At 39.9% G+C, this 57,487-nt stretch carries 61 protein-coding genes and 1 pseudogene (2 of these 62 only partly in view); 30 read left to right on the forward strand and 32 right to left on the reverse strand.

What is annotated here, in order from left to right; translation table 11 throughout:
- Positions 1-38 carry the 3' end of a SpoVR family protein gene (locus ASG46_RS14990; protein WP_407707318.1) on the forward strand. The gene continues 1,387 nt to the left of window position 1, outside the view, so 38 of the gene's 1,425 nt are visible here — the last part of the coding sequence; the start codon falls outside the window, past its left edge; it ends in the stop codon at positions 36-38.
- Positions 39-88: 50 nt separating this feature from the next.
- Here ASG46_RS14990 and ASG46_RS14995 read toward each other — a convergent pair whose 3' ends face one another.
- A complete protein-coding gene (locus ASG46_RS14995) occupies positions 89-1,453 on the reverse strand; it encodes an alkaline phosphatase (RefSeq protein ID WP_056705093.1) in 1,365 nt (454 codons plus the stop codon).
- Between the two features lie 354 nt (positions 1,454-1,807).
- On the opposite strand from ASG46_RS14995, the gene ASG46_RS15000 reads away from it, so the two are divergent.
- Positions 1,808-2,638: a C40 family peptidase gene (locus tag ASG46_RS15000; RefSeq protein WP_008348987.1), complete on the forward strand. Its 831-nt coding sequence runs from the start codon at positions 1,808-1,810 to the stop codon at positions 2,636-2,638.
- A 456-nt stretch (positions 2,639-3,094) separates the two neighbouring features.
- A complete protein-coding gene (locus ASG46_RS15005) occupies positions 3,095-4,495 on the forward strand; it encodes an amino acid permease (RefSeq protein ID WP_008348986.1) in 1,401 nt (466 codons plus the stop codon).
- Between the two features lie 44 nt (positions 4,496-4,539).
- Here the strand turns inward: ASG46_RS15005 and ASG46_RS15010 are convergent, their stop codons facing one another.
- The 3 genes from ASG46_RS15010 to ASG46_RS15020 are packed head-to-tail and all read right to left on the reverse strand — an operon-like array spanning position 4,540 to position 6,360.
- A complete protein-coding gene (locus tag ASG46_RS15010) occupies positions 4,540-4,830 on the reverse strand; it encodes a hypothetical protein (protein WP_008348984.1) in 291 nt (96 codons plus the stop codon).
- The gene (locus ASG46_RS15015; protein ID WP_017366923.1) at positions 4,818-5,876 is read right to left on the reverse strand and encodes an anti-sigma factor; all 1,059 of its coding nucleotides are present in this window, start codon (positions 5,874-5,876) and stop codon (positions 4,818-4,820) included. Before ASG46_RS15015 ends, ASG46_RS15010 begins: the two co-directional genes overlap by 13 nt.
- Positions 5,869-6,360, reverse strand: a complete 492-nt coding sequence (locus ASG46_RS15020) for a sigma-70 family RNA polymerase sigma factor (RefSeq protein WP_008348979.1) — start codon at positions 6,358-6,360, stop codon at positions 5,869-5,871. Before ASG46_RS15020 ends, ASG46_RS15015 begins: the two co-directional genes overlap by 8 nt.
- A 386-nt stretch (positions 6,361-6,746) precedes the next feature.
- Here ASG46_RS15020 and ASG46_RS15025 point away from each other — a divergent pair, with 386 nt between their 5' ends.
- Positions 6,747-7,349 carry a lysophospholipid acyltransferase family protein gene (locus ASG46_RS15025; RefSeq protein ID WP_017360344.1) on the forward strand — a complete coding sequence of 201 codons (603 nt, stop codon included), beginning with the start codon at positions 6,747-6,749 and terminating at the stop codon, positions 7,347-7,349.
- Positions 7,350-7,388: 39 nt separating this feature from the next.
- Here the strand turns inward: ASG46_RS15025 and ASG46_RS15030 are convergent, their stop codons facing one another.
- Positions 7,389-8,720, reverse strand: a complete 1,332-nt coding sequence (locus ASG46_RS15030) for a hemolysin family protein (protein WP_007497105.1) — start codon at positions 8,718-8,720, stop codon at positions 7,389-7,391.
- A 58-nt stretch (positions 8,721-8,778) separates the two neighbouring features.
- Complete coding sequence (locus ASG46_RS20680; protein ID WP_076821966.1) at positions 8,779-9,219, reverse strand: MerR family transcriptional regulator; 441 nt, start codon at positions 9,217-9,219, stop codon at positions 8,779-8,781.
- 335 nt (positions 9,220-9,554) lie between these two features.
- Here ASG46_RS20680 and ASG46_RS15040 point away from each other — a divergent pair, with 335 nt between their 5' ends.
- The gene (locus tag ASG46_RS15040; protein WP_017360343.1) at positions 9,555-10,937 is read left to right on the forward strand and encodes a hemolysin family protein; all 1,383 of its coding nucleotides are present in this window, start codon (positions 9,555-9,557) and stop codon (positions 10,935-10,937) included.
- Between the two features lie 90 nt (positions 10,938-11,027).
- Complete coding sequence (locus tag ASG46_RS15045) at positions 11,028-11,420, forward strand: hypothetical protein (RefSeq protein WP_017360342.1); 393 nt, start codon at positions 11,028-11,030, stop codon at positions 11,418-11,420.
- Here the strand turns inward: ASG46_RS15045 and crcB (ASG46_RS15050) are convergent.
- From crcB (ASG46_RS15050) to ASG46_RS15060, 3 genes are read right to left on the reverse strand one after another with little or no spacing between them, the layout of a single operon-like run.
- Positions 11,417-11,782 carry a fluoride efflux transporter CrcB gene (gene crcB / locus ASG46_RS15050; RefSeq protein WP_025207019.1) on the reverse strand — a complete coding sequence of 122 codons (366 nt, stop codon included), beginning with the start codon at positions 11,780-11,782 and terminating at the stop codon, positions 11,417-11,419. The two genes, ASG46_RS15045 and crcB (ASG46_RS15050), sit on opposite strands and share 4 nt — an antisense overlap.
- Positions 11,783-12,184, reverse strand: coding sequence for a fluoride efflux transporter CrcB (crcB, locus tag ASG46_RS15055; protein WP_017366925.1), 402 nt, complete (start codon positions 12,182-12,184; stop codon positions 11,783-11,785).
- Positions 12,184-12,900 carry a glycerophosphodiester phosphodiesterase gene (locus ASG46_RS15060; protein WP_025207021.1) on the reverse strand — a complete coding sequence of 239 codons (717 nt, stop codon included), beginning with the start codon at positions 12,898-12,900 and terminating at the stop codon, positions 12,184-12,186. Before ASG46_RS15060 ends, crcB (ASG46_RS15055) begins: the two co-directional genes overlap by 1 nt.
- 305 nt (positions 12,901-13,205) lie before the next feature.
- On the opposite strand from ASG46_RS15060, the gene ASG46_RS20990 reads away from it, so the two are divergent.
- From ASG46_RS20990 to ASG46_RS15070, 3 genes are all read left to right on the forward strand, one after another.
- Complete coding sequence (locus ASG46_RS20990; protein WP_017360338.1) at positions 13,206-13,307, forward strand: YhdX family protein; 102 nt, start codon at positions 13,206-13,208, stop codon at positions 13,305-13,307.
- Positions 13,308-13,471: 164 nt separating this feature from the next.
- On the forward strand, positions 13,472-14,560 hold the full coding sequence (locus ASG46_RS15065) for a mechanosensitive ion channel family protein (protein ID WP_017360337.1): 1,089 nt from the start codon (positions 13,472-13,474) through the stop codon (positions 14,558-14,560).
- 29 nt (positions 14,561-14,589) lie between these two features.
- A complete protein-coding gene (locus ASG46_RS15070; protein WP_373422531.1) occupies positions 14,590-15,321 on the forward strand; it encodes an NAD-dependent protein deacylase in 732 nt (243 codons plus the stop codon).
- 38 nt (positions 15,322-15,359) lie between these two features.
- Here ASG46_RS15070 and ASG46_RS15075 read toward each other — a convergent pair whose 3' ends face one another.
- Positions 15,360-16,214 carry a polysaccharide deacetylase family protein gene (locus ASG46_RS15075; RefSeq protein WP_017360335.1) on the reverse strand — a complete coding sequence of 285 codons (855 nt, stop codon included), beginning with the start codon at positions 16,212-16,214 and terminating at the stop codon, positions 15,360-15,362.
- Positions 16,215-16,509: 295 nt separating this feature from the next.
- Here ASG46_RS15075 and dat point away from each other — a divergent pair, with 295 nt between their 5' ends.
- Complete coding sequence (gene dat, locus ASG46_RS15080) at positions 16,510-17,364, forward strand: D-amino-acid transaminase (RefSeq protein WP_056705095.1); 855 nt, start codon at positions 16,510-16,512, stop codon at positions 17,362-17,364.
- Between the two features lie 47 nt (positions 17,365-17,411).
- Here dat and ASG46_RS15085 read toward each other — a convergent pair whose 3' ends face one another.
- Positions 17,412-17,918 carry a universal stress protein gene (locus ASG46_RS15085; RefSeq protein WP_056705097.1) on the reverse strand — a complete coding sequence of 169 codons (507 nt, stop codon included), beginning with the start codon at positions 17,916-17,918 and terminating at the stop codon, positions 17,412-17,414.
- 559 nt (positions 17,919-18,477) lie between these two features.
- On the opposite strand from ASG46_RS15085, the gene ASG46_RS15090 reads away from it, so the two are divergent.
- Complete coding sequence (locus ASG46_RS15090) at positions 18,478-20,235, forward strand: ABC transporter ATP-binding protein (RefSeq protein WP_024719974.1); 1,758 nt, start codon at positions 18,478-18,480, stop codon at positions 20,233-20,235.
- Complete coding sequence (locus ASG46_RS15095) at positions 20,232-22,247, forward strand: ABC transporter ATP-binding protein (RefSeq protein ID WP_025207023.1); 2,016 nt, start codon at positions 20,232-20,234, stop codon at positions 22,245-22,247. The genes ASG46_RS15090 and ASG46_RS15095 overlap by 4 nt, the downstream gene beginning before the upstream one ends.
- A 125-nt stretch (positions 22,248-22,372) precedes the next feature.
- Here ASG46_RS15095 and ASG46_RS15100 read toward each other — a convergent pair whose 3' ends face one another.
- From ASG46_RS15100 to ASG46_RS15130, 7 genes are all read right to left on the reverse strand, one after another.
- Positions 22,373-22,990, reverse strand: coding sequence for an NAD(P)-dependent oxidoreductase (locus ASG46_RS15100; RefSeq protein WP_008348943.1), 618 nt, complete (start codon positions 22,988-22,990; stop codon positions 22,373-22,375).
- 284 nt (positions 22,991-23,274) lie between these two features.
- Positions 23,275-23,478 (reverse strand): alpha/beta-type small acid-soluble spore protein, encoded by a 204-nt coding sequence (locus ASG46_RS15105; RefSeq protein ID WP_008348940.1) that lies wholly within the window; start codon positions 23,476-23,478, stop codon positions 23,275-23,277.
- A gap of 226 nt (positions 23,479-23,704) precedes the next feature.
- Entirely contained in the window at positions 23,705-24,811 is a 1,107-nt protein-coding gene (locus ASG46_RS15110; RefSeq protein ID WP_024719977.1) for an ABC transporter ATP-binding protein, read from the reverse strand.
- A 142-nt stretch (positions 24,812-24,953) separates the two neighbouring features.
- Positions 24,954-25,829, reverse strand: a complete 876-nt coding sequence (locus tag ASG46_RS15115) for a helix-turn-helix domain-containing protein (RefSeq protein ID WP_056705098.1) — start codon at positions 25,827-25,829, stop codon at positions 24,954-24,956.
- Between the two features lie 20 nt (positions 25,830-25,849).
- Positions 25,850-26,059, reverse strand: a complete 210-nt coding sequence (locus ASG46_RS15120; RefSeq protein WP_008348933.1) for a YheE family protein — start codon at positions 26,057-26,059, stop codon at positions 25,850-25,852.
- Positions 26,060-26,204: 145 nt separating this feature from the next.
- Positions 26,205-27,563 (reverse strand): YheC/YheD family endospore coat-associated protein, encoded by a 1,359-nt coding sequence (locus ASG46_RS15125; RefSeq protein WP_025207025.1) that lies wholly within the window; start codon positions 27,561-27,563, stop codon positions 26,205-26,207.
- The gene (locus ASG46_RS15130; RefSeq protein ID WP_025207026.1) at positions 27,520-28,626 is read right to left on the reverse strand and encodes a YheC/YheD family protein; all 1,107 of its coding nucleotides are present in this window, start codon (positions 28,624-28,626) and stop codon (positions 27,520-27,522) included. The genes ASG46_RS15125 and ASG46_RS15130 overlap by 44 nt, the downstream gene beginning before the upstream one ends.
- Before the next feature lie 214 nt (positions 28,627-28,840).
- On the opposite strand from ASG46_RS15130, the gene ASG46_RS15135 reads away from it, so the two are divergent.
- The 5 genes and pseudogenes from ASG46_RS15135 (at position 28,841) to ASG46_RS15155 (ending at position 34,703) form a co-directional block, all read left to right on the forward strand.
- Complete coding sequence (locus ASG46_RS15135; protein WP_056705099.1) at positions 28,841-29,974, forward strand: DUF445 domain-containing protein; 1,134 nt, start codon at positions 28,841-28,843, stop codon at positions 29,972-29,974.
- Positions 29,975-30,096: 122 nt separating this feature from the next.
- Complete coding sequence (locus ASG46_RS15140) at positions 30,097-30,453, forward strand: YlbF family regulator (protein ID WP_008348927.1); 357 nt, start codon at positions 30,097-30,099, stop codon at positions 30,451-30,453.
- A gap of 446 nt (positions 30,454-30,899) precedes the next feature.
- A complete protein-coding gene (locus tag ASG46_RS15145) occupies positions 30,900-31,766 on the forward strand; it encodes a Cof-type HAD-IIB family hydrolase (RefSeq protein WP_008348923.1) in 867 nt (288 codons plus the stop codon).
- A gap of 113 nt (positions 31,767-31,879) precedes the next feature.
- Positions 31,880-33,379 (forward strand): coproporphyrinogen III oxidase, encoded by a 1,500-nt coding sequence (locus ASG46_RS15150; protein ID WP_056705102.1) that lies wholly within the window; start codon positions 31,880-31,882, stop codon positions 33,377-33,379.
- A gap of 78 nt (positions 33,380-33,457) precedes the next feature.
- Positions 33,458-34,703, forward strand: a pseudogene (locus tag ASG46_RS15155) (lysine N(6)-hydroxylase/L-ornithine N(5)-oxygenase family protein).
- A 42-nt stretch (positions 34,704-34,745) separates the two neighbouring features.
- Here ASG46_RS15155 and ASG46_RS15160 read toward each other — a convergent pair.
- The 3 genes from ASG46_RS15160 to ASG46_RS15170 all read right to left on the reverse strand — a co-directional run bounded on the left by ASG46_RS15160 (position 34,746) and on the right by ASG46_RS15170 (position 36,861).
- Entirely contained in the window at positions 34,746-35,969 is a 1,224-nt protein-coding gene (locus tag ASG46_RS15160; RefSeq protein ID WP_007497140.1) for a cation:proton antiporter, read from the reverse strand.
- A gap of 3 nt (positions 35,970-35,972) precedes the next feature.
- Positions 35,973-36,470 (reverse strand): cation:proton antiporter regulatory subunit, encoded by a 498-nt coding sequence (locus tag ASG46_RS15165; protein ID WP_008348915.1) that lies wholly within the window; start codon positions 36,468-36,470, stop codon positions 35,973-35,975.
- A 64-nt stretch (positions 36,471-36,534) separates the two neighbouring features.
- On the reverse strand, positions 36,535-36,861 hold the full coding sequence (locus ASG46_RS15170) for a potassium:proton antiporter (RefSeq protein WP_235562247.1): 327 nt from the start codon (positions 36,859-36,861) through the stop codon (positions 36,535-36,537).
- A gap of 135 nt (positions 36,862-36,996) precedes the next feature.
- Here ASG46_RS15170 and ASG46_RS15175 point away from each other — a divergent pair, with 135 nt between their 5' ends.
- On the forward strand, positions 36,997-37,812 hold the full coding sequence (locus ASG46_RS15175; protein ID WP_081038979.1) for an enoyl-CoA hydratase: 816 nt from the start codon (positions 36,997-36,999) through the stop codon (positions 37,810-37,812).
- 35 nt (positions 37,813-37,847) lie between these two features.
- Here ASG46_RS15175 and ASG46_RS15180 read toward each other — a convergent pair whose 3' ends face one another.
- Complete coding sequence (locus ASG46_RS15180) at positions 37,848-38,036, reverse strand: YhzD family protein (RefSeq protein WP_008348907.1); 189 nt, start codon at positions 38,034-38,036, stop codon at positions 37,848-37,850.
- Positions 38,037-38,209: 173 nt separating this feature from the next.
- Between ASG46_RS15180 and ASG46_RS15185 the strand changes: the two genes are divergently transcribed.
- The 4 genes from ASG46_RS15185 (at position 38,210) to ASG46_RS15200 (ending at position 43,582) form a co-directional block, all read left to right on the forward strand.
- Positions 38,210-39,424, forward strand: a complete 1,215-nt coding sequence (locus tag ASG46_RS15185; protein WP_046343091.1) for a metallophosphoesterase family protein — start codon at positions 38,210-38,212, stop codon at positions 39,422-39,424.
- 16 nt (positions 39,425-39,440) lie between these two features.
- Positions 39,441-42,227 (forward strand): ATP-binding protein, encoded by a 2,787-nt coding sequence (locus ASG46_RS15190; RefSeq protein ID WP_056705107.1) that lies wholly within the window; start codon positions 39,441-39,443, stop codon positions 42,225-42,227.
- 62 nt (positions 42,228-42,289) lie between these two features.
- Positions 42,290-43,243, forward strand: a complete 954-nt coding sequence (yhaM, locus tag ASG46_RS15195; protein WP_007497151.1) for a 3'-5' exoribonuclease YhaM — start codon at positions 42,290-42,292, stop codon at positions 43,241-43,243.
- Positions 43,244-43,351: 108 nt separating this feature from the next.
- On the forward strand, positions 43,352-43,582 hold the full coding sequence (locus ASG46_RS15200) for a sporulation YhaL family protein (protein ID WP_017360318.1): 231 nt from the start codon (positions 43,352-43,354) through the stop codon (positions 43,580-43,582).
- A 56-nt stretch (positions 43,583-43,638) separates the two neighbouring features.
- Here ASG46_RS15200 and ASG46_RS15205 read toward each other — a convergent pair whose 3' ends face one another.
- Complete coding sequence (locus ASG46_RS15205) at positions 43,639-44,514, reverse strand: peptidylprolyl isomerase (protein ID WP_024719991.1); 876 nt, start codon at positions 44,512-44,514, stop codon at positions 43,639-43,641.
- 161 nt (positions 44,515-44,675) lie between these two features.
- Here ASG46_RS15205 and ASG46_RS20685 point away from each other — a divergent pair, with 161 nt between their 5' ends.
- The gene (locus ASG46_RS20685; protein WP_008361129.1) at positions 44,676-44,762 is read left to right on the forward strand and encodes a YjcZ family sporulation protein; all 87 of its coding nucleotides are present in this window, start codon (positions 44,676-44,678) and stop codon (positions 44,760-44,762) included.
- A 145-nt stretch (positions 44,763-44,907) separates the two neighbouring features.
- Positions 44,908-44,997: a YjcZ family sporulation protein gene (locus ASG46_RS15210; RefSeq protein ID WP_017360317.1), complete on the forward strand. Its 90-nt coding sequence runs from the start codon at positions 44,908-44,910 to the stop codon at positions 44,995-44,997.
- A gap of 53 nt (positions 44,998-45,050) precedes the next feature.
- Here the strand turns inward: ASG46_RS15210 and ASG46_RS21380 are convergent, their stop codons facing one another.
- Positions 45,051-45,236 (reverse strand): hypothetical protein, encoded by a 186-nt coding sequence (locus ASG46_RS21380; RefSeq protein ID WP_072368131.1) that lies wholly within the window; start codon positions 45,234-45,236, stop codon positions 45,051-45,053.
- An 82-nt stretch (positions 45,237-45,318) separates the two neighbouring features.
- Positions 45,319-45,837 (reverse strand): DUF3267 domain-containing protein, encoded by a 519-nt coding sequence (locus ASG46_RS15215; RefSeq protein ID WP_007497155.1) that lies wholly within the window; start codon positions 45,835-45,837, stop codon positions 45,319-45,321.
- Between the two features lie 234 nt (positions 45,838-46,071).
- Here ASG46_RS15215 and ASG46_RS15220 point away from each other — a divergent pair, with 234 nt between their 5' ends.
- Positions 46,072-46,416 carry a YhaI family protein gene (locus tag ASG46_RS15220; RefSeq protein ID WP_007497157.1) on the forward strand — a complete coding sequence of 115 codons (345 nt, stop codon included), beginning with the start codon at positions 46,072-46,074 and terminating at the stop codon, positions 46,414-46,416.
- Here the strand turns inward: ASG46_RS15220 and ASG46_RS15225 are convergent.
- Both ASG46_RS15225 and ASG46_RS15230 read right to left on the reverse strand, forming a co-directional pair.
- Complete coding sequence (locus ASG46_RS15225; protein ID WP_008348891.1) at positions 46,394-47,008, reverse strand: HTH-type transcriptional regulator Hpr; 615 nt, start codon at positions 47,006-47,008, stop codon at positions 46,394-46,396. The two genes, ASG46_RS15220 and ASG46_RS15225, sit on opposite strands and share 23 nt — an antisense overlap.
- Positions 47,009-47,195: 187 nt before the next feature.
- Positions 47,196-47,552, reverse strand: coding sequence for a YtxH domain-containing protein (locus ASG46_RS15230; protein WP_007497160.1), 357 nt, complete (start codon positions 47,550-47,552; stop codon positions 47,196-47,198).
- Between the two features lie 128 nt (positions 47,553-47,680).
- Here ASG46_RS15230 and ASG46_RS15235 point away from each other — a divergent pair, with 128 nt between their 5' ends.
- Positions 47,681-47,872, forward strand: coding sequence for a hypothetical protein (locus ASG46_RS15235; RefSeq protein ID WP_008348888.1), 192 nt, complete (start codon positions 47,681-47,683; stop codon positions 47,870-47,872).
- Positions 47,873-48,125: 253 nt separating this feature from the next.
- On the opposite strand, the gene ASG46_RS15240 is transcribed toward ASG46_RS15235, so the two are convergent.
- From ASG46_RS15240 to ASG46_RS15250, 3 genes are all read right to left on the reverse strand, one after another.
- Entirely contained in the window at positions 48,126-48,644 is a 519-nt protein-coding gene (locus tag ASG46_RS15240; protein ID WP_008348886.1) for a tryptophan transporter, read from the reverse strand.
- Positions 48,645-48,769: 125 nt separating this feature from the next.
- Entirely contained in the window at positions 48,770-49,849 is a 1,080-nt protein-coding gene (gene serC, locus ASG46_RS15245) for a 3-phosphoserine/phosphohydroxythreonine transaminase (RefSeq protein WP_007497164.1), read from the reverse strand.
- 158 nt (positions 49,850-50,007) lie between these two features.
- Complete coding sequence (locus ASG46_RS15250; protein ID WP_008348883.1) at positions 50,008-50,436, reverse strand: HIT family protein; 429 nt, start codon at positions 50,434-50,436, stop codon at positions 50,008-50,010.
- Between the two features lie 487 nt (positions 50,437-50,923).
- Here ASG46_RS15250 and ASG46_RS15255 point away from each other — a divergent pair, with 487 nt between their 5' ends.
- The 3 genes from ASG46_RS15255 to ASG46_RS15265 are packed head-to-tail and all read left to right on the forward strand — an operon-like array spanning position 50,924 to position 53,631.
- Entirely contained in the window at positions 50,924-51,664 is a 741-nt protein-coding gene (locus tag ASG46_RS15255) for an ABC transporter ATP-binding protein (protein WP_008348877.1), read from the forward strand.
- Positions 51,657-52,877 (forward strand): ABC transporter permease, encoded by a 1,221-nt coding sequence (locus ASG46_RS15260; protein WP_017360312.1) that lies wholly within the window; start codon positions 51,657-51,659, stop codon positions 52,875-52,877. The genes ASG46_RS15255 and ASG46_RS15260 overlap by 8 nt, the downstream gene beginning before the upstream one ends.
- Before the next feature lie 46 nt (positions 52,878-52,923).
- Complete coding sequence (locus ASG46_RS15265) at positions 52,924-53,631, forward strand: EcsC family protein (protein ID WP_008348873.1); 708 nt, start codon at positions 52,924-52,926, stop codon at positions 53,629-53,631.
- A 29-nt stretch (positions 53,632-53,660) separates the two neighbouring features.
- On the opposite strand, the gene ASG46_RS15270 is transcribed toward ASG46_RS15265, so the two are convergent.
- The gene (locus ASG46_RS15270; RefSeq protein WP_056705108.1) at positions 53,661-54,848 is read right to left on the reverse strand and encodes a M20 family metallopeptidase; all 1,188 of its coding nucleotides are present in this window, start codon (positions 54,846-54,848) and stop codon (positions 53,661-53,663) included.
- Between the two features lie 654 nt (positions 54,849-55,502).
- The gene (locus tag ASG46_RS15280) at positions 55,503-55,988 is read right to left on the reverse strand and encodes an antibiotic biosynthesis monooxygenase family protein (protein WP_007497177.1); all 486 of its coding nucleotides are present in this window, start codon (positions 55,986-55,988) and stop codon (positions 55,503-55,505) included.
- Between the two features lie 127 nt (positions 55,989-56,115).
- Here ASG46_RS15280 and ASG46_RS15285 point away from each other — a divergent pair, with 127 nt between their 5' ends.
- On the forward strand, positions 56,116-57,487 hold the 5' portion of the coding sequence (locus tag ASG46_RS15285; RefSeq protein ID WP_056705110.1) for a transglycosylase domain-containing protein. The gene runs 764 nt beyond the window's last position; only the first 1,372 of its 2,136 coding nucleotides appear in the window; the start codon lies at positions 56,116-56,118; its stop codon lies off the right edge, out of view.

Genomic DNA, 57,487 nt, shown 5'->3' on the forward strand with positions numbered 1-57,487 from the left:
ACGATGGAAAAGGGGTTCATAGGAAGTATCTCACTTAATGATCAAAAAAGATGTCTACGACTAGACATCTTTTTTTGTGATTAGCACTTTATTGGTTTTTCAGCAGTTTGAAAATGTGTTTCGCTTGATCTGTATTTTCCATGAGCCCTTTTAGCTGTTCGCTTGTTGGTCCATAAGCATAAAATGGTACTTCATCCCCTGTATGACCTGATGTGGTCCAGCCTGTATGAGACCTTGTATTGATGACTTTTTCGATGGCATCATCAATTTGAACAGGATCTTTTGTTTCAGCTGCCTTTTGAATAGAGGCGATTTCCTCTTTTGTGAAATCAAGGTCGATGTATTGTTTGAGCGCAGTCTCGACCGTCATACCCTCTACAATTTTGTTTGCAATGAAATCAGGTGTCTTTTTTGCTGCTTTGACAGGCTGATAATCCCAGCTGCCCGAGCCGTCTGCCCCGAAGGAAAGACCGCCAGTTGAATGATCTGCGGTCGTGATGACTAATGTGTTTTTATCCTTTTTTGCGAAACGAATGGCTTCTTCAAATGCTTTTTCAAAATCCTTCATCTCACTCATCGCACTGACAATATCGTGGTCATGTCCAGCCCAGTCAATTTGACTGCCTTCAACCATGAGGAAAAACCCTTTTTTGTTTTTAGACAGCTGTTTGATGGCTGAGGATGTCATGTCTTGCAAGGAAGGAGTCGTTTTATCGCGATCAATTGCTTTATCGAGACCGCCGTCAGCAAAAATGCCTAACAATTTTTGCTGTTTGTTTTTTTGTAAGTCAGCTTTATTGGTTACGTAACGATAGCCTGCTTTTTGAAATTCTTTCGTCAAATCACGATCTTTGCGGACAAAATCGATCAGTCCTCCGCCAAGCATGACATCGACTGTATGCTGTTTGCCAATTTTCTCATCGAAGAAATCATCAGCAATGGCTGCTGTGTTTTTTCTAGACACATCGTGAGCGGCATACGCAGCAGGTGTCGCATTGGTTAATTCAGATGTGACGACGAGACCAGTAGACTTTCCTTTGCGTTTTGCTTCTTCTAATACTGTTTTTAGTTTTTTGCCATTTTTGTTTACACCAATGGCGTTGTTGTATGTTTTTTGACCGGTTGCCATGGCTGTACCAGCTGCTGCTGAATCAGTAATGTTACTTTTAGAATCATCAGGGTATGTTTTATGCATGCCAGTGAGGTAAGGGTCAAACGCTGTTTTCTTGGAAAGATCACCGTTGTGTTTAAATGAGCGGTAAGTTGAAAGGTAAGGTGTTCCCATGCCATCTCCAATGAGCACGATCACATTTTGTACGTCATTTTTTGGTTTCTTTTTAGCCTCAGCTTTGTCAGCCTGTCCAAATTCAATTCCTGAAAAAATACCAATCGATAACACTGATGCAGCTGCGATTGCAGCTATTTTCGTTTTCGAGCTTTTCAACACACTCATTCATTTTGCCTCCTCATTGTTTATGTATCGCTCTCACGTTTACAATGGTAGAGCAGAAGTGTGGATTCCAAATGACAGCACCGTAAAGTTCACTTTAAAATTGTAAAGGTCCACTTTACATAGAATGAACCAAAAAGAGAAATGAATGTATGATTTATCTATGACAAGATGCATTTGTTTTGTCATGATTGTGTAATAAAAATGAAATAAAAAGAACCCTAAAAAAAAATAATTTTTGCCGAATTAATAAGCATAATGTCGTAGGAAGTCAAGACTATTTCTTCTGGTATTCGATCCTTATAATAGAAAGTAGATAAAAATTCGGATCACGATAGATACATACAGGAGGAACAAATGAAAAAACAATTGATCACAGCTGCAAGTGCAGTTCTACTTGGGACGACATTATTTGCCGGAGCTGCCTCAGCACAATCAGTAAAGGTTCAAAAAGGTGACTCTCTTTCTGTTCTAGCGAAAAAATACAAAACAACCGTGAGTAAGATTAAATCAGACAATAAGTTGAAATCTAACACGATTTATGTTGGACAAACTTTAAAAGTGAATGGTACTTCTTCAAAAAAGGTAACGAAAACATCAAAAACAACAACAAAAGTAAAAGCGTCTTCAGCGACAGCCACTCATAAAGTTGTCAAAGGTGATACTTTATCTAAAATCGGCAAAAAATATGGAATGACAGTGAAAGAGCTGAAATCGTTAAATAAACTCAAAACAGACCTGATTAAAATTGGACAAAAGCTGAAAGTGAAAAAGACATCCAAAGTGAAACCAACACCTGTCAAAGAAAAAACAGTTGCTACTTCTTCTTTAAACACGTCTAAACTCGTAGCAGATGCGAAAGCACAAAACGGTACACCATATAAATGGGGTGGAACGACACCGAAAGGCTTTGATTGCAGCGGTTTTATGTGGTATATCATTAACAAACAAACAAAGATTTCAAGACAAACAACTGAAGGTTTTTGGGGATCAATGAAAAGCGTCTCAACACCTAAAGTTGGAGATTTTGTCTTCTTTACAACCTATAAATCTGGCCCATCTCACATGGGTGTCTACCTTGGGAACAACAAGTTTATCCACGCTGCTTCTGATGGTGTGACGATCAGCGATATGACTTCAAGCTATTGGAAGCCAATTTACCTTGGCGCAAAGACATTTGTAAACTAATAATGGATCTTAAGAGACTGCTTACTAGGCAGTCTCTTTTTTTGTATATCGTTTGCGCAGCTCAATCAGTCCTTTATCATAGCTCTCTATGAGTCTAAAGGCTTTTAAATAAGCAAAAGTGAAGACAAGTTATCAAAAGAATAATTTTATTTTCACTTTATAAAAATTATATCAAAAAAGTATAATTTTGTATGTTGTATAATAAATAGAAGAAGCCAAGCTATGATTTAAATAAAGATTGAAGAAAATCTACCCTGATGATTGACAAATATTTTGTTGATAAATAAGAATTTTCACTCTATTTTGAAAAAAAGTGTTTTCATTTTTTAATTTTCATATATAATAATTTTACGCCACTAATTTATTGCGCTAAATTAAATCTAAATATTCAGAAAATAAAGTGAATTACGAAGTGGTGGCGTCTTTAGACGGATACTAAGTTTTGGGAGTGATGGTATGAGCAATTCGTTGTTTAGAAAGAAAAGCATTTCAGAGCTAATTGCGGCAACACAAGGGGAAAAAGCGTTAAGAAAGGAATTAGGTTCATTTGACTTAACGATGCTTGGTATTGGAGCGATTATCGGTACAGGGATATTTGTACTGACAGGTACAGGCGCCGTCACAGCAGGACCAGGACTTGTTTTATCATTTGTGATTGCAGGTCTTGCATGTTTATTTGCGGCATTGTCATATGCTGAATTCGCTTCCACAGTGCCAGTATCAGGATCTGTTTATACATTTACGTACGCATCTATGGGAGAATTTTTAGCGTTTATCATTGGCTGGGATTTGATATTAGAATATATGCTAGCCGCTAGTGCCGTTTCAGCAGGCTGGTCAGGCTACTTTGTGTCGTTTTTAAATGGGATAGGGATTCATATACCGGTTGAATTAACAGCAGCACCAGGTGGTTTAAAGGGTCAAGTGACATATTTTAATCTTCCTGCATTTATTATTTTAATGATCATCACCTTCTTGCTGTACTTCGGTATTAAAGAATCAAAACGAGTCAACAACATTATGGTCATTATGAAAATTGCGGTGATTCTGCTCTTTATTTTAGTCGCTGTGAAATATGTAAAACCTGAAAACTGGACACCATTCGTTCCTTTTGGAACTTCAGGCGTGTTAAGTGCAGCAGCTCTCGTATTCTTTGCATTTATCGGATTTGATGCAGTTGCTTCTGCGGCAGAGGAAACAAAAAATCCATCCCGCAACTTGCCAAGAGGAATCATCACTTCCTTATTGATTTGTACCGTGTTGTATGTGGTAGTCAGTGCCATCATGACAGGCATTGTTCCATTTATGAACTTTGAGGGAGTATCCCATCCAGTGTCTCTTGTTTTACAAGTAGCCGGTCAAAATTGGGTGGCGGGTATTGTAGATGTTGGGGCGATTTTAGGGATGACCACGGTCATGCTTGTCATGCTGTACGGCCAAACACGTGTCATGTTTGCCATGTCTCGTGATGGCTTGGTACCAAAGGTTCTTTCAAAGGTTCATCCAAAACATAAAACACCTTATATCAATACTCTTTTCTTTGGAACATTGTCAGCATTAATGGGTGGATTCATTCCGCTTGATGAGCTGGCAAGTCTAGTGAACATCGGAACACTTTCAGCTTTCATTTTGATTTCAGTTGCTGTCATTGTCATGAGAAAAACACAACCTGATTTACCGAGAGCATTCAGATGCCCCGCAGTGCCGCTCATTCCAATCTTGGCTATTCTATCTTGCGGACTGCTCATTTATAAGCTTGGCACCATCACATTTGTTCGTTTCTTAATCTGGCTTGCCATTGGGCTTGTTGTCTATTTCTTATATTCAAGAAAGCACTCCGAATTAAACAAAAAATAAGAGTGTACAGAAAAAGCCAGTCAAGTATGACTGGCTTTTTAGTATTAAAAACCTAATTGAAGATCGACATCAATGGAGACGATCGCATAGACACAAACGATGACAAAAATATTCAGAACGACGCCTAGGAAACCTGGTCCAGTGCGGCCTTTTTTAATGAACAGTTCAATCACACCGAATGGAACTGCGGCCATTGCAAAAGGAAGCATTTGAAACGAATAAAATGTCACATTGCTAATAATGGCGAGGTTCAGCATGAGCAGCGATAAAATAGCGGTGCCGACCGAAATCCAGCCAAACACATTATGCTCTTTAAAAATTCTTACCAATTCCATAATTCCACCTCGCTCACTTTGGCCGTTTTAATGCGTTTTGTCTTCACAAATTTCTCTATTTCTTTAGAAGGACCTGTGACAACAGAACCGTAAACCGTGACACCATTTTGATTGATGTAGCGTATTCGGTTAGAGAGGTCAAGTTCAGGTCTGCCAGAGATCGTTTTTGCCCAGGATGGATGCTGGTTGACATAGGCGAGGGCATCTTTGAACTGATCAACCTCTGTTTTTGATGTGTGCTGAAGCTCTTTTAAAAATTCAGAGTCTTTCCCGGGAAAACCGATTGGACGCTGATTTCCACTTAATGAATCTTCTGTTTTTATCGCATTCCAAAGCACTTTCATATCATATTTTTTAGAAAATGAATACACGTCTTTCGGTGTGTATGCTTTGTCATAGGATACATACACTTCACTCACTGTTCCTTCAGGTAACTTGTCTAAAGTGGTGAGTGTTTGTTTTTTAGATGTATCTGCCTGCGACGAAGGGTGCGTAAAGAAATCCTCCGTATTACGTGCGCTGTCGCCATAATAAGAGATCGTAGGCTGCTTTAATTTATCGAAAAACATTTCGATTTGTTCACTACCGATGGCTTCTGTTTTATTGCCAATTTGTTTTTGTAGCTTAAGTTCTGTGTTCATACCAAACAGTTTGACCTGCCCTTTTAAATCCTTCATATCAATGGCGACGTTCGGTTTTGTTAGGGCGACTGTTACAGCGGCCGTTTCCATAAAATGATTGCCTTTACTGTCTGCTCCGCCAACGCCGTAGTATAGATAACTACCTAGTGTACAAAGCGGTAAAATAATCAGTGTAGATATGACAGCAAGCACAGAAATACGTAAATAGGACTTTCTTTTTCCGTATTGTAAAATGGCTTTTTGTTTTTCAGGACTGATGGAGAAGTCTGTCCAATCTGAGTCATTCAGTTCTTGGCTTAAGCGTTTTTCATTTTCTTCGAGCTCTTCTTCAAACGCCATCATTTCTTCTTCGTTCATCTCGCCATTATTATATTGTTCCCATCGCTTATTAAACTCTTCATTCATCATTAACACCTCTGTTATATAGTGCTTTTAGGCGCTGCCTTGCACGAAATAAAACACTTTTAAAATTTGCTTCAGTAATATTCATGACCTTGGATGCTTCTTTGTAATTCAGTTCTTTTAAATAATACAATGTCAACGCTTCCTTGTAGTTATCTGGAAGCTGCTCTAAATACATGTTGAGGACTTCTTTTATTTCAATCTGTTCAGCAGGACTTTGTACAGACGTTTGTAAAAGGCCGCCAATGAGATCATCCGATATGGTCACTTCTTTTTTATGTTTCCTGACATAATCAATAAAAGCATTTCGTGCCACCTGAAATAACCAAGGTTTCACTTTGCTATGGTCGTAGGAATGAATATGTATATAAGCACGCATAAAGGTTTCCTGCAATAAGTCCTCTGCCAAATGTTTGTCTTTTGTCATGGAGAGCAGAAACCTGTAAACATCGTTCATATACATTTGATAAATTTCATCGATCGTCACTGATTTTTCTCCCCTCTATGTTATACACGCATAAGAAAGGCATAAAGTTGCACGAAACTTCTCATAGGCCGTACATTACTCATCTCTTTCACCGAATCAAAATCATTTCTCCTTATCATAGCGAAATTTGCATCATTTATAAAGTGTTTTCAATAGAACAAATCAGGAAAAAAACTCAAAAAACGACAATTTTGGACACATTTCTTTCTCTATTCTTTCCTAAAAACACATGCTTGAATACAGAAGGAGCGGTCATCTTAAGTGAAAAGATGATTTTAGTGAACCGTCTCTATTTTATCAGCAGGAGAAAATTTTTAGTACCAGGTAATAAAAAATTTGTTATAATAGAAACAAATCCTTCATTCTTCAAACAAAGGAAGTGCACTATGTATAAATTTTCAGGCTATACCGTCAAAGCATTTTTTGCTCTCCGAGGCGGAATCAAAGTATATCAAAAAGAGAATCTGCCAACAGACCGGGGGTTTGTCATTGCTTGTACGCATGAGGGTTTTGTGGATGTTCTTGCATTAGGCGCAGGAATTCTTCCGTTTGAGATCCACTACATGGCGAAAAAAGAATTGTTTGCAAATAAATGGATCGGCGGATTTTTAAAGAAGATTCATGCTTTTCCAGTTGATCGAGAGAATCCTGGGCCAAGCAGTATTAAAACGCCCATTAAATTATTAAAAGAGGGGAAAATCGTTGGGATTTTTCCAAGCGGAACACGTACAACAGAAGATGTTCCTTTAAAAAGAGGGGCCGTTACGATTGCGCAGCTCGGCAAATCACCAATCGTACCAGCAGCGTACAAAGGACCTTCTAATGCAAAAAGCCTTTTTAAGAAGGGGAAAATGCGCTTAATCATTGGTGAACCGATTGAGCTGTCTGAATTTGATCATCTGCCGCCAAAAGAAAGATTAGGTGCGATGACAGAAGTATTAAACACAAGAATCAAAGAACTTGAAGCTAAGTTAATCGAAAAGGGATAAAGAAAACGACCACTTGCTAAGGCAAGGGTCGTTTTTTTCTTAAGAAGCGCCTTCTTCAGCTGCTTCTAATAGTTGTTCGTTTAGTTTTTTGACTTCGATGTATGCCACATGGTGTCCATCGACTTCATTAATGATAAATTCATAGCCTTGTTCACGAATCGCGTCATTTTTCTCGACTTCATATTTTTGTGTAAGGAACCAGCCGCCGATTGTGTCGACTTCTTCGTTATCAAGCTGAATACCTAGTAGCAGGTTAACTTGATCTACAAGGACCTTTCCATCAAAGATATAGTGGTCTTCTCCCAGTTTACGCACTTCGTTGATTTCATCAATATCGAATTCATCACGAATCTCACCGACGATTTCTTCAAGGATGTCTTCAACCGTTACAAGTCCTGCTGTACCGCCATATTCATCTGATAAAATGGCCATGTGTACACGCTCACGCTGCATTTTAAGCAGTAGATCATGAACAGGAACTGTTTCAATTACATGAATAATCGGGTTTACAAAATGTTCGATCGTATCACTTGTGGAACATTCACCACTAATACATGCAGTGAGTACTTCTTTAATATTCACAACACCGATGATGTTGTCTTTATCGCCATCTTCAATTGGATAACGTGTATATTTCTCGACCTTTGTCACTTTCAGCATTTCCTCAATCGTAATATCATGAGGGAAGCTGACGACTTCGGTACGAGGAATCATAATTTCTTTCGCCAGACGGTCATCAAATTCAAAAATTTTATTCACATATTTGAATTCAGACTGGTTAATCTCGCCGCTCTTATAGCTCTCTGATAAAATAATCCGCAATTCTTCTTCAGAGTGCGCCATGTCATGCTCAGATACTTGTTGAAGACCAAATGCTTTCGTTAATAAACGAGCAGATCCATTTAACACCCAGATAAAAGGGAACATCACTTTGTAAAAAATCATAAGCGGTCTAGCAAATAGAAGGGACACTTGCTCAGCCTTTTGAATGGCGAGTGTTTTTGGTGCAAGCTCTCCAACCACGACGTGTAAAAACGTCATAATACTAAACGCAATAATAAAAGTGACAATATGACTGGCTGATTGAGGAATCGACAGCTCTACAAATAGTGGAGCAAGCATGTGCGCAATTGTTTCTTCCCCTAACCAACCAATCCCAAGGGCGGTAATGGTAATACCGAGCTGACAGGCCGACAGATACTCATCAAGGTGAGTCGTGACGTGCTTGACAGCAACTGCTGTTTTATTACCTTCTGCAATTAATTGATCAATTCTTGAGCTTCTTAAGCGAATGATCGCAAACTCCGATGCAACGAAAAACGCGGTTAAAGCTATAAGTAAAGCAACTATGAGTAAATTCACTATGTCCAATTAAGGCCTTCGTTCTGACTTTGAGAACGAAGGTAACACCTCCTGTTTAGTAAAAATTTTAACTTAACAGCAGTAAAAATGATTGGACAGCCGTCATTTTTTCAGGAGTAAGCTGCTCTTTTAGTTTTTCACGTTGTTCTGGCTGAAGCTGCTTACAACGTGCCAAAATGCGGTCCATATGCTCATTCATCCGATCGATATCAGAGGTTAAATGGACAAGTTCGTCATGTTCTTCCTTTTGAGAAGGGAATTGTTCATCTAATCTGGATTTGATGTCAGAAAGAGCCAATCTCTGCTGTTTGCAAAGAACGATTAATTGTAATCGTTTTAAAGCATGTTCATCGTAATAACGATAATTAGAGCAAGATCTAACAGGCGCAAGCAACCCTAGATTCGTATAATAATCTACAGTTCGTTTCGTCACCTGTGCAATCTGTGCTAGTTCACCAATACGATACTTTTTCTCAGCCCCATCTGAACATCTCCTCCTAACCGTCACGTTATAGTTTATGAAAATAGTTTAATATAATTCGAGTCTGAAATACAAGATAATTGTTCAGATTTCCTGCCAATATGAAGAAACAAAGGGCATTTCCATCAATTTAGGTTATCATCTCTAAAATACTGTAGCGATACAGGAATTTTCAGATTATTTATGGTAAGATAAAATGAATACCGTTTCATATATATGTAGAGAGACGGATTTTACGTGAACCGGAGGTGGTTAAGTGGGGCCCTCAAAGTAGTCTTATTTAATCAGTTAACCGTTTTGCAAAAGACAACATCATCAATCAGGAGGTGACTCCTTGTTCTTCTAAGAAAGAGCAAGGTTAAATGGACGATATTGTTAATCTGAGTATAGTCGGAGTTTTGATTGCTTTAACAGCTTTCTTTGTTGCATCTGAATTTGCCATTGTAAAGGTGAGAAGTTCAAGAATTAATCAGCTTGTTGCCGAAGGGTCCAAAAAGGCTATCATGGCGAAAAAGGTGACATCAAGGCTAGATGAATATTTGTCAGCCTGCCAGCTCGGTATTACAGTGACATCCCTTGGTTTAGGGTGGATCGGTAAACCGGCAGTAAAAGAACTTTTAGTTCGAGGTTTTGGTTTGACAAACATTCCTGATTCAGCAATCAGCCTGATCTCAGCAACACTTGCGTTCTCTATTATTACCTTTTTGCATGTAGTTGTTGGCGAGCTTGCACCAAAAACACTTGCCATACAAAAGGCAGAAAAAATGACGCTTTGGCTGTCAGGACCGCTGCATGCATTTTATATCCTTATGTACCCTTTCATTTATGTGTTGAACGGGTCAGCCCGTGTACTAACGAAAATGATGGGTATCGATATGGGGTCTGAAAAAGAACATTCCCATTCCGAAGAGGAATTAAAGATTTTATTATCTGAAAGCTTAAAAAATGGGGAAATCAACTCATCAGAGTATAATTATATGAACAAGATATTCGATTTTGATAATCGAATCGCAAGAGAAATTATGATACCGCGAAGAGAAATTTGTGCGATTCCAGAAGATATGCCGTTAGACGAAATACTGGCGATCATGACAAAGGAAAAGTACACACGTTTCCCCGTGTTTTCAGGGGATAAAGACCATGTCATTGGCATGCTCAACAAAAAGCAGCTCTTTGCAGATATTGTGTATCAAGGAGAAAAAGATCAACTGAAGCTTCAAGATTATATTTATCCAGTGATTGAAGTGATTGACACGATTCCAATTCAAGAGCTTCTCGTCAAGATGCAGCGCGATCGAATGCATATGGCGATTTTAACGGATGAATATGGCGGGACATCTGGACTTGTCACAACGGAGGATATTTTAGAAGAGATTGTTGGAGACATTCGAGATGAATTCGATGAAGATGAGCAGCCTGTCATTCAAAAGAGAGCGGAGCATCATTATATATTAGATGGAAAAGTGAGATTAGAGGAAGTTCAAGATTTGATCGAAATGTCATATCATGATGAAGAAATTGATACGATAGGCGGGCTAATCTTAAATGAGAACATTGATATCCGAGAAGGACAATCCATTTATCTTGATGATATTCGGATGAAGGTCTTGGAGATGGATGGACGCTATGTGAAAAAGATCGACCTGAAAAAAGGCGTCACATCATCAGAAAAAGAAAATACACGCACAGGGCTTGATATAAAAGAGCCACTGTTAGTAAATGAAATGACCTTGAGCGAAAAATAAGCTCAAGGTTTTTTTTAGGTATTTAGCCTCTTTTTTGAGAATATATGTTCGTATATAATAAGAACAAGCGTTCGTAAAAGGGGGATGGACATGCTCTGGTATGAAACAGCAAGTATCACGGAGAAAAAAACCTCAATGAAACGTATTGAGTTTCATTTAAAAAATTTCAAGAACTATCAAGCAGCCATTTTAAATATTGAAAGACAGCTTGAAAAGCGAAGTTCTCTCCAACATCATCATATGGCACGTCAAAAATTAGAAGAGCAGAAAAGTCAGTATGAACTGATTGTTGCTTGTATTGAAACGGCTTTAAAAGAATTGGATGAGATAGAGCAGCAGCTCATTGATTATAAGTATTTTCGAGATTGGCGCATGGCAAAATGTGCAATCGAAATCGGCTATAGTGAGAAGACACTGTTTTTAATGAAGCGCCAGCTGATGGATCAACTGCTCATCAGCCTAGCTGCCATCACAGATATTTAAAACAGAAGTTGTCCTATTTGATATAACACCGCAAAAAGGCATAAAGAGCCGATAATTGTCACAAGTAAATAGGCAGCAAGTTTTCCTATTTGACGCTGCATCAGCATCGTCGCAGATTCTACACTAAACGTAGAGAATGTGGTAAAGCCGCCAAAAAAACCGGTTCCTATGATCACTAGTAGTGGATGATTGGACGTTACAGCGCCTGTGAGAAAACCTAAACCGGCTGCACCTAATAAATTAATGAAAATAATACTGTACGGGAAAAGGGCATGGGATGGAGTTTTCTGGATTGTTTGGCTGATGAAGAAACGACATGCACTGCCGATCCCTCCAGCTACAGCTGTATAAAAAACAATCATTTATCTGCTTCCTTTCTGCTGCTTATTTTGATGAAAGAGCCGTTCAGCAAGGATCAGGCCAGCTAAAGCAGCGGCTACTCCAGCAATGACTGAGAGCAGGATGTACATCATACTTAAATTGAACTGCCCTGCCTGTAACAGAAGAACTGTCTCTTTAGAAAAGGTGGACATGGTCGTAAACCCGCCGCAAAACCCTGTTCCAATCAAAGCTGCAAGATCTTTTTTTCCTTTCTGAAATAGAAAGTATCCTGTCGCAAAACCAAGAAGCAGGCTGCCGGAAATATTTTCAATCATCGTTGCATAGGGGAATGTCTGGCTGATGACAGTTTGACTTAGTTCATATCTGCAAAGTGTACCAATCAATCCACCGATAAAAACGGCGAAATAAGTTTTCATCTGCATCATTTCTCCTTTTGAAAAAATAGCGGGTTATCGGTTACCACACCATCAATTGGATATTTTTTGATTCGATCCGCTGTTTTTTGATCTTTTACAGTCCATATAAACACATCCATCCCGAATGTGTGGATGCGGTCTATCCACCATCTATTGATCATCGTTTTCTTCATATTAAGACAATTTGCAAACGAGCTGTATGTCGTTAACTTTCGTTTCGTTAGTTTAAATGCATCAGGCTTTATAATCAAAGCTGTGCGAAGAGAAGGGGCGAATGCTTTGATTCTTTGCAGTGCATGAACATCAAAAGATTGAATCATGATATGACGAGAATAGGCAAACCGATTGATGATGCGGGCAACGGCCTTTTCGATTCCTATCTGCCGTTTTGGGTGTTTGATCTCGATCAATATCCCAATCCGCTGACTGTATCTTTCAAGAATTTCTTGTAATGTTGGAATTCGTTCATTCGTATACTGGTGGTCAAACCAGCTTCCTGCGTCCAGTTTTTTCAACTGATCAAGTGTATAGCTTTTGACTAAGCCGTTTCCGTTCGTCGTTCGATCAACGGTATCATCATGGATGACGACGACGTGCTGATCCATTGTCATTTGTACATCTAATTCAATATAATCTGCTCCTTGCTCGACAGCTACATCAAACGCAGCGATTGTATTTTCTGGGGCGGCGCTTGATGACCCTCTATGTGCGATAATATACACTTGCTCCAGCTCCCTGACATAAGTTCTGGTCTTATCATATCAAATGCTTTGGTTGTTTTCCTTCTTTACTATATGGAGAAGAAGAGCGCCGTATTATCATGGAACCTCATGTACCGAAAAAGCTTGATGTATCATTTTGAAAAGTTACAGGAATAGAGCAAGCTTTGATTGAGTAAACCTGAATTACATCAATTTTTCTTCGATCAATTTTGTCCAAATCGTCAGCGTTCGTCAAAATATTAGTGCTTTCGTCATGTTGACTGAAAATTCTGATGTTTTATAATGATGAAAAGGAGGCGAGATGATTGGGTAAAGGGAGAATTAGAGTGGAAGAACGTATTAAGGCCGAAACGGATGCTGAAATGTTTAAAGCGACTCTCCTTGATCAGGCTCAGAAGAAAAAGTAGTTTGCTGCCCGTCGATATGTCTCAAGCCAAAATTTCATAATTGAACATCATGCCTCGGGATAGGTCCCGAGGCTTTTTATATAGAGGTCAGACATTTAAGAGAGGACATAAACGAAGGTTATATTATAAACTAGAGAGGATTGTTTTAAAGGAGAGAGACAGAGATGTTTACACAAAAATGGATGGATACATATTTTACAGTCGATATTGCGATCCAAATAGGCATTAGCCTTTGTATTTTATTGCTTTTTTTATTACTTCGAAAAGTATTTACGAAATACTTGTTTCACCTGCTCTTTAAGCTGACAAACCGGTCTAAAACCGAAGTCATTAACCAAATTGTCGTGGCGTTTGAAAAACCTGCGAGACTGTTTTTTGTGGCACTAGGTTTATATTTTGCGTTAAGGCAAGCCCCATACTTTGAGCACCATATGGATGTCATTGTCAAATTGTATAGATCCTCTATTATTTTGATGCTGACGTGGGGACTTTGTAATCTAACCGCAGCTTCTTCTTTCTTATTTCAAAAAGTGAATTCAAAATTTGAATTAGAGATGGATGATATTTTAGCGCCATTTTTATCAAAGGTTCTTCGTTTTATTATTATTGCACTGAGTATTAGCGTCATTGCACAAGAGTTTAATTATGATGTGAACGGACTTGTGGCAGGGCTTGGTCTAGGTGGTCTTGCTTTTGCGCTCGCTGCACAGGATACAGTGGCGAACTTTTTTGGAGGAATTGTGATTATTACAGAGAAGCCTTTTACAATGGGCGATTTTGTAGAGACTCCAAGTGTACTTGGGACTGTAGAGGACATTACCTTCCGAAGTACAAAATTTAGAACACCTGCTGAAGCGGTGGTGACCGTGCCAAATTCGACCCTTTCAAAGGAGCCGATCACAAATTGGACGAGAATGAATAAACGTCAAATTACGTTCTCCGTTCGCGTATCTTACAATACACCGAAAGAAAACATTGATAAGTGCATCAAACGTCTGAAGCAAATGCTTTATGAGCATGATGGGGTTCATAAGGAAACGATTATGGTGAATTTCGATGTGCTGGCAGACAGCTATTTAAACTTATTCTTTAACTTTTATACAAACACAACCGCTTGGTCTGAAAACCTGGATATTAAGCAGGATATTAACTATCGCATTATTGATATTTTCCATGAAGAAGGGGTAGAATTTGCTTTCCCTGGACAGACCATTTATATGAAACAAAAAGGTGAGAAACAGCTCGGTGAATAAAGGAGGAATGGTGGTTGGATCAAACAAAAGTGGCAGCGCTAAGAGAGAGATTATCAAAGGCCTCACATATTACGGTCCTTTCAGGTGCTGGGATGAGCACAGAATCGGGAATTCCCGATTTTAGATCTACGGGTGGACTATGGACAGAAGATACCTCTCGCATGGAGGCAATGAGCCGGTCTTACTTTTTATCACATCCGCATCAATTTTGGCCGAAATTCAAAGAATTGTTTCAAATGAAGATGAGTGGAGAGTACGAGCCAAACGCTGGACATGCTTTTTTAGCCAATTTAGAAAAGCAAGGAAAACGCGTGGATATTTTCACGCAAAATATCGATGGTCTGCATAAAAAAGCGGGAAGCCAGCATGTGTATGAACTGCATGGTTCCATTCAAACAGCTACATGTCCATCATGCGGGTCTACATACGAACTGCCTTATTTATTACAAGAAGAGGTACCGGTTTGTGAGCGAATTTCATCAGACGGCCGCGCGTGTGGGCGAGTACTTAAAACAGATGTTGTCCTTTTTGGGGACATGGTGAAGCACTTTGATCAAGTGGAGAAATCGCTCCAGCAAACGGACATGCTACTCGTCATGGGAACTTCCTTAGAAGTGGCACCAGCCCGATATATTCCAGAAGATGCTGCTCATCATCCTTCCATCTTTAAGGTCATGATGAATTTAAGTGAAACGGAATTCGATCCGCTGTTTGATCTTGTCTTTCACGAACGAATTGGCGAGCTTGTGAATGCTTTATAAATCATAAAAAACCCGCATCCAATAGGTGCGGGTTTTCTTTATTGCTGTAGTGGCTTCATTGTTTCATCAAGGACTTCAAACGTGTAGCCCTTCGCCTTTAATTGTGTGATCAGGCTGTTTAAGTATTTTGCGGTAGCTGGTTGATCATGCATTAAGATGATTTTTGGCTCTTTCGGGTACTTGGTTTCAAGCACTTGCAGCTGATTTAATACTTCTGGTACATATTTTGAGCTTTTATATTTCCAGTCAAGACTGTCAATGGTCCAGTCCCAGTATACAAAGCCTTTTTGTTTTAAACGTGTTTTTTGCTGGTCTGTTAAGTTTGGAGAACTGCCATAAGGTGTTCTCACAAGATGTGTATATTCACCAGTAACAGAAGCCAATATACGTTGATCTTCTTTCATCTCATTTACAGGAGAATCACTTTTTTGATAAAAGCGTTTCACATCATGCGTAATGCCATGAAGTCCTAGTTGATGACCTTCTTGATGAAGTCTTTTCACAGCTGCTGGGTGTTCTTTGATTTGCGGCCCGAGCATAAAGAATGTGGCCTTCACTTGCTGTGATTTTAGCACATCTAACAGCTGATTTGATGTAGCAGAAGGGCCATCATCAAAGGTCAAAAAGATCGTTTGATCCGTTACATGTTTGTTTGGATTGATCTTAAAATGTGCATCTAATGTTTTTGGCGAATCATCTTTTGGTTTCAGACTTGTACTTGTGTCTCGAAATGGACTGCTCGCAGACACTTCATTCGGTTGATCTGCTGCCTGCATATTGGTTTTAGATATATCCCAAATGAAAAAAAGGATCAATGTCAGAATGACTAGACCAATTGCCTTTGAGAGCAGCATCGTGTTTGAAGGTGTCTGTTTTTTCGTAACCCGTTGCATTACAATCGCTCCAATAAATCAGTAGTTTGTGTCGAATCATGTAGTGGATTCTGTCTTTTTTCGCTGTTTTTTGTCGTGCTCATATGGAGTAAGTATACAGGAAAAAAGAGCCTATGAATATAGAAGATGCTAAAAAATTGGAATCTTTTTGGTTATGAATCTATATTTGTTACAATAGAAGGTTATCCAGTCAAATGGATATGAAATAATTCTGAATAATCATTGAAACGTTTACATTTATCCGCTAAGATAGCATCAGATTCAACCATTAAGCGAAGCGAAGGGGAGATTCCATATGAAAGTATTGTACAATGGGGATTTTATTGAAAAAAAAGATGCACATGTTGATATTGAAGACAGAGGCTATCAATTTGGCGACGGAGTCTATGAGGTCATCCGCGTATATAATGGGACTTTGTTTACATTAAAAGAGCATACTGAGCGTCTATTCAAGAGTGCAAAGGAAATCGGCATTCATCTGCAAGGTACAGTATCCGATATGGAAGAGAATTTGAAGAAGCTAGTCGCAGATAATCAAGTGATTGATGGCGGCGTGTATATTCAAGTCACGCGAGGCGTCGCACCTCGTAAACATCAATATGGTGCACTTACCCCTCAGATTACGGCATATACATTTCAAGTGAAAAAGCCTATTCAAGAGCAGACAGCTGGTGTGAAAGCACTATTGTCTGAAGATCTTCGCTGGTTAAGGTGTGATATTAAAAGCTTAAACCTTTTATATAACGTCATGGAAAAGCAGAAAGCGTCTGAAGCTGGTGCGTTTGAAGCGATTTTAATAAGAGACGGCTTTGTGACAGAGGGGACGTCCTCGAATGTATATGCCGTCATTGACGGTGTCATTCGTACACACCCAGCAGATAACCTGATTTTAAACGGCATTACACGTAGAAAGCTGCTAGAGGTTTGTCAGGAAGAAGGATGTCGTGTGGAAGAAACCCGCATGAGTAAAGACGAACTTTTGCATGCACAGGAAATTTTCATTAGTTCAACGACAGCTGAAGTGATTCCAATTGTAGAGATAGATGGTCAGCCAGTTGGGAAAGGTGTTCCAGGAGAAATCACGAAGCGTGTACAGGAAGGGTTCCAGAAAAAAATTAAGCATGAAAGCGAAGCATCTATTTCTTCGTAAAAGGAAAAAGGCTGTAAACCAATGTTTACAGCCTTTTGTGATGACATTTATTTCACGATCAGTACAGGTATATCTGATTTGGACGATAACTTTTCACTCACACTGCCAAAGAGCATTTTTTTCAATCTGCTTTGGTCACGTGCTCCCATGACGATGAGGTCTGCTGATATCTCTTCAGCGTATTCGATAATCGCTTCTGCAGGCTCCCCTTCAACAATTTCAATCGCAGCTTCAAACTGCTCTTCATTTAACAGTATTCTTGCTTCTGCAACGACCTCTTCTGTATGATCTTCAAAAATCAAGGGACTTTGCTGTTCATCATGAGGTACATACACAGGGGGTGTTTGAAGGTCTGCCATGCCGCCTCCGATATAAGCGCCGCCAGTCATTGGGCGAGGTGCATCAAACACCTGTCTGCTGGATTTCCCATCATGAGCGTAGGCAACGGTCAGCTTGGCATTCAATGTTTTGGCTAAAGCGATTGCCTTCTTTAATGCTTTCTTACTGTCTTCATGTCCATCAAACGCAACGACCATCCGATCAGCTTGAAACAATGTCCTCATTCCTTTCAAAAGGAGTCTATACGTTCATGGTATACCCGATATCTGAAAAAGATACACATAAAGGGTGTGAACTTTTTGTTAGAAAATTTCATTTATTGAAAAATATTTATTGACAAAATGGTGACAGCCACTATAAGATAAAAAAAGATTCAAGAGCCAAAAGGAGGAAATGTCATGTGCAACATCATTGGAAGAATGAAATCAAACTGCATGAATGGGTTGATTCACGTGACAATTACACCTTCATTGGTCATTGAAAAGGGACTCGTATGTTCCAATTGATCGGATGAATCAAGGCGTATGTTGCGTATTTGTCAACATGCGCCTTTTTATCATGTATAAAAGAGGCGTACCAGTCAGCTGGTTGCCTCTTTTTTTGTTGTATACATTTCGTATCTCGAAATAATGGAATGCATCAACAACTAAATGAAGAGGAGTGAAAGCATGTGAACATGCCAAAGGCAAGACAAATGACAAAAGCTCAAAAAACGAAACAAGGTGACAATCAGGAAAATATAGAAAGCGGCTAGCTTTAAAAGGAGAGACAAACATGTTTTCAGTATTTGTGAAATTAGGCTGGTTCTTTAAACAAGAGTGGCGGCGCTATACAATCGCCATTACGCTGCTGCTCATTGTGAATGTGCTTGAAATGCTGCCACCGAGGTATCTAGGTCAAGCAGTTGATGACATTCGGTCTGGTCAATTTACAACATCCAGTATCTTATTTTACGTAACCATTTTTTGCTTACTTGGTGTCAGTGTCTATGCACTCACCTACTTTTGGATGTATCAGTTATTTGGCGGCGCGAATGTCATGGAGCGTGTGATGCGCGGAAAATTAATGCGCCACTTACTTAAGATGACACCCACCTTTTATGAAAAGAAAAAAACCGGAAATTTAATGGCGTTAGGTACAAATGATTTGAATGCTGTGGCTTTAACAACAGGCTTTGGCGTTTTAACATTAGTCGATTCCACTGCTTACATGCTGATGATCTTTTTTACGATGGGACTGACGATCAGCTGGAAATTAACTTTAATGGCCATTATTCCGATGCCACTGATGGCGATTTTGATAGCGTTTTATGGCAGTAAAATTCATGAACGCTTTACAGTCGCTCAAGATGCATTTGGTGATATGAATGATCGTGTATTAGAATCAGTTGCCGGCGTTCGGGTGATTCGGTCTTTTGTACAGGAAAAACAAGATGTGAATCGCTTTCGAGAAATGACAGATGATGTTTTTCAAAAAAATATGAGAGTAGCGATCATTGATTCATTGTTTGAGCCGACGGTGAAATTGCTTGTGGGGATCAGTTATTTAATCGGTATCGGTTACGGCGCATATCTTGTGTTCCAAAGTGATTTAACCATTGGTGAGCTTGTCGCATTTAACGTCTATCTGGGGATGATGATCTGGCCAATGTTTGCCATTGGTGAATTGATTAATATCATGCAAAGAGGAAATGCCTCATTAGACCGGTTGAATCATACACTCAGTTATCAACCGGATGTAACTGACGCAGCCAAGCCAAAAAGATTACAAGAGCCTGGCGATATTCAATTTGAACATGTGACATTTAGATATCCAACTTCCTCTAAAGATAATCTAACGGATGTCTCCTTTACTGTACGAAAAGGGCAAACGATTGGTATTACAGGAAAAACGGGAAGTGGAAAAACAACGATTGTCAAACAGCTTCTTCGTCAGTATCCGACAGGTGATGGGAAGATCTTGCTTTCAGGTGTTCCAATTGAGGACATTGAATTGGATCAACTGTTCCAATGGATTGGCTATGTTCCGCAAGATCATGTCCTTTTCTCAAAAAGTGTAGAAGAGAATATGCGTTTCGGTCATAGAGACGCGAGAGAAGCTGAATTAGCACAAGCGATTAAAGATGCTTACTTTGAAAAGGATTTGCGCCTTTTACCAGAAGGCTTGGAAACCATGGTTGGAGAAAAGGGAGTGGCGCTGTCAGGAGGACAGAAGCAGCGGATTTCCATTGCACGTGCTTTATTAATTGATCCAGACATTTTGATTTTGGATGACTCGTTATCTGCAGTTGATGCAAAAACAGAAACGGCTATTTTAGAGAATTTAAGACAAAATCGTCATGGAAAAACGACATTTATTACAACCCACCGTCTATCAGCTGTAGAGCATGCGGATCTCATTCTTGTCATGGAAGAAGGACGTATTGTTCAAAAGGGAACCCATCAAGCGCTTATTCAGCAAGATGGATGGTATAAAGAGCAATTTCTGCGTCAGCAGCTGACAAATCAGCTGGAAGGAGGGGATGAGGCATGACAACAGGGAGAAGACTTCTTGCCTATGCACTCCTGTATAAAAAAGTATTGTCTGTTGCTTTGATCTTTCTGATCATTGCAGTTGGTGCTGAGTTGACAGGACCTTTCATTGGGAAAAAAATGATTGATGATCATATTTTAGGTGTAGAAAAACCGTATGTTGAGGTAAATGAAAAAACAGATAAAACGGTTTATTACCAGGGAAATAACTATATAAGAAGTGACCGGCTACAGAATCAAAATGAAGCTGGAAAGCAAATCAATGTCGTGCAAGTCGGATTTGGGTACTATTTTGTGAATGAACCGATTCGATTTGACGGGAGCCGTACAATAGAAGGGGATCAGCTCACCATTGAAAATGGAAGCGAGCGTGAGACGTATCAGGTACAGCGTTTATCCAAAGAGGAAATCTTTGCTTTTTATCAGCCGGAAATCAGTGGTTTGGTACAGCTTGTTCTATTTTATTTTGGGATGCTCGTCATTGCGATTTTCTTTCAATATGGGCAGCACTATTTACTCCAGCGTATTGCAAATCGCATTATTCAAAAAATGCGAGTGGACGTATTTGAACATATTCAAACGCTTCCGATTCGGTATTTTGATAATTTACCGGCTGGAAAGGTTGTCGCCCGGATTACGAATGACACAGAAACCATTCGTGATTTATATGTCACAGTACTCGCTAATTTTGTCACAAGTGCCATTTACATGGTTGGAATTTATATCGCCATGTTCTTATTAAATGTGAAGCTGGCGCTTATTTGTTTAGTGGCTGTTCCGATTATTTTCCTATGGTCGATGACTTACCGAAAGTTTGCGTCAGTTTACAATCATCGCATTCGATCCATCATCAGTGAAATTAATGCCAAGCTAAATGAAGCCATTCAAGGAATGACGATTATTCAAGCATTTCGACATGAACAAGCAACGAAAGAAGAATTTGATGAGCTGAATAACAATCACTTTCGATATCAGCGAAAGATGCTTCATTTAAATTCACTGCTTTCACATAACTTGGTGAATCTGCTTCGGAACTTAGCATATGTCGCACTCATTTGGTATTTTGGCGGCGCGTCCTTAAGTGCGGCGGGCATTGTGTCGATTGGGGTGCTCTATGCATTTGTCGATTATTTAAATCGTTTGTTCCAGCCGATTACAGGCATTGTGAATCAATTCTCTAGATTAGAATTAGCCAGGGTTTCATCTGAACGGGTCTTTCGATTATTAGATGAGCCAGGTACTGAAGTGGAAGAACCAATTCAGAAGAAACTAGAGGGACACGTCCAATTTCAGGATGTTACCTTTGCGTATAATGAAGGGAAAGATGTATTAAAGAACATCACCTTTGAGGCGAAAAAAGGTCAGACGGTGGCACTCGTTGGACATACCGGTTCTGGGAAAAGTTCGATCATGAATTTGCTGCTACGTTTTTATGATATTCAGCATGGGGATATCCTCATTGATGGAGAAAGCATCTATGATCAGTCGCGCCAAACGCTGCGTAAACAAATGGGCATTGTACTGCAAGATCCCTATTTATTTTCTGGAACGATCGCATCCAATGTCAGTTTGGGAAATGAAGACATTAAAAGAGAAACGATTGAAACATCGTTAAAGCAAGTGGGCGCAGCAGAACTATTAAAGCATTTGCCTGAAGGTTTTGATGAACCAGTTGTTGAAAAGGGGAGTACTCTTTCCTCTGGGGAGCGTCAATTGATTTCATTTGCCCGTGCACTGGCATACGATCCAGCGATCTTAATTCTAGATGAAGCGACGGCTAACATTGATACAGAAACAGAAGCCATCATTCAGCGGGCGCTAGATGTCGTCAAAGAAGGACGAACCACTTTTGTCATTGCACACCGATTATCTACTATTAAGAAAGCTGACATGATTTTGGTGTTAGAAAAGGGTGAGATTGTCGAGCGCGGCAGCCACGAAGAGCTCATGGAGCAAGGCGGACTGTATGCGCAAATGTACGAATTACAAAAGGGAGCTGTGACGAGCAGCTGATAGGATGAGTAGCAAAAGCCTCTTTCAATTTGAAAGAGGCTTTTTCATGGCAATGAAAAAAGTCGAGGCTTCATGATATGATCTCGACTTTTACTGGTTGTATATCATTTACACGAACTAAATGGTCAATAAGCGATACCGACACGTTGATGCACAAATTCTTTTGAGTTTAACTGCTGATACAAAAAGTGTGCGGTATCTTCAACTGAGATTTTCTGTCCATCTATAGGGAGAAAATTCTTTTCATAGCGATATGACCGTGTCACTTCTCCATCTGGTAAATAGGTTGGGCAAATGATTGTCCAATCTAGTTCAGTTGATTGAAGAATTTCAAATGCTTTGGCATGTTCTTTAGCAGCTCGGGAAGTGGTTCGCCTTGATTCATTTGTTTCAAAGCGGTAAAGCTCAGGCTGCTGCCTTGCTTTCAAAATCCCTGCTGTACCAATTGTTATAATTCTTGATGTTCCTGTTTGCTTCATGGCTTGTACGATATGTTCCATTGAAACAGATAAAGTATCATCACCATCTGTTGATAGACAGCTCACGACAATATCTGATCCTTTAATTGTTTCAAGAACATCCTCTTGATTTCTGGAATTGCCGGTGACTTGAAACATACCCGCAAGCATTTCTTCCCGGTTTGTCCGAATTAACGAGCGAACCATGTAACGATCATCTTCTTTTACGAAACGAAGAAATGCTTGTCCTACACGTCCATGAGCACCGAAAAGAGCTATTTTCATCTGATCGATCCCTCCACTACATACTATAAGTGAAAAGAACTTAAAATGGTACAGTTTTATGTCATGCTTTTTTTATAAAGATGAAAGGACCGAATACTATGAGCATATTCACATAATAGAGAGATACCGACAAATTGTAGAAGTTCAAAATTCACACCTGAAATAATGTCCATGAAGATCCGCTCCTTTCTAATACATCATATGAATTCAAAAGGAATCGGTGAGGGATAAAATCAAAAATAGAAGACACCATAAGAGGTGCCTTCTATGATCCAGATATGAAATTAAGCTTTTGTTCCGCCAAGGTTTTGCTGAGCGTAAGATACAAGACGTTTCGTGATTTCTCCACCAACTGAACCGTTAGCACGAGCTGTTGTTTCTGCTCCAAGGTTTACACCAAACTCAGAAGCGATTTCGTATTTCATTTGATCGATTGCTTGCGCTGCTCCAGGAACTAGTAATTGATTTGAACTATTAGAATTTGCCATGATGTGAATCTCCTTTTTATATATGATTTTTTTGGTTGGGTTTGCTGGAGTCGCACCAGCGAAATGACCAAGTCATTTGCCACTTGGCGAAACCCAATGTGGTAACTGCTTTGTACTAAATATTATGGTTCGCTACGAAAAAAACATACGGAAAAAGAACATGGTAAATGTTGTTTTCATATACAAAAAACCACCACCCAATGGTGATGGTTTGTGGAACGTCTTCTTATTCAGCTGAGCGGATGCGGAGCTCAGTCTCTGTATCAAAGAAGTGCGCTTTATTCATATCAATGGCAAGAGGGATTGTCTGACCTGCCTGAATATCTGTGCGAGAATCAACACGTGCAATAAACGTTTGACCAGCGAGAGAAGAATAAAGCATCGTTTCCGCTCCCATTAATTCAGCCACTTCTACGTTTGCTTCAATTTTTGTTCCTTCAGAAGCCTCTATAAACACAGGCTCATCATGGAAATCTTCTGGTCTGATGCCTAGAATCACATCTTTTCCGATATAGCCCTGACTGCGTAATACTTTCATTTTTCCTTCTGGTACACGAATGTGCGTATTCCCAATGGCAATGGCTCCGTCAGACAGTTTTCCTGTAAAAAAGTTCATCGCTGGAGAGCCAATAAATCCTCCTACAAAGACATTCTCTGGGTTTTCATACACATCCTTTGGTGCGCCAACCTGCTGAATAAAGCCATCTTTCATGACAACAAGCCGAGTAGCCATTGTCATGGCTTCTGTTTGATCGTGTGTGACATAGATGAATGTCGTCTGCAGCCGCTGATGAAGTTTAGAAATTTCGGCACGCATCTGAACACGAAGTTTAGCATCTAAATTAGAGAGAGGTTCATCCAAAAGAAAGACTTTGGCATCGCGCACAATGGCCCTTCCAAGTGCAACACGCTGTCTTTGACCTCCAGACAATGCCTTAGGTTTTCGATCTAAGTATTGTTCAAGCCCTAATATTTTCGCAGCGTTTCGTACCCGCTCATCAATTTCTGCTTTAGGAAATTTTCGAAGCTTTAATCCAAAAGCCATATTATCGTACACATTCATATGAGGGTATAAGGCATAGTTTTGGAAAACCATCGCAATATCCCGATCTTTTGGTGCCACATCATTCATTCGCTTGCCGTCTAATAGAAAATCCCCTTGTGAAATTTCTTCAAGGCCTGCAATCATGCGGAGAGTTGTTGATTTTCCGCACCCAGATGGACCAACAAACACAATAAATTCTTTATCCTCAATATGTAGATTAAAGTTATCTACTGCTGTTACTTTGTTATCGTACACTTTATAAATTTGATTCAGCATCATTTCAGCCATAGGTGGTAGCCTCCCAGTCCTTTTTGAAAGCGCTTTACTTATAAATGAAGTGTATAAAAAGGAAGGGTGTCTGTAAATGGACAACGTGCACAACATCTTATTTTCATTTTTAGGCAAGGTGCTCATGATAGGATCAGATCATTTAAGAAAGATCGAGAAGATTCATCATGAAATAAGCAGCTGACGCTTCTTGAAAATGCCGTATATCTAGCCCTGTCCGTTCAATAAATTTATCAATCCGATACTGAAGGCTGTTTCGATGAACATATAACGCTTTTGCTGCCTGCGATGCATTTAAATTACACTGCATATAGGTCGTGAGAGTCCGGTAAACGTCCCGATCAAAGATTGTTTCTATAAATGCATCTGAAATAGCGGCAGAAACCATGTCTGTATCATGGCGAATGAAAGCAGGTAGACATTGATAAAATGTTGCAACCCCTGACCTAAGTTTTCCTTGCTTCAGATGCCATAAAAAGAGCTGATGTTCATTTAATAATCTCATTTTTAAATTTCCATTCGGCAAATGCAGCTGTCCTTGCATGAAGACAACGTCTGTTAAAAAATCACTTGTGATGGCTTGAGACAGATCATGTAGCTGTTCAAGTTGACCATTTTCTGATGTAGCGTTTGTTTGAATGAGCATAGCTGTTTCAGTGCCTGTCCATATGAAATGAATATCTTCGAGGCTGCTGTTCACAGCCTCTTTTATTTGCTGCCTTTGTTCTGCTTGGTGATCCATTTTGAAAAAATAAACACGGACGGATTGATCGATGGTGATTGATTTGTTTTCAAAGAGATAGCTGTACCATTTCTGTTCTTCTTCCGTTTCCTGCGTATGAGGTACATCAATTGGTGTGAGGAATGAATTGAGAAGAAGCGCTTCCCTTTCTGTTAGCTCCGTTTTGTTTACTCCGAAAATTTCGCCTTCGTCTGTTTGATACCAGAGAATTTGTTTATCATTTGTTGGTGAACTGATGATATGGTGTCCGTAAACAAGTTTTAGTTTTTCTAACATGGCGAGGCTCCTTAAACAGTTTAATCATACACATGGAATAGCATTAATTCGTGGATTTCTTCTTTTAAGGTTGGTTCAACTTCATGAGGCGGAAGCTGAGAGCCCCATTCAATATCACCCGTTTTGTGATAAATGCCTTCATAGTGTGAACCATTATGAAAAAAGGATATTTTCCAGCCAGGTAATTGCGCTTTTTTAAAGAGAGGTTTCCATTGAAAATGAGAAATCATATCATCATTGCCTCCTTGCTTTTATTGATGAAACAATAAATACACACGACAATACGGAAACAACCTTGAACTTGGTTTTATTGTATCTCATCTGATGAAAAGAGCATAGGGAAAGCACAGATTTCAGAGACATGAAAAGAAAACATCAGTAGGCGTTTGCATGGTCTATAGGAGTAAGAGCCATTTGTGTTAGGTAAGATGCGTATTCAACGATTCTTTTCCCAATCAGCCATTCTGAGTTTTTCAATGGTGCATGCAGAAAAATCTCGCGGCCTGGACGAGAATTGGCTTCAAACATCCAGATAGCACCTAAGTGATCAATACCTAAGTCAAAACCAATTTCCCCAATCAGACCGGGCATTTTTTCATCTATCACACGACTAAGTGCGAGGGCAGTATCAGAGAGCTCTTGCAAAACCTTCAAACGTTTCTCTGCATCAGGAAAGATATCATACAGTGTTTTTACTGAACCACCATGCAGTTGATGGGTTGTGACAGTGTGATCTCCTGAAACTTTTCCAGCAGCGGCTGTAACAGTCCAATGACCATACTTATTTTTATTCGTATGAATTCTAAAATCCAGTGGTTGATTGTCTATTTGAAGAAGCTCAATGCCTTGTTGTGCAATCAAGTCTTGAATTGCACAATCTTCCCGCAGTTTTTTCACGAAATGGTCTACGGAATGATATGAAGTGGATTTCCCTTTATTTGAGCAGACAGTGACCCCGTTTTCCGTCTTCTTTAACTGATAAATCCCGTCTCCGTGACTGCCGTTTGTTGGTTTTAAATAAATGACATGATGCAGATGAAGGAGTGTTTCTATTTTATTTAAAGCATCAACAGGATCTAATCGTATAGAATGTGGTAAGAAAGAGCTTGTTTTTTCATCTGTTAATAGCTGTTCATGAATGTCCCATTTATTAAAAAAATAAGGGTTGAACCAAGGGATATCGTAGTCTTGAGTGAGTTTTCGTTTTGTTTCTTGAATGAATGCCGACTGAGCAGCCTTTCTATTAGGCAGCCGGTCATAAACAACGGATGGGAGGGGCATCTGCTTTTTTACCCAGCGCTCCTCTTGGTAAAGCAAACCTTCTACTATTCCTTTATCCCAATCGATAGAATGAGTACCAAAAAGATATGCAAAACCAGCATGCTGCCTACAAGATTGCAGCAATTTCATAAAATAGGAAGATCTTGCGCCTAAAGGTGCTGTATTTTGTTCGAATCCTGCAGTGAAAATGCCGATGAGAGGTCCTATATAGAGTGTATGTTGAACTAATATGACATCAGCTTTCGTTTTGTATGGAATGAGTAAAGCGCGATAAAGGTCTTCTGATAATAAAATCCTTTGTGATTGATGATGATAGGAAATGGTGAAATCATCTACTAAACAAGAACCTAAAGCAATAGATAAAATTGCCTCCTGCTCTTTAAACTGAGCAGGGAGATATACTGTTTTTTCACTTGCTGAATGAGGAGCGATGATGTAGCGTTTTCTCTTCATAAGGAACCTCCTTTTCTTCAGCCATCATCGATTTGGCATGTTCAAGTATGGTCTGAATCAATTGATTCTCCCTCTCAGGGTAAGCTTTTAAAAAAGAGGATCGTCCTGGCTTTGATCTTACATTTGAGATGAAAAGTCTGCCTTCATTTGTATGAAGCAAGTCTATAGCGAATTCAATACACGGTGAGAAAGTTTTGTCTATAAACGCTGGAAGAGATGATTGAATGGAGGCAATATCATCTAACAACAGCTCCTTGATGTGTGGCTTTAATGAGTTTAAATAGTGATCAAAGGCTACCACATGAATGGAATTTTGTGTATTGCTTAAAAGGCTGTTTTCTACTGATGGTTTTGTATGAATCCCCATGCTATTCCATTGATTTTGTGAATTTTTTATAAGAAAAATCCTAATTTCATTGAATATAACGTCTTTTTGATCATTCGTGTTAAAAAATTGAAGGAAAGATCGGCCGATATACTTTTTGCACCAGCGTTCAACCTCTGCTGAATGTGAAAAGGTGATGATTTGCTTAGCGTTTAGCTGCACAGTAATGAGTGATTTGTCTTTTAAAGAAATGAAGCAAGAGGGTGCTGCGTGCTGTTGAGAAAGCGGCTGTATTTTACAATATCCGCCCTTTCTGACCAAGTTGAGCAGGTCTGAAGGCTCTGTCAATAGAGAGCAGACAGGTAAGTATGGTTGTAAAGAAGGGAGGAGACGGAGCTGCTCGAATAGCCGCATTTTATTTGAAATTCCAGTATTCAAAAAAACGGTTTTCGGATACTTTTTTAACCAATTCATGATAGGTTTTGCTTTTTTAGATTGTGCGTCATGCTGATAAAGACAACGATCATAAATCAAGTCAGGAATCTGAAATTCTGACGCTTCAAATCCTTTGCCAGTCTTAAATTTTTGACCGTGAATGACATTTGAAGCAGGCTTTAAATCTAGAGGTGAAAAACGAACAACTTCTAAATCAAAAGAAGAGGCTGCTTTGGCAAGCTGATGTGTGAATGCTTCTTCATGCTTCGGAGAAAGAGTGACAATGCCGAGCGTTGACGTCATGAAACAACACCTACTTTTCAAATTCTTTTTTTAACATCTGAAAAACACTTTTTGTTGATTTTACATAAACTTGGCGTTCCTATATCATTACGACAGATCGTTGTCTCATATGTCACATTGAATGCTTCATTTGCTTGGACTCTTGACAACAACTATAATACGTATAGATAAAAACAATAAACTTCAGGTGTTGTTTGAAAGGTAGATGACGACTTTGGATATATTCACAACGTTTATCTTTATGATTGTGATAGGTGCAGTGATAGGGGCAGCAACAAACCATCTCGCAATTAAAATGCTTTTTCGTCCGTATAAGCCATATTATTTATTTGGGAAGCAGCTCCCATTTACACCGGGTCTCATTCCTAAAAGAAGAGATGAAGTAGCCAAGCAGGTTGGCGTCATGGTGATGGAGCATTTACTAACGCCAGAGGGTATTAAAAAACGATTTGAATCATCAGAGGCAAAGCAAGAGATATTGCAGGCAGTGCACCGATATATTGATAAAGGTGCTGATATGGAAATGACGGTTTTCTCCATGTTAGAAAAATACGGTTTTTCACAGGCTGACGTTAAAGCTGACGCATGGCTTCATCAGTGGACTGATCATAAGCTCCACTCACTGCTTGAAAAGTATGATCAGCAAACATTGTCTGAGCTGTTGCCACAGGATGTAGAAAATAAGCTTGCATCAAAAATTCCAGATGCCGCAGATTATATTTTAAAGAGAGGCATTCATTATTTTGAAAGTGATGAGGGAAAAGCAAGACTCGGTCATATGATAGATGATTTCTTAAAAGAACGAGGAATGCTTGGCAGTATGGTCCAAATGTTTTTAGGGAATTCAAGCTTAATTGATCGCGTGCATCCTGAAATGATGAAGTTCTTAAAGAATGCAGAGACAAAAAGGTTTTTATCAGATTTACTTGTTCAAGAATGGGTCAAGGTAAAGCAATTTTCTTTACATGAGCTTGATGAAAAATGGAATGTGAAGGAGCTTCTATTTAGTGTGAAAAAGCAATTGCTTTCACATTTTTCTACAAAGGTGCTGTTAGATAGACCAGTAGGAGTTTACATCAGTGCAGTAGCGGATGATCTTAAGACCAAGTTTGCTCCATCTCTCATTGATAAAGGGATTGAAGCCGCATCTAATGCGCTTGAGGGACTGCTCGCAAAGCTCCAATTTGAAGAAATTATTCGTGAACAAATTGAACTTTTCCCGCTTGAAAAAATGGAAGAGCTTGTGATCAGCATATCTAATAAGGAGCTGAAGATGATCACATTTTTAGGTGGTCTTTTAGGTGGATTGATCGGTGCTGTCCAAGCGATTTTTGTCACCTTATTCTAAGGCAAGATCGAGAAATTTCGATGAATTTATTGTATATATGTGAAACGAAAGCCATAGTTTGTTATAGTGGAGTGGTGTCCGCCGATCCATATCGGTGATAACGGATAGAAAGGAGACATAACATGTCTGTAAATCTTTATGATGTTGCATATGACCTTGAAAAAGCACTGCGTCATAGCGAAGAATATTCAGCGTTAAGAAATCTTTATGATGAGGTAAATGGGGATGAATCCTCTAAAAGAATGTTTGAGAACTTCCGTGACATTCAAGTAAACCTTCAACAAAAACAAATGACTGGTCAAGAGATTACACAAGAAGAAGTAGAGCAAGCGCAAAAAACGGTTGCACTTGTGCAGCAACACGATAAAATCTCTCAGTTGATGGAAGCAGAACAACGCGTAAGTGTTCTCATCGGTGAATTAAATAAAATTATCATGAAGCCTCTTGAAGAGCTTTATGGAAATACAGAAGAAAATTAATTGAAAGGGCGATCATATTCGCCCTTTTTTTCATTCATATCGCCGCTTGTATATCTTTAAAAAAAGGGTTGTCGAAGCTCGTAAATTCTGCGATAATACTTATTGAAAGTGCTTTCAAAAAGCGCTATCGTGATGAATTGGGTGCGTTCCACTTTGGATTTACGGCGATGAGCCAAATGAGAGAGAAGCGCTTCTGGGAGAAAAGCAAAGCATAAGGGGATATGATATAAGCAATGCTTTGGTGTGTGAAAGATGAGGGGATCATGGGGAGCTTCATCACGCCATTGTTACGCATCCAAACCATACATAAAAAAAAGCCTAGGGGTAGGCTTTTTTTATTTGCGATTGAGGCATAAAACAAGGGCTGCTTCAACTGCATGTTCTAAAGCGATAAGCTAGGGCATATCCTCATCGTAAGTACAGTCATCAAGAAGGGGGATGCCTCAGTGTCAAAAAAGCTACTTGCACTCAATATAGATGGAACGTTGCTTCGTTCCAATGGGAAAATCCATTCCGCTACAAAAGAAGCTGTGGAATATGTTAAGAAAAAAGGGGTTTACGTGACGATTGTCACCAACCGTCATTTTCGATCCGCGCAAAAAATTGCCAAGGCGTTGAAAATACCAACTTCAACTCTTGTGACGCATAGTGGTGCATTTATCGCTGATAAGCTTGATGAGCCACTCCATGTGAAGAAATTAACGGAAGAGAAAACATTTAATCTTGTGCAGATCCTTGAAAGCTTTGATTGTAATGTTCGCTTGTTACATGAAAAATTCTCAATCGGCAATCGGAAAAAAACACAGTCTCAACTGATGGGAAAAACGTTGATTCATCCATCTGATCCCATTTTCTATCCCGTTCAATTTGTTGAATCATTAAGTGATATGCTCATGGATGAACCGGTTAGCACACCTGTCATTGAAGTGTATTCGACGGCAGCACTTCAGCCTGAAATCCACACAACCATTCAACAAGCATTCCCATCTGTGGATCTGATTAAGATCAGTGATGAGAAAATGAACATTGTATGCAAAGGGGTATCGAAAGAAGCAGGACTTTCTCTTTTAACTTCAGCACTAGGTTTTACATTAGAAGATACGGTCGTGATCGGTCACGGGACAGACGACATCCCGATGCTTGAGTTAGCTGGCTTAGGCGTTGCGATGGGGAATGCACCTCATTCGGTCAAACGTAAAGCCGATTGGGTGACACGTTCTCATGATGAACAGGGTGTTGCTTATATGATCAAAGAATACTTTAGAATGCAGCAAAGGGAAGGTTTTTTACATCAATTTGATATTAAACGATAATATAATGAAGGCCCTGTCTATTAAGAAATGGCAGGGCCTTCGTCTGTTCTCTTCATTGCTTTTCCTAGATGAATTTTGTAAAATGAAACAAGTTTGAAGATAAAGGTGATACGATGCGAATTTTAGTTAAAGGGCTGTCTGATGAACGATTTCATCGACCGCTTGTCAATATAGCCAATTTATTTGAAGAAGATAGTGAAGTGCTGTTTGATTCCGGTGAAGCAAACGATGGCCTAGTGATGGTGTTTGATTGGAAAGAAAATGGCGGTATGGTGGAGGCTTCTGGCCATATTGCTGGATCAGATATGACGAGTCGTTTTACAAGAGAGATGCCAGAGGGCTTGAATGAAAAAGAGCGCTGGAAGCAAATCAAAAACACTGTGTTGTCTGTTTATTTACATCTGCTTCAGGAATATACAGGAATGACGCAAAAATGGGGGATTCTTACGGGGATACGCCCTACGAAATTACTTCATAAGATGCTAAGAGAAGGCATGACAAAGGAAGAAGCACATGCAGCGTTAAAGCGCGATTACTTGATTCATGATGAAAAGATCCATTTGATGCAGGAGATTGTTGATCGTCAAATCAAAGCTATTCCAGATCTGTACGATCTACAGGAGGAAGTGAGTATTTATATCGGTATTCCTTTCTGTCCAACAAAATGTGCTTATTGCACGTTCCCTGCTTATGCCATTCAAGGACAAGCTGGAAGAGTGGGAACGTTTCTTTTTGGGCTGCATTATGAGATGCAAAAAATGGGCGAATGGTTAAAGGAACATGGGATTAAAGTGACGACTGTTTATTTTGGCGGAGGTACTCCAACGAGTATTACAGCAGAAGAAATGGATTTGCTGTATGAGGAGATGTATCGCTCTTTTCCAGATGTGAAACATATTCGGGAAGTCACTGTAGAAGCGGGACGACCTGATACGATTTCACCTGATAAGCTGGAAGTGCTCAACCGTTATCATATTGACCGGATTAGTATCAATCCGCAATCATATGAGAATGAAACATTGAAAGCGATTGGCCGGCACCATAGTGTGGAAGAAACGATTGAAAAGTATCATTTATCAAGGCAGTATGGCATGAATAATATTAACATGGACTTAATCATCGGGCTGCCAGGAGAAGGGCTAAAGGAATTCCAACATTCCTTGTACAAGACAGAAGAACTGAAGCCCGAATCTTTAACGGTGCATACACTTTCCTTTAAGAGAGCGTCTGAAATGACCCGCAATAAGGAAAAGTATCAAGTGGCAGACCGAGAAGAGATCACACGTATGATGGATGAAGCGGTTGCTTGGACAAAGGCACATGACTATCATCCGTACTATTTATACAGACAAAAAAACATTTTGGGGAATCTCGAAAATGTCGGGTATTCGTTAGATGGACAGGAAAGTTTGTATAATATTATCATTATGGAAGAGGTGCAGACGATCATTGGCATTGGATGCGGCGCTGCGAGTAAATTCATTGATCCGCGAACCGGAAAAATTACGCAGTATGCCAATCCAAAAGATCCAAAGTCTTATAATGATCGTTATGAGCACTATACGGAAGAGAAGATTCAGTTTCTTGAGTCATTATTTGTTTCTCACATGTAAACACTGCGGTGACGCAGTGTTTTTTTCATTTGTAAAAGGGTATATAGGGGGTAAAAAGATAAAGCAGGTGTACATATGATGGATGTGATCGGAATTGGGATTGGGCCAGCAAATTTAGGATTGGCCGCTTTATTAGAGGAGTATGAAGATGTGGCATGCTGTTTTTTTGAACAGGAAACCGAATTTGCTTGGCATCCTGGTATGCTCATCAAAGGAACGGACTTACAAGTTTCCTTTCTAGCGGACCTTGTGACAATGGCTAATCCAAGGAGCAAGTATACATTTTTAAATTATTTACATGAATCAAACAGGCTTCACCGATTTTATACATTTGAACAATTTGATATCCCCCGGAGAGAATTCAATGAGTATTTATCATGGGTTGCAGGTGAATTAGATAGCTGTCAGTTCGGGATGAAGGTGGAAGAAGTGACCGACTGTGAAGACGGGTATCTTGTAAAAGTTCGGCGGTTGAAAGATGGGGCGCTTTCTGAATATCGTGCAAAACATGTCGTTCTTGGAACGGGAAGCAAGCCGATGATTCCTGTCGATGTGCCAGAAGCTGCGTTGCCGCATGTGACCCATAGCAGCCGTTATGTGGATCAACAAAAAGAACTTCATGAAGCTGAAACGGTGGCGGTGATTGGTTCAGGTCAGAGTGCAGCTGAAATTTTCTTAGACCTGCTTCAGCATCAGAAGAAAGGACAGCAGCTTTCATGGTTTACACGTTCAAGTGAATTTAGAGAACTAGAGACAGCGGAGCTTGGTCAGGAGCTATTTACACCTTCCTTATGAAGAACGGATGAACACATTGCCTAGACTGGCAGGATTAAGGAATGGCATAGATGCATCGACGCTTTCTCACATTTATCAGGAATTGTACCATCGATCCGTTTCAGGAGAAGAGCCATCTGTACTCATTCAGCCAATGACGGAGCTTGAAGCGATACATATGGAGGATGAGCAGCAGTTAGAGCTGCATTTGAAACAATGGCAGCTGAAGAAAGAAAAGAAAATCACAGCCGATCATGTGGTATTGGCTACAGGATATACGCCTAATATTCCGGAATGGTTTAGCGTATATGAACCATTGATTGAATGGGAGAGCGATAAGCATTTTAAAGTGACAGACGACTTCAGGCTTGTGTTTAAAGACAAACGGTCTCATCATTTCTTTACATTCACGAACCTCGATCACTCTCATGGAACAGCGGCGACCAATTTAAAACTTTCGATCTACCGCAATCAGAAAGTCATCCGAACCATTCGCGGGGATACGAAAGAACAAGTGAAGCAAGAAACAGCATTTCAGCAATTTGAATAGATATAAAATAAAAAAAGGGCCCCAGCACAGGGCCCTTTTCAATTAAATGGTTGTTTCTCTTTTTACTTTTGGTTTTTCAGTTTTCCATTTGAAGATTTTGTTTAGGATTTGATAGATACGCTTTGATTCTTTCGTCACTAGCGGTCCTAAAATCGCAAGGATTAATACATATAATGCAGCAAATGGCTTCAATGTAGCGGCAAGCCCGCCTGCAATCCCAAGTTCGGCTACAATGATGGAAAACTCTCCTCTTGATACGATGGTTAATCCAATATTAGAAGAGGCTTTATGAGAGAAACCGGCTCTTCTTCCAGCAAACATCCCGGCGGTAAAGTTCCCGATCAAGGTGAGAATGACAGCACCGATCGCAAGCCAGAAGGCATCTCCTAATGTAAATGGATCAATACTTAGTCCAAAGCTGAAGAAGAACATGGCGCCAAAGAAATCTCTAAAAGGAACAACGAGATGTTCAATGCGGTCTGAATGCTCTGTTTCTGAAAACACAAGACCGAGTAAGAGAGCGCCAATGGCCTCTGCGACATGAATCGTCTCTGAAAAACCAGCCACGAAGAACAAAGCGGCAAAAATGACAATGATAAATACTTCATTTGAACGGATATCGAATAGTTTGTTTAATAGTTTTGGCAGCTTACGCGCGATGATAAAGAAAATCATCATGTAACCAAAAGCGATTAAAATAGATAATAAGGCACCGCCAACGGACGTGGCATCTCCAAGGACAAGACCTGATACGACAGATAAATAAACGGCGAGAAAAATATCCTCAAACATAATAATCCCAAGAATTAACTCTGTTTCAGGGTTCGCTGTCCGTTTTAAATCGACAAGGACTTTGGCGACAATGGCGCTGGATGAAATGGTGATAACGCCTGCCATAATGAGAACTTCAAGGAATCCAAAGCCTGTGATAAACCCATAAAGCAATCCTAAGCTAAAGTTGATCAAAATATAAATAGATCCGCCGACTGCAATGGATTTACCCGATTTTATGAGTTTGCCGACAGAGAACTCAAGCCCAAGGTAGAATAGAAGGAACAGGACACCCATTCTACCAAAAAACGAAATAATCTCGGTGCTCTCGATAAACTTCAAATCAATGATCCCGATTGTTGGTGCATGCGGACCAACAATCATCCCGAGGACAATGAGAAAAGGAATGATAGAAAATTTAATTTTATTGGCGATTAAGCTGGCAATGGCGATGAGAATAAGCGCCGTTCCAACTTCAAAGACTAAATGATCCATTCATCACTCTCCCCCTCTAGAAAGAAAATCACGTATCAATCGCTTCAAGTGTTTTCTTTCGCCTGAAATGACCATCGTATCATTTGCTTGAATAATCGAATCGGCACCAGGGTTGAGTAATTTTTCATTTGTATGTTTAATGATCGCAATGACGGTGACTTCATAATTTTGTCTCACATCTAAATCGCCGAGTGTATGTCCAACTGCTTTTGCGTCTTTTTCTACCTTAAACCATTCAATGATCAAATCATTGAACGCCATTTCAATCGTTTCAAGTGCTTGCGGCTTATACACCATACCGCCAATAATGGCAGCAATTTGCCGGGCTTCAGCATCATCGAGAGAAATGGTGGACAGTATTTCATCTGGATCTTCATCGTCGAAACGATAAATCTCCCGTCTGCCATCATCATGAATCACAATCGTCATCTTTTCTCTATTTCTCGTTTCAATTTCAAATTTCTTTCCAATCCCAGGAAGATCATTTTCTTTAATGTTCATTTTATCCCTCCGAATATGATAGGTTTTGTTTTTCATATAGTGAGTACGGATGAAATAAAATGAATCAGTCGAGGTAATTTGATTGGTACATAATGGGGATTGCACACTTCATTTCTAAAAAACATAAATCAATAGATAACGCTGTGGTTGATGCAAGCTTTACAAGAACAGCTTTTGAAGCGCCCATTGATAACCTCTGTTTTAACAGAAGAGATGCGGCATGTTTTTTTGAAAACGGAGGTGTCTTCACAGCATTGATTTCTTCATCATAAATCGATGGAGAAATCAGGCTCGGTGTGCTCGCTTCTGCTTGTGAAGCAAAAACGACATTTGAAAAGGGAGAAAACATGACGATGCAGCTAATCAATATACATATGGAACTTCTTATCAATCATTCTCCCCCTTTCATATGATGTTTTATTTCTTATTTTACTATATAAAAATATATTTCTCGTTTCAACAATTATGCTTATTTTAGTATCAGTTGATCTTGAAATTTTTTGTGTAGAGGAAAAGGAATTGCTTGATGGAAATTGAAGTAAGTGATGAGCTTGAAAAGAAAGAGGGGGAATGGATGATGACATATATCAATTGTCAGGTAGATGGGGATATTTTTGAAATCGTTTTCAATAGGCCTGAAGCGTATAATTCGTTTCATGTTGACATGTTTGCTGAATTTAAGGAAGCGTGTGATACAGCGAGTGAGAGCAGTGCGAAAATTGTTGTACTCAAGGGGATGGGCAAAGGGTTTTCAGCAGGCGGAGATATTGGCATGATGCTAAAGCAAGATCGTGAAGAAGATTTTCATCGCGTGATGGATCTGATCGAGGGAATTACACTTTCTTTAGCCAGTATGAAAAAAGTGACGATTGCACTTGTCCACGGGGCAGCGGCTGGTCTTGCTTTTAGCTTTGCCCTTAGCTGTGACTATTTGTTTATGCATCAAGATGCTAAACTTGCCATGAACTTTAATGGAATCGGGTTAATCCCAGATGGCGGAGGGCATTTTTTCCTCACCAAAAGAGTTAGTGAACAAACCGCTAAACAATTGATTTGGAGCGGGCAAAAGCTGCCGGCTGAAGAAGCGCTCAAGCTTCGCCTTGCAGACGGCGTGTTTCAAGATGAGGTGGATACGTATCAGAAAGCGTGCGTCAAGCCGTTTTTAAATATGCCGCTTCAAGCCTTTGTTGAAACAAAGATGATTTATTTTCAGCAGTCAGAATCACAGCTGTTAGCCGTTCTTCAAAAAGAGCGTGCTGCACAAGCTAGACTGAGACAAAGCCGTGATCATCAGGAGGGTGTTCAAGCGTTTTTGGAAAAAAGACGTCCTGTGTTTCATTAAATAGAAGAATGAATGGCCGGCGGATGCCGGCTTTTTTAACGTTCAAATAAAAGAAGTTTACCTGCATCATTGACGAGCCGGTGAGAATGCTTTGTGTATTGTTGTTCGATTAAACGATGACGTCCTAACTCTTTTGCTTTTTCATCACTATCTGTGGTGATTTTTTCGTTTAATAAGGTTTCACCTGACGAATCAAATACAGTCAAAAAGTAGGTTTTCTCCATCTCTGATCTTCCCTTTCTTCTTGTTTTTTAATGAATTATACAAGGAGGAAGTTAAAACCTCTTTTTTTACCCCTAAAAATGTGTTTTTTAGAATAAGAGCGATAGAACGTGCATTCGTAAAAACGGCGTGATAAAATATGGACAACTACAGTAACGTACAAGGAGATAGACGTTTGACGAAGCTCACTTTTATTCATGCCGCAGATCTTCATTTAGATAGTCCGTTTGCGGGAATGTCCAATATACCGAACCGAATTTTTAAGAGGTTGAAAGAAAGTACATTTCAAAGTGCCAAGAACATGTTTGAACTTGCAATTGATCGAGAAGTAGACTTTATGCTGCTTAGCGGAGATCTATTTGACGAATCGAATCGTAGCCTAAAAGCACAGCTTTTTTTAAGAAATCAGTTTCTTCAGCTGCAATCACACGGGATTGAAGTGTTTATTATTTATGGTAATCATGATCATTTAGGTGGTGAATGGACACCAATTGAGTGGCCAGAGAATGTTCACGTTTTTTTGAGCAGTACGCCAAGTGAGCAAGCCTTTTATAGAGATGGTCAGCTTGTGGCAAGTATTTACGGGTTCAGCTACAAAGAGCGAGCTGTCCATGAAAATATGACACCTTATTATGAAAAAAAAACAGATGCCCCCTATCATATTGCCATGCTTCACGGCACATTAGCAGGTCAAGAAGGGCATGATGCGTATGCACCATTTCAGCTTCAGCAGCTTCTAGCGCGGGATTTTGATTATTGGGCGCTTGGACATATTCATAAGCGGACTCTTCTGCATGAAGACCCAATGGTGATCTATCCTGGAAACGTGCAAGGAAGACATATAAAAGAAACAGGAGAGAAAGGCTGTTATGTCGTTTACCTATCTGAAGATGCTCAAAGAGCGGAGTTTATGAGCTGTTCAGATGTCATCTTTGAGACATTGACAATAGATATCACACATACCGCTCATATGACCGATCTTGTGACACTTGTGGACAAAAAGATGAGTGGACTGAAAGAGAGAGGTGTTCCTCATTTTGTGAAAATCGTACTAACTGGCGATGCTCCTGCTTATATGGAGCTCACGCAGCTTGAAGTGCTTGAGGAGCTGATGGTTGTACTTCATGAACAGGAGGAAGATGAAGACTTGTTCGTTTGGGTGATGTCGATTGACTGCCGGACATATGAAGATGCCGTCTATCCAGAAGATTCTTTTTTGACAGAACTAACAGCAGAAATTGCCGAGTTTGATGCGTATGATGAGCTGCTTTTACCGATCAAGCGTCATCCAACCTATAGAAAAGCAGGAAAAGCTCTTACAAAAGAGGACGAGATCGATATTAAAGAAGAGGCACAAAGGCTGCTGGCAGAACAGCTGAAGCAATTATGAGAAAAGGAGAGGCATGATGAAAATACGTTCACTCCATATTGCGAATTTCGGGAAATTTTCCAATCAAACCTTCCACTTTTCTGATGACGGTTTTCAGTTAGTTTATGGCCTGAATGAATCGGGGAAAACGACATTGAAGGCGTTTATTGAATCGATGTTATTTGGTTTTTCCAAAAGCCATATGTATAAGCCAAAGCATGGCTCGTTTTATGGTGGTTCTCTTACGTGTTTAGATGAGGAATTAGGTGTGATTCATATTGAAAGAACATCTGATCATGGCGGCCAAGCTCAGGTGTTGCTTCCAAATGGTGAAGTGAAAGATGAAGCTTTTCTACATGCGATGTTAAAGGGAACGGATCGCAGATTATACCAATCGATCTATTCTTTTGACGTGTTTGGTCTGCAAAATGTACAAGCATTAAATCAAGATCAAATAGGGGAATTTCTACTCTTTTCAAGTTTGTTTGGCTCAGATGCGGCATCCAAAATGGACAGCAGGTTACTAAAACAGCAGGAGCAGCTTTTTAAACCGAATGGACGTAAGCCTGAATTAAATCAGCAGCTTGATCATGTAAAAGAGCTGTCAGGTAAGTTGAAACAGGCCAAATTGGTAGAAAGTCGTTATACCGAAAAGAAAAAAGAACAAGCTGAATTAACTGAGAAGGTAGAAATGCTTCAGCATGAAATGAGACAGACTGAAGAAGAGGTTCAGCTTTTGACTGAACATATTCGACTTTATCCTATGATAGAAAACAAGATAGAGTTAAAAAAAGATTTGGCTAGTTATCCAGAACGAGTCAAACGGTTTAGACCGGAAACCGCGCATGAACTTGATAAATTAGAATCACACCTTCACCCAAAAAAGGCGCAAGTGACGGCACTGAAACAAAAATTAGATCATTTGCAAACGTCGCTCACGCAAATTCAGCCACTCTATGACAAGGATACGGTATTGGAGATGAAGCGAGTCATAGCTGAATCATCGGATGCTGAACTTGTGAAGAAACGCTTAGCAGCAGGGAAAACAGAGCAGAATTCTTTGAAACAAAAAATAGAAGAAGCATCAGCGAAGCTGAAGTGGCATCGTCCAATCAAGCTTGACCAGCTGGACGATTCACTTGACTTTGAGTGGGAATTAAAAGAGGCTGTGAGCCAATACGTTCGTTTAATGGATAGGAAAACACAGCTCGATGACCGGTTTGATCATGCAAGACATGAGCTGGAAGAAGCGGAAACCGCTCTAAAAGGATTAAAGGAGCAGCCTGTTAAACAGCAAGATACAGAAGATGTCAGGGGCACAAGGGCTACAGTGAAACAGAATCATTCCAGAGTGTGGTTATTCCCGCTGATGTTCGTGCTATGTGCTGTCATTCTCACGGTCTTATTCGTTTTAGCAGAGAGCTGGGTGACGTTACTGTTTGCAGGATTTTCCGTTTTTGTCTTGATCGCTATTTATCCAGTGCTTAAACAGACTCAGATGAAGGAAGCAAACGACAGTAACGCCTATCATTCCTTTCAAGTTCAAACAGCTTCAGCTGAAACGCTAGTGAAGCAAAAGGAGCTTTTATACGAAAGAATGATACAGCAATATGAAGACTGGGAGCGGGAACTGGAACCTGTACAGCAACAAGTAGAAGATATGAGAAGGCAGCTGGGTTTGTCCTCAGAGCTCTCATTCCTTGTGGAAGCTTTCCATATCTTGAAACAATTAAAAGCGAATACAGCGGCATATGAGGCGCTTAACAAGGAAATAGAGATGCTCACACAGCAGCAATCGACCTACGAGCAAAGAGTTTCAGCGCTCATGAGTCTCCTTCAAAGAAAAGAAGGAACCATTCAAGAGAATATCTCAGCCTTTCAAGAGATATTGAAAGATGAGGAAAAAAGAGAAAAAGAACGTCAGACATTGCACGTATCCATTCAACATGTAGAGCAGCAGCTGACAACATTAGAAGGAGAAGTTCAATATTATGAAAAACAAACGGACGAGCTTTTTCGAAAAGTAGAAGCAGCGTCAAAAGAAGATTATCATGTCCTATCTCATCTATCCAAAGAATACCGGGAGCTGCTGTACAATTTGCAGCAGCTGAACCAAGAGCTGCACAAAAGCGGTTATATAGATGAGGAAGAGGTCATTGTCCGTAAAGGTTTACGCACCCTTGAGGAGCAGTGTGCACAAGCAAAAAGACATCTGAATGACATGCAAGAGAATGTGACGAATATGAAAAAACGCTTGGCAGAATTAGCAGTTGAAATACGCCAAATAGAAGCATCAGGTACAGTGTCTGATTTGACTCATCAGCTTGCTGTAGAGCAGGAGCAGGCAAAGCATCTAGCGAAAAAATGGGCGGCTATTCAGCTCGTTCGTTCCGTCATTCGAGAGAAACTCAATGAGCATAAAGAAACGAGGCTACCAGCACTCCTCCAAACAGCTTCCCGATTTATTCAGCCGTTAACGAATGATCGATATGAAGTGATTTTATTTTCTGCCGAAGATGACCGGCTGATTGTGAAACGGAGGGATGGACGCCTATTCCGCCCGGAGGAGCTTTCACAAGCAACATGTGAGCAAATTTATCTCTCGATTCGTTTTGCACTTGCTTTGTCCCACCAGCAAGATTGTCAGCTCCCATTTATGATGGATGACAGTTTCGTTCACTTTGATCATGTCCGTCTAGACAGGGTGCTGGAGCTGATGAATGAACTCACTCGTTTTGAAACACAGCTGTTTTATTTCACTTGTCATCATTATATGAAACAAGCAGCGGAAGACGGGCAGATTACGAGCTTAGCAGTGGAATGATTGACAAATTATGACTTATGTTATACTTATATGAGCAGAAACATGGAAGGAGCATTTATTGAATGGCTAAAGGGATCATGACCTATGACGTCGGCGAACAAGTTGACCTGCATTTATTAATTAAATCATCTACTAAAGGGATTGCGAGTAATGGCAAACCATTTTTAACGTTAATTCTTCAAGATCAAAGTGGAGATATTGAGGCGAAGCTATGGGATGCAAAGCAGAATGATGAACTCACATATGCTGCGCAAACCATTGTGAAGGTAGTAGGTGATATTCATCATTATCGCGGAAGGAATCAGCTGAAGCTTAGGAATATACGTCCTGTTGCTGAAAACGAGCAAATCCGCATTGATGATTTTCTAGAAACAGCTCCTATTCCAAAGCACGATATGATGGATACCATCATGCAATATATTTTTGATATGAAAAACCCTAATATTCAGCGTGTCACAAGACATTTGCTGAAGAAATATGGACAGGAATTCGCTGATTACCCAGCAGCTACGAAAAACCATCACGAGTTTGTTTCGGGTCTTGCCTATCATGTGGTATCGATGCTTCATTTAGCGAAATCCATTGTTGATCTATACCCATCACTAGATCGAGATCTTTTATATTCAGGGATCATTCTACATGATTTAGGTAAAGTCAAAGAGCTTTCGGGTCCTGTCTCCACCACATATACAGTAGAAGGGAACTTAATTGGCCACATTTCTATTATGGTGACAGAAATTGCGAAAGCCGCAGAGGAGCTCGGCATTGATTCTGAGGAAATTCTGATTCTGCAGCATTTAGTGCTGAGTCATCATGGAAAAGGGGAGTGGGGCAGTCCTAAACCACCAATGGTGAAGGAAGCCGAAATTCTCCACTATATAGATAATTTAGATGCAAAAATGAACATGATGGATCGTGCGCTTGAGCATGTGAAGCCAGGAGAATATACAGAGCGTATTTTTGCACTAGAGAATCGTTCGTTTTATAAACCAACCTTTCACAATGAATCCTCATGATAAAACGCCCGTTTGATGCGGGCGTTTTTTTTCATAACTTGTCTTCTTTTCGCATAAGCATGTAACACAAAGGAAGAGAGATTAGTCCTGAAAAAGGAGGCGAAGACAATGTTATTTTTTCCATGGTGGGTATATGCATGTATCATTGGTATTATCTTTTGTGCCTATAAATTAATGACGACAGCCAAAGAGGAACAAGAGATTGATCAATCCTTTATTGAAAAAGAGGGAGAAATCTTTATCGAACGAATGGAGCAGGAGAGAGAGCGTAGACGTCAAGGACAGCAAATGAAACGATCCCAGGAAACGGCGAAGCATGAGGACCATTCGATTGCATAATCAATAAGAATAAAAAAAACCCCTCTACAAGTTCATGTAGAGGGGTTTTTCGTTCATTATTGGTTTGGTGTTTGTTGTGTGGTTTGCTCAGATTTTTCTTTGAATGTATTTTCAAGTTCTTTATCTTTTACTTTCACATCAGCATCTTTCACCAATTTGTTTAAGATCGTTTGAATTTCATTGTTATCTGCTTGTTTTTGATCAAGCAGTTCTTTTTTCAAGTCTGCTTTCATGTCATCGTATTTACCGCGTTCTTCGGTCTTTTTAATGATATGGTAACCAAATTGAGATTTTACTGGTTTGCTGATTTCATTTACTTTTAGTTTGAAGGCAGCTTTACTGAAGTTCTCATCCATTTGGCCTTCTTTTGCGAACCAGCCTACATCGCCGCCTTGTGCTGCTGAAGCAGTGTCAGTTGAATATTCAGATACAAGGTCATCCCATTTTTCGCCTTTATCTAATTTCTTTTCTACTTCATCTGCTGTTTTCTTGTCAGCAACTAAAATGTGGCTTGCGCGGATTTTTCCTTTTAGGTCATCGTAATACGCTTTTACTTCTTTGTCAGTGATTTTGATGTTAGCTTTGGCAGCCTTTTGAGTCAGCAGCTCATATTTTACTTGATCTTTGATGTAATCTTTTCCGAATTCATCTTGAAGTTGTTTTAAACGATCTTCACCAAGTGTCTTTTTATATTCTTCCAATTTCTTATCAATTTCTTTATCTGATACTTTGTATTTGTCAGCAAGAACCTTTTGTTGAACAAGTAGGTTTAAAGCATCTCCACCTGCTTGTTTCTTAAGTGTTGTATAAAGCTCTTCTTTTGTGACATCTCCTGATTTTGTTGTTGCGATCACTTCTTTGTCACCGCTACTGCATGCGCCAAGAGTTAAAACACTTACTGCTGTTACAGCTGCTAAAGCCATTTTTTTCATTCAAAAAACACTCCTAATCTTTCCAATTTATTTATCATTGCTTGTATCATAACATATTGTGACATGCTGTAAAAAGAAATGCAAATGGGAGGGCATTCGTCTAGTCAAATTTTTGCGACCAACATACACATATATTGATCACAAAAAGGAGGCTGAATTATATGGGAGCAGGATATTCTAATGGGTTTGCTTTATTGGTCGTGCTATTCATTTTGCTGATCATCGTTGGTGCAGCATATCTTTATTAATTAAATCGCTGTGACAGAAAGGAGCCGTCCTGCCATGCGTGCGGGCGGTTCTTTTTTAAAACGATGACAAGTGCCTAAACGTTTTAAAATTTTCTGCATACACTGAGCTTAGAACAGAGGAAGAACTGGCAGGAGGTGTTTTCACATGGGAGGAGAAGTCTTTGCTGGCGGTTTTGCACTAGTCGTCGTGTTATTCATCTTATTGATCATTATCGGTGCATCTTGGATTTGCTAATAAATCATCATACACAAAAAGCTGCCATCAAACAGGCAGCTTTTGCTTTGATCTTAAATAGATATGGTAATTTCAACAAATGATGAGATCAGTAAGATCAGTATCGATACATTGATAAAGCGAAACACCTTATCTTGCCGTTCTTCAGGAATCTCTCTGACAAGGCATAATGTATTAGTAAGCCTGTTTATTGAATACACAATAAACGCGGCAAAGACGATGAAGTAAAATAAAACTATCGGAGATCCCCCCTCTCTATGCTATTCCCATACTACATTACCAAATTTTTTATGAAAAAGATAGAAGTTGGCTTTAAAAACCTCATGATGAGGAAGTTGGGTCAACTAAAATATCAAACTCGTCTTGGGCTTGATCAATGATGCATGATTTTGGCGCTTTTAGCAGTTTCCAAGCAAATAAAAAGTCAGGCAAACAATAGCCTGCATGAATACTTGCGATCATGATAAAATAGTGTGCGTACATTGGAAATGCCATTCCTAAAACAAAGTAAACAGGTGAGATGACACAAAACGGGCTGAGCAGTGAGAAAAGCATCACTCTCTTAGGCACGCGCTGCCAGCAATTTCGTTTAAATAACGTCATTTTTTTCTTATGTTTCATGACTGGGATCAAGTGAACCACGCGGTGGACAAGCAATGTCGCAAGTAAAAGCACGACAAAAAGTGGTGCATTGTGACTGCTGAGTCTCGTTTCAGGATGAGTCAGTTGAAAACATAAAAATGCCATAATGAAAAAAAATACAGTCAGACATATGGCTGAAATCATCATTCTCGTATAACCATAATCTTTTTCAAGATTAATGGTCTTCCAACAATTCATTTTTCATCCTTCCAATCTCAAAAAAACTAATTGAATATCTCAAGATAATTTACTCTTCCTGAGGATAAAAATCAATGGTTTTCAAGAAAAAAAATAAATTGTTACATTCATATGGAATAAAGAGAGGAAACTTTGGGTTTTTCAAGAAAAAAAGACATAAGAGGGAGGTTCGTCTCTTTCGTCAATGAGTAATTTCGGCTAAAATAGAGTGACTAAGAGAAAGAGGGAACGTACATGAGTATTGAGGAACGAATGAGCCAGCTCGAATATTATATGGAACTGTTACTGACGGCGACAGATATGAGCCGTTATCCATATTATGCGCTATTGATCCGGCAGCGTGTATCGAAAGAAGAGGCAAAGGACATTGAGCGTATTTGTGCTGAGCTCTCAGATGAAATGGACAAGCAAAAAGCACAAGGCTACGTCATGTTCGACGATCTCCTTGCGCTGTTTGCGGGACAGTTAATTGAAAAGCTGGATGTTCATGAGACGATTTTTGCTTTGCATGATCAAGGGCTGTTTCAGCCGTTAATGAATGAATTTATAAAGATCATTAAACAATTTGATTTGCTTTAGCCGCTTTTTCCTCTGCTGAGTCTTCAAGTTCTTCAGGCTTTTTCGTGACTTTCCCACGTTCATTCAAAAAGTCCTTCTCAATGTTTGAAAACGATTTCTCAAAAATCTCCATGAAATCCTCACCATAAATGTTTCGGATAATACACATCATTTCTAAAATTTCAGGGAACTTTCCGTAAATGTCATGAAGCGGCTGTGCGCCTTTGACAATACCAGTTCGGGCCGGGTCGTAATCTTCGAGTAGTTTATGGAATGTCTCTTCGCCTTTTGGCGTTAGTTCAATATACGTATTGCGTTTATCGTTTAACTTTTTAGAAAATTTTAAAAATCCTCTTTCCTCTAATTTTTTAGAGAAGTTAAACGCCGTTGATACATGCATGACGCCAAACTTTGCAATTTCTGATATTGAAGCTCCTTTTAATTGATACGCAATCCACAAAATATGATGTTCATTGATATTTAGGTTATACGGTTTGATCCACTGCTGCCAGTCCTTTTCAATGGATTTCCAAAGAGCTTTGCTCAATTGGGCCATTCTTTGACTGAATAAAAGTGCTTCTTTTACATCGAAAGGCTGTTCCGAATGATTCATCCATTTCACCTACTTCTCTTTTTCTTGTAATTCTATTATGCCAATAAAATAAAGATTAATAAAGCTGAAAATTCAAGAATTTTTAAAAGTCATGAAAAACATTGACAAAATAACCTTTTTTCAACAAAAAAAGTGCGGGATACGCACCCCGCACACTTTTGTAAACGAATATTTTTTTGTGAGTATATTAGTTTTGTAAGGTTTTCTCCAGTTGTTTGAGCTTTTCCTCAATTTCCTGAATTTCCTTTTGTAAGTCCTGCTGATGAGGTTTGATTTCCTCGCGCCATTGCTGAATGGATGTTTGCAATTCAGTTCCGACCTCTTTAATGACCTCAGCACTTTCTTTTGCGGTTTCAACAATCTGCTCTTTTAAAGCTTGTCCATCTCTTTTTAATCTTGTCAGCGTATCTTCGAATTTGTCATAGCCGTCTTTCATCTTTCCGCGTACATCTCTGCCAGAAGAGGGAGTCGTCAGGAGCACTGCCGCACCTCCGAGGAGACCGCCTACAAATAATCCTGTTAATAAAGAACGTCCACTAGCCATTCCAATCACCTCTAGTCAAATTTTACACATTCGCATGTTCTCTCTGAGCTGACGATCAGCTTCATTGAACTTCCATACATAGCTTGCTTTATTTTAGCATACTTTTGAAGAAAAGGGAGGGGAGAAGGTTGTCTGTCTTTCTGTTCGTTTTTACGTGTATGTGTGTGATTTTCGCAGGTGGTTCTATTCATTATGTAAGGCAGCTTGGGTATGCAGGGTCTTATCCGCCAAAACATGTATTAAGACAAAAAGCAATTGTGTGTGCAGCAGGTGCAGGGATTTCGCTCTCCATTTTGCTGCTTACCCTTTTTCTTTTATAGAAGCATGAAAAAAACCTCTTCATCTAATGAAGAGGTTCCAGCATGTAGACAAACCCTCGCATTCTTTGTCAGTCCTGCGTGCTGGTGCTCACGAATGTCAAATTCGCTCCGCGCCAGTACTCGTCCTTCCTAGACTTCAAGGGCTTTCAATCATGCTGAAAAGAAGACAAAGGGCTAAAATAAAGAATCATTTTAGCCCTTTGTCAACAATATGAAAAAACCTCTTCATCCAATGAAGAGGTTCAGTTATTCGTTAAGCGACTTCAATCATTCTTGCACGCTTTAATATGGACTGAGCAATCGGGAAGACAAATACCATAGCTATCGTATTGATCACAGTTGCTGGCAGGACAACACCTACAAGAAGTGCTGGTAACGCAGCCGGCAGTCCAGTAATCAGTAAAGCGGCAGATAGGAAAATCACGCCCGATACGACGGTCCCAACAGCGGTGAGTACAGCGGTCAGAACGACTTTGTTCTTGATCTTCTGGCAAGATAAGAAAAGGGCTAAGAAGATAAAGGCTGTCACCGGTTTATCAATCATATTGGGAATTTGTCCGCCTGGAAAACCTGTTGTCAAAGCGGAAATGACCCCAGTGACTAGGGCGATCACAACGACATGCTGTACCTTTGGAAAAAGGATGATGCTTAAAAACATCATGACCAGCATCATATCAGGTTTCATTCCGAAAAAGATGGGCGGGAAAATCGTATGCAAAACAGCTCCCATTGCTGCAAGCAATGACATAATCACTAATTCTTTTGTTTTCATTTCTATGCTCTCCTCTGCTAAGCTCTTAGAACTCTCCAATAATATGGCTGATCATTTATTGCAAGAGTCATGACTTTATATTTCTCGTTATTATAACAAATTTATTTCACGATAGAAAAGCCTTTTTACTCATTTTCTTGCTGGAACTTTTTCATAAAGTCCGCAAGCTTTTGGCAGTCTTCTATAGAGACGGCGTTGTAAATCGAGGCTCTGCACCCGCCAACAGAACGATGGCCGGCGAGTCCAACCATTTGTTCTTGTTTTGCTTTCTCCACAAAGGATGCAGTGAGTGCATCATCACGCAGGGTAAACGTGACATTCATATGTGAACGGCTGTCAGCACGTGCATGTCCTTTGTAAAAACCGCCGCTTTGATCAATCGTATCATACAGAAGCGCTGCTTTTTGTTCATTGCGTTTTTCTGCTGCTTCTACGCCGCCCGCCTGTTTCACATGCTCCAAGACAAGGGACAGCATGTAAATCGCAAAAGTCGGTGGTGTGTGATAAAGAGAATTGGCTTTGGCATGTGTTGAATATTTTAAAATTTTAGGTGTGCCGCTTTTTTCTTTCTCTAATAAACGTTTGCGCGCGATCACAATCGTGATACCAGAAGGCCCTAGATTTTTTTGTGCCCCGGCATAAATGAAATCAAATGAAGACACGTCTATTTTTTTGCTGAGAATATCACTGGACATGTCGGCAATAAGCGGGAGTGACGTGTTCGGGAACGTTTTCCACTGAGTACCGAAAATGGTATTGTTCGATGTGATGTGCAAGTAAGCACCGTCATTTAAAACGGACGCATCTACATCTGGAATATACGAATAGTTGTCGTCTTCACTTGAGGCAAACACTGATGTTTCACCAAACCCTTTTGCTTCTGACAAGGCTTTCTCTGACCAAGCACCTGTTTGGATGAAATGAGCCGTTTCGCCTTCATGTAAGAAGTTCATCGGAATCATTGCAAATTGAAGACTTGCCCCGCCTTGTAAAAAGAGGACCTCATAATCTTCTGGAATGTCCATCAATTCTACCAAGAGTGCTTTCGCTTTATTGTGGACTTCTTCATACTCACCGCTGCGATGAGAAAGTTCCATCACAGACATCCCGGTTTGTTTAAAATCAACAAGTTCTTCCTGTGCTTTTTGAAGCACTTCTAGCGGCAGCGCCGCCGGACCAGCATTAAAATTCGTCGTTCGCTTCATCACAATCTCTCCCTATTTCTCGCGTTAATGGATCAAAAGATAAAACCATCCTATCACAAATTTGAAGCATTTGGACAAAAAATTTGAATCGTCCTAAATATCTTACGATTCAGAGGATAAGCACAGAAAAGAGGCGAAAAAAAGAAAAACCTCATCAATTAAGATGAGGTAAGGCGCGTATGGATGGCAGAAGAAATGTCTTTTAAATCCTCTGATGTATATTGATCTTGGTGAGATTTCCATACGGCACCAAAGCCGTCGCCTTTGCCATAACGCGGAATAATATGCATATGGTAATGGAACACAGATTGTCCGGCTTTTTCACCGTTGTTGTTCAGAAGGTTTAAACCAATTGGTTCAAATTCTTGTTTGATGGCTCTAGCGATTTTTGGAATCGCTTGGAAGTAATGATTAGACACTTCTGGTGTCATGTCATAAATGTTTTCTTTATGTATTTTCGGGATTACAAGGGTATGTCCTTTTGTTACTTGGCTGATATCAAGAAAAGCCAATACATGCTCGTCTTCATATACTTTTGCACATGGAATGTCTCCATCAATGATCTTGCAAAAAATGCAGTCGCTCACGCCATGTCACTCCTCATTATTTTTCCTTTATCGTATCACAAAAAGAAGCAAAAAAGAAAACAGGACAAGCGAACTCCTTTGGTCGCTCATCCTGCTCCTGCAGAAGAAATGCTGATGCTTTCATTTGATATGCCTTTTGAATTCTTTATTTACTGAAATAAAGAATTCATATGCCTGCTATTTCTGCCGTAAACACCTCATTTGACGTTTTGGTTCGTCGTATACATATTTGTATAGGACACAAAAATCAAGAATCAGTGAAGCAAAACAGAAGCTAAGGTTTTTAGATGAAAAACCAACTTGTCATGCGGTTATTGCCTTTAACAAACACCTCATTTACGTATTGGTCATCAAGTTCATTTCTTCTACATACATTATGATGACCAGTATGCCGATGTTTTATTCATGAGTTGTCTATAGGTAAACATTTCAAATTGTCTTTCGTTTTTGGTACTATAAAGGAAAAAAGAAAGAAAGGAACGAACTGATGTCCCTTCTAACTGTAAAAGATGTAACGGGTGGATATACAAAGAATCCCGTTCTGAAAAATATTTCATTTGAATTAGAAAGAAACCAAATCGTTGGTCTCATTGGCTTAAACGGGGCGGGAAAAAGTACAACCATTCGTCATATTATTGGATTAATGAAACCTCATAAAGGGGTCATTGAGCTGAACGGACGAACCCTTCAAGAAGATCAAGAGGCGTATCGTTCACAATTTACGTTTATTCCAGAGACACCTGTCTTATATGAAGAATTAACGTTAAAAGAGCATTTAGAGCTGACAGCGATGGCTTACGGCCTTTCAAAAGAACAATTAGAAGAACGTCTGCCGTCTTTGCTGAAGGAATTCCGAATGGAGAAGCGATTGAAATGGTTCCCTGCTCATTTTTCTAAAGGGATGAAGCAGAAGGTGATGATTATGTGTGCGTTTCTTGTGGAGCCAGAGTTGTATATTATCGATGAGCCGTTTTTAGGGCTTGATCCGCTTGCGATCAACGCATTATTAGAACGGATGAATGCGGCGAAACAAAACGGCGCAAGTGTTCTGATGTCAACGCATATTTTAGCCACAGCGGAACGTTATTGTGATTCCTTTATTATTTTGCATGAAGGGGAAATTAGAGCGAAAGGAACACTGACAGAACTAAGAGAGCAGTTCAACATGAGAGATGCGACACTCGATGATCTTTATTTGGAATTAACAAAGGAAGAAAGCTATGAGTAAAACAACGCAAACCATTTGGAAATCACGATTAGAAGAACACGTACAAGAAACAAGAAAATATTTAAAATATATGTTCAACGATCATCTTGTGATTGTGCTCATTTTTTTCCTTGCAGGCGGGGCGAGCTGGTACAGTAATTGGCTGAAGCATATTCCAGCTCACTTCCCATCCTATTGGGTCATGGCAGTTGTTTTCTCATTGGTCCTGACTAGTTCTTACGTGCGAACGTTGATCAAAGAGGCAGATCTTGTGTTTATGCTTCCTTTGGAAGCTAAGATGGACCCTTATTTAAAACAAGCGTTTAACTTTAGCTTCATTTCTCAGTTATTTCCTTTGATTGCCGTGTCCATTATTGCACTTCCGCTATATTCGGCTGTCTCCTCAGGCGATCTGATGCTATATGTGCTCATTTTGGCGCAAATGATCTTAATAAAAGGTCTGAATACAGCGATTCAGTGGAGAATCACTTATTTTCAAGGGAAACATGTCAGATGGATTGATGCAGTGATTCGTTTTCTGCTCAATACAATGTTAATGTATACCGTTTTACAAGCAGCTTATGCCATTGCCATCGTCTTTTATCTTTTATATGCTGTCTATCTCATTTATCTAACAAATGCAGTAAAAAAACAGCCCTTTCAATGGGAATTGCATATTTCTGATGAGTTAAAACGAAAACAGCGTTTTTACCGCTTGGCAAACTTATTTACGGATGTCCCTCATTTAAAGAAACAAGTGAAAAGAAGGGCGTATATGGACTGGGTCTTGCAGTTTGTTCCTTATGAACAGCGTAAAGCTTTTTCTTATATGTATGTGAGGGCGTTTTTACGTTCAAATGACTATTTTGGTCTTGTGTTTAGGTTAACCGTCGTGTTTGTGCTCATCCTCTTGTATACAGGTGCAGCAGGCTGGGTGGGGGCATTACTTGTCTTGTTTACAGTCTTTATCACAGGTGTACAGCTTGTCCCGTTAACAAAGCACTTTGCTCATCTGTCGTTACAGGCACTTTATCCTGTGTCTCAGCAAGAAAAAGATCGAAGCTTTTTTGTTCTCGTACGAAATGTACTCATTATCCAGTCAATTTTACTGAGCTCCGCCGTTTTCCCAGCAGGTGGATGGAAGGGAAGCGGACTTGCTCTTCTCATTTCATTGGTATTTGTGCTTGTCCTATTTAAGCCTTACGTACAAAGTAGATTAAAAAAGATGAGATAAGCATTTTTTACAGCGTGTGTATGATGTCACCAAGGAGGGAACTGGGATGAATGCAGCTGAACGGGAACTGTATGAAGAGGCCATTTTTTTTCAAATGCGTTTTTTAAGAAAACCATCCAAGATCGAGCGGTTTTCAAAAGGCGTTCAGCAGCAAGTGAATCGCCGAATCCCTGCTCGATTTCATCAAGTCATCACAAGTGCGGTGAAAACAATGGTTGAATCCACCGTATCAGGAAGCCATTTTACTTCATTTACAGTCATTGATGAACAATTGTCTATTGTAGAGCGAAATGAGCTGGCAAAGGAAAAGGTGACATATTATCAAAAGGCCGCTGCGATTGAAGGAATTGGCACAGGTGCGGGTGGATTGTTTCTCGGAATGGCGGATTTCCCTCTCCTTTTGAGTATTAAAATGAAATGTCTATATGAGCTTGCTTGTATATATGGATTCGATTTGTCTCAAAAAGAGGAAAGACTCTTTTTGCTTTGTATTTTTCAACTCGCCTTTTCAAGCAGTACACACCGTCAAAAAATGATGAAACTCATTGAAGAATGGGAAACAACCCGGGAAGAAATGGATTGGTATAGCTTTCAGCAGGAATATCGAGATTATATTGACCTTGTGAAGCTGTTTCAATTAATGCCTGTGGTCGGTGCCGCTGTTGGTGGGGTGGCAAATCATCAGCTGACAGGACAGCTTGGTGAAGTCGCACGCCATGTGTTTCACTTGCGTGTGTTGAAGGAATTGAAATAGAAAAGCCGCTGTTGGGCAGCGGCTTTTTTTCATTCATCGTAGGAAAGGACGGCATGAGCGAGTACCTTTGCTGCGACAGGCATTGCGTTTTCGTTAATATCAAATTTCGGATGGTGGTGTGGATACACATCTTGGCTGTTTTCTGGCATAGCGCCTGTGTAGAAGAAAGTACCAGGAACATGCTGAAGGTAGTAAGCAAAGTCTTCTCCGCCCATTTGGGTTTCTGCTTCTTTTACTTCTGTGACTCCTTCTGTCTGTTTGGCTATTTCTGCTATATATTCAGTTGGTGCAGGGTGATTTTTGACTGCAGGATAGCCTCTTACATATTCATAAGTATAAGAGGCATCGTGCATGTGGCAGACACCTTTCACCACCTGTTCAATTTCACGTTCAATGATATGGCGTGCACTCTCTTCAAAGGAACGTGCAGTACCTGTTAGCACGGCCGAATCTGCAATGACGTTAAAGGCATTTTCAGCGACAAATCCCCCTACAGATACCACCGCAGAATCAATCGGGTTGACTTTACGGGCCACGACCTGCTGAAGATTGGCTACAATTTGTGAACCGATGAGTACGGCATCTTTCGTCAGGTGCGGCTGTGCGCCATGTCCGCCTTTCCCTTGCACTTGAATAGAGAAACGATCGGCGGCTGCCATAAAGTTCCCGCTTTTATAAAGAACAGTGCCGCATGGCTCTGAGGACCAAAGGTGGGTGCCGAAAATGACGTCAACACCGTCTAAACAGCCATCTTCAATCATTGGTTTCGCACCGCCGGGGGCATATTCTTCAGCGTGTTGATGAATGAGGACGATTTTTCCTTTTAATTGATCTCGGTGCTCATGTAAGATCTTCGCTAAGACGAGAAGTGTTGCTGTGTGGCCATCGTGACCGCATGCGTGCATGACGCCAGGTTTTGTTGAACGGTAAGGTACATCCTTTTCATCATGAATGGGAAGTGCATCAAAATCAGCTCTCAGTGCAATGGTCGGTCCAGGGTAAGCTCCTTCAATAAAAGCGAGTACACCATGTCCGCCTACATGTGTGCGTGTTGGGATATGTAATCTGTCATAATATTGAGCGATGTAAGCACCTGTTTCCTCTTCCTGAAAAGAAAGTTCTGGATTCATATGGAGATGGCGTCTAATTTCAACCATTTCCTCATATTGTTCATCAAGACGTTCATTGATCCTTTTGTGTAAAGTGGATACTGTCATTGATCCGAAAACCTCCTTTAGGCTCTTTTACTGATTGTATGGTAATTGTTAGAATCTTTCAACAGAAGAGGATGTCGAGAATGACAGAAAAGGTCATTTTACATAAAAGTCGAAGGTTAAGTATGAAGCTTGAAAAAGGGGGAGTGGCATTGGGAAGCTGTCCAAATTGTTCAAAAGCATTTTCTTTCGTCGAAAAATTTCATTTATCACATACGAGAATGATGCTGTGTCCAAGCTGCCGGCATCAAATCAAAGAAACGTTCGTTTCAAAGATGAGCTTTTTGATGATTTGTTTGATTCCACTGTTGGTACTACTTATTCAGATGAAAGGTGCTTCACCTATGTTAAAATGGCCCATCTTATTAGGATGGATCTTGCTGAATTTTTATGTACTTCAGCCAATCATTCATCGGTACGAGCTTAGAGATAAGCGTTGAAAGCCCAGCAGTAGAAGGGCTTTTTTTTATGAAAAAAAGAAGTGCGAAGAGCAGCACTTCCCAGCGTGTAGACAAACCCTCGCATTCTTTGTCAGTCCTGCGTGCTGGTGCTCACGAATGTCAAATTCGCTCCGCTCCAGTACTCGTCCTTCCTAGACTATCAAGTTCATTTTAGCCCTTTGTCAACAATCTAAGAAGTGCGAAGAGCAGCACTTCTTTAATGGTCTATGACGGCATGATAGGATGTCAGATAGGCAGGACGAGAGAAGATGGAGCCAGTATCCTCGTGCGGCTGAAAGAACGCTTCTGACTCTTGAAAGTCTTGAAATAAGTCTTCAGATTCCCAAAGGGTCAATATCAAGTACACTTCTTCATCCTTTTTTGGTCTTAACACACGAAGCGCCTGAAAGCCGCGCTGGTGCTCTGACATGTTTGTTTTTTTCTGAAAGGTGGATTCAAAAAGCGCTCTGCTTTCGAGCTTTACAGGAATATGATTCAGCGTGACAAAGCCAGATTGGACGAGCTCACCTTTTGTATAAATCACATCATAGGCATGGGGGGCTTTAAAGACTGTCTCACCCTCCGTTTCATGAAAAAGAGCCGCTTGTTCCTTACCGACCGTATAAAGCAGATTTTCAAGATGATGTTTTTTTGCGATTTTTTGCAAAAAGTCTGCTGTTCCATATGTAATATAGAAATTCATCTAAACCGCCTCCTGCTTGATAGTATAACAAAAGAATGATATATAATTCTTTGGTAGTCAATCCATAAAACATATTATGAAGCAATACATCCCATACTATCCGTATAAAGGAATGAGGTGACCTAATTTGAAGAAAAAGAAGATAATCATTCCATTAGTCATTGCAGGAAGTACAATCGTGCTTTCATTTATTGGCTATCTGACCATTTTATTTTTAGGACATTATGTCATAGATGAGAAGAAGCTCGTTTTTCACGCTTCCTCGAAAATCATTGATCAGAATGGAAAAGAACTCACAAGCATGTATTCAGAAAATCGGGACCCTGTGTCATTAAAAGAGGTCCCAGATAAAGTGGCGAAAGCTTTTGTTGCTGTAGAGGACAAGCGCTTTTATGAGCACCACGGAATTGATGCACAATCGATTTCAAGGGCGGTTTATCGAGATATATTAGCAGGTGGAAAGGTAGAAGGCGGCAGTACCATCACCCAGCAGCTCGCCAAAAATATCTTTCTCACAAATGATAAAACGTTTCTTCGAAAAACAAAAGAAGTCATTATTGCGATCAATTTAGAAAGAGGTTATTCAAAGGACAAGCTGCTTGAAATGTATTTGAATCAGCTTTACTTTGGTCATGGCGTCTATGGGATCCAAGCAGCGGCCAATTACTATTTTAGTAAAGATGTAAAAGATCTCACTGTCAGTGAAGGAGCTACACTTGCTGCCATGCCAAAGGCACCTTCAACGTATTCCCCTGTTCTACACCCAGATAAAAATAAACAAAGACGGGATACCATCCTGAATTTAATGAATGAACAAGGATATTTGTCTTCTACAGAAACAGTTGAAGCAAAAGGAAGAACACTTGGTATTCATTTAAAAAAGAAATCAGAAACCCCTTGGGTGGACAGTTATGTAGATCTCATGATTAAAGAAGCAGAATCACAGTATTCGATTTCGCATGAACAATTGCTTCAAGGCGGCTATACCATTACGGTACCAATCGATATGAATTTGCAAAAAGTTGCCTATGATGCGATGAAAAACAATCGTTATTTCCCGGGAAAAAGCGGGTCACCTGAAGGCAGCGCTGTGTTTATTGACAACGCATCTGGTGGTGTAAAAGCAGCAATAGGCGGACGAGAATATCAGGCAAGAGGCTATAACAGAGTCACAGCTGTTAGACAGCCTGGTTCTGTCTTTAAGCCGATCGCAGTATATGGTCCAGCGATGCAGGAGAAAAAATTCAGACCGTATTCACTGCTTGAGGACAAGGAAAAAAGCTATGACGGCTATTCTCCAAAGAACTACGATGGACAGTACGAGGGCAGGGTCACGATGGTAGAGGCTCTCATGAAAAGTAAAAATACGTCTGCCGTATGGACGTTAAGCCAGCTTGGCATCGATACCTCTAAATCCTATCTTGAGAAAATGGGAATGGATATTTCGGATAAAGGACTTGCCATAGCGCTTGGCGGGTTAGAAAAAGGGGTTTCTCCAT

The sequence above is a fragment of the Bacillus sp. Leaf49 genome, assembly GCF_001426125.1.
GTDB classification, from domain to species: domain Bacteria; phylum Bacillota; class Bacilli; order Bacillales; family Bacillaceae; genus Bacillus; species Bacillus altitudinis.

Coding starts and splice junctions, on each gene's coding strand:
- ASG46_RS14995 (WP_056705093.1), bottom strand. CDS start 1,453: ATGAGTGTGTTGAAAAGCTCGAAAACGAAAATAGCTGCAATCGCAGCT.
- ASG46_RS15000 (WP_008348987.1), top strand. CDS start 1,808: ATGAAAAAACAATTGATCACAGCTGCAAGTGCAGTTCTACTTGGGACG.
- ASG46_RS15005 (WP_008348986.1), top strand. CDS start 3,095: ATGAGCAATTCGTTGTTTAGAAAGAAAAGCATTTCAGAGCTAATTGCG.
- ASG46_RS15010 (WP_008348984.1), bottom strand. CDS start 4,830: ATGGAATTGGTAAGAATTTTTAAAGAGCATAATGTGTTTGGCTGGATT.
- ASG46_RS15015 (WP_017366923.1), bottom strand. CDS start 5,876: ATGAATGAAGAGTTTAATAAGCGATGGGAACAATATAATAATGGCGAG.
- ASG46_RS15025 (WP_017360344.1), top strand. CDS start 6,747: ATGTATAAATTTTCAGGCTATACCGTCAAAGCATTTTTTGCTCTCCGA.
- ASG46_RS15040 (WP_017360343.1), top strand. CDS start 9,555: ATGGACGATATTGTTAATCTGAGTATAGTCGGAGTTTTGATTGCTTTA.
- ASG46_RS15045 (WP_017360342.1), top strand. CDS start 11,028: ATGCTCTGGTATGAAACAGCAAGTATCACGGAGAAAAAAACCTCAATG.
- crcB (WP_025207019.1), bottom strand. CDS start 11,782: ATGATTGTTTTTTATACAGCTGTAGCTGGAGGGATCGGCAGTGCATGT.
- crcB (WP_017366925.1), bottom strand. CDS start 12,184: ATGCAGATGAAAACTTATTTCGCCGTTTTTATCGGTGGATTGATTGGT.
- ASG46_RS15065 (WP_017360337.1), top strand. CDS start 13,472: ATGTTTACACAAAAATGGATGGATACATATTTTACAGTCGATATTGCG.
- ASG46_RS15075 (WP_017360335.1), bottom strand. CDS start 16,214: ATGCAACGGGTTACGAAAAAACAGACACCTTCAAACACGATGCTGCTC.
- dat (WP_056705095.1), top strand. CDS start 16,510: ATGAAAGTATTGTACAATGGGGATTTTATTGAAAAAAAAGATGCACAT.
- ASG46_RS15090 (WP_024719974.1), top strand. CDS start 18,478: ATGTTTTCAGTATTTGTGAAATTAGGCTGGTTCTTTAAACAAGAGTGG.
- ASG46_RS15095 (WP_025207023.1), top strand. CDS start 20,232: ATGACAACAGGGAGAAGACTTCTTGCCTATGCACTCCTGTATAAAAAA.
- ASG46_RS15100 (WP_008348943.1), bottom strand. CDS start 22,990: ATGAAAATAGCTCTTTTCGGTGCTCATGGACGTGTAGGACAAGCATTT.
- ASG46_RS15105 (WP_008348940.1), bottom strand. CDS start 23,478: ATGGCAAATTCTAATAGTTCAAATCAATTACTAGTTCCTGGAGCAGCG.
- ASG46_RS15110 (WP_024719977.1), bottom strand. CDS start 24,811: ATGGCTGAAATGATGCTGAATCAAATTTATAAAGTGTACGATAACAAA.
- ASG46_RS15115 (WP_056705098.1), bottom strand. CDS start 25,829: ATGTTAGAAAAACTAAAACTTGTTTACGGACACCATATCATCAGTTCA.
- ASG46_RS15120 (WP_008348933.1), bottom strand. CDS start 26,059: ATGATTTCTCATTTTCAATGGAAACCTCTCTTTAAAAAAGCGCAATTA.
- ASG46_RS15125 (WP_025207025.1), bottom strand. CDS start 27,563: ATGAAGAGAAAACGCTACATCATCGCTCCTCATTCAGCAAGTGAAAAA.
- ASG46_RS15130 (WP_025207026.1), bottom strand. CDS start 28,626: ATGACGTCAACGCTCGGCATTGTCACTCTTTCTCCGAAGCATGAAGAA.
- ASG46_RS15140 (WP_008348927.1), top strand. CDS start 30,097: ATGTCTGTAAATCTTTATGATGTTGCATATGACCTTGAAAAAGCACTG.
- ASG46_RS15150 (WP_056705102.1), top strand. CDS start 31,880: ATGCGAATTTTAGTTAAAGGGCTGTCTGATGAACGATTTCATCGACCG.
- ASG46_RS15160 (WP_007497140.1), bottom strand. CDS start 35,969: ATGGATCATTTAGTCTTTGAAGTTGGAACGGCGCTTATTCTCATCGCC.
- ASG46_RS15165 (WP_008348915.1), bottom strand. CDS start 36,470: ATGAACATTAAAGAAAATGATCTTCCTGGGATTGGAAAGAAATTTGAA.
- ASG46_RS15175 (WP_081038979.1), top strand. CDS start 36,997: ATGGAAATTGAAGTAAGTGATGAGCTTGAAAAGAAAGAGGGGGAATGG.
- ASG46_RS15180 (WP_008348907.1), bottom strand. CDS start 38,036: ATGGAGAAAACCTACTTTTTGACTGTATTTGATTCGTCAGGTGAAACC.
- ASG46_RS15190 (WP_056705107.1), top strand. CDS start 39,441: ATGAAAATACGTTCACTCCATATTGCGAATTTCGGGAAATTTTCCAAT.
- yhaM (WP_007497151.1), top strand. CDS start 42,290: ATGGCTAAAGGGATCATGACCTATGACGTCGGCGAACAAGTTGACCTG.
- ASG46_RS15200 (WP_017360318.1), top strand. CDS start 43,352: ATGTTATTTTTTCCATGGTGGGTATATGCATGTATCATTGGTATTATC.
- ASG46_RS15205 (WP_024719991.1), bottom strand. CDS start 44,514: ATGAAAAAAATGGCTTTAGCAGCTGTAACAGCAGTAAGTGTTTTAACT.
- ASG46_RS20685 (WP_008361129.1), top strand. CDS start 44,676: ATGGGAGCAGGATATTCTAATGGGTTTGCTTTATTGGTCGTGCTATTC.
- ASG46_RS15210 (WP_017360317.1), top strand. CDS start 44,908: ATGGGAGGAGAAGTCTTTGCTGGCGGTTTTGCACTAGTCGTCGTGTTA.
- ASG46_RS15215 (WP_007497155.1), bottom strand. CDS start 45,837: ATGAATTGTTGGAAGACCATTAATCTTGAAAAAGATTATGGTTATACG.
- ASG46_RS15220 (WP_007497157.1), top strand. CDS start 46,072: ATGAGTATTGAGGAACGAATGAGCCAGCTCGAATATTATATGGAACTG.
- ASG46_RS15225 (WP_008348891.1), bottom strand. CDS start 47,008: ATGAATCATTCGGAACAGCCTTTCGATGTAAAAGAAGCACTTTTATTC.
- ASG46_RS15230 (WP_007497160.1), bottom strand. CDS start 47,552: ATGGCTAGTGGACGTTCTTTATTAACAGGATTATTTGTAGGCGGTCTC.
- ASG46_RS15240 (WP_008348886.1), bottom strand. CDS start 48,644: ATGAAAACAAAAGAATTAGTGATTATGTCATTGCTTGCAGCAATGGGA.
- serC (WP_007497164.1), bottom strand. CDS start 49,849: ATGAAGCGAACGACGAATTTTAATGCTGGTCCGGCGGCGCTGCCGCTA.
- ASG46_RS15255 (WP_008348877.1), top strand. CDS start 50,924: ATGTCCCTTCTAACTGTAAAAGATGTAACGGGTGGATATACAAAGAAT.
- ASG46_RS15260 (WP_017360312.1), top strand. CDS start 51,657: ATGAGTAAAACAACGCAAACCATTTGGAAATCACGATTAGAAGAACAC.
- ASG46_RS15265 (WP_008348873.1), top strand. CDS start 52,924: ATGAATGCAGCTGAACGGGAACTGTATGAAGAGGCCATTTTTTTTCAA.
- ASG46_RS15270 (WP_056705108.1), bottom strand. CDS start 54,848: ATGACAGTATCCACTTTACACAAAAGGATCAATGAACGTCTTGATGAA.
- ASG46_RS15280 (WP_007497177.1), bottom strand. CDS start 55,988: ATGAATTTCTATATTACATATGGAACAGCAGACTTTTTGCAAAAAATC.